This is a genomic window from Mycobacterium paragordonae (assembly GCF_003614435.1).
Classification (GTDB): domain Bacteria; phylum Actinomycetota; class Actinomycetes; order Mycobacteriales; family Mycobacteriaceae; genus Mycobacterium; species Mycobacterium paragordonae.
Genome location: NZ_CP025546.1, coordinates 6,655,817 through 6,713,487, shown reverse-complemented (window position 1 = coordinate 6,713,487; position 57,671 = coordinate 6,655,817). Strand labels below are relative to the sequence as shown.

Sequence of the window (57,671 nt, the reverse complement as noted above, 5' to 3'; positions counted from 1 at the left end):
CGTCGACCATGCGGACCGGGATGGTGCCGCCGGGGACTCCCGGCGCCAGCCGCGGCCGGTCGGCCAGGGGCCACAGCATGGTGATCCACACCGGTTTGGTGGTTTCGGGTGCGACGGCGGGCGCGGCCTCGGCGCCCTTGTCGGCTTTGTCCGGCGGAACGCCCACCACCGGCAGCAGGAAGCGGGCGTTGTCCAGGCGCGCGGGCGCGCCGTAGTCGGGGGTGCCGTTGACGTTGACCAGGACGGGAAAGATGCCGGGCTTGTCGACGGCCAGCGACGGCTGGGTAAGTGAGCGCAGCGGCGCGGACAGGGTGAAGCCGGCCTGCTGCCCGCGCTGCAGTTCCGGCGAGACGGTGAGGAAGTCCGCGGCGGCCTCGTACTGGTCGGTGCTGCCGTCCAGCGAGGTGCGCAGGCCGGGGGAGGCAGAGACGGCCGAGGCGTGCTCGAGGCGGACCATCACGTCGCGGACCGGGCGGTCGCCGATGTTGGTGACCATGCCGCTGACGGTGACGACGGGGTCGCTGGTGGTGGTGACGACGTCCGGGGACACCTGGTCGATGCGGACCTGGACGAAGGGTGTCGCGGTGGGCTCGCCCGCGCGGGCGCGCGGTGTGGCGCCGGGTGCGGTGAGCAGCATCCCGAAACCGGCCATGATGCCGATCACTGCGGCGAGACGCACCAACCTGACCCAGCGGGAACGCAACGCCGTCACGGCCCCCGCCCGTGACCGTTCTTTTTGCCCGGCTCCGGGTCGTTGGCGTGCCGGGTGCGGGAGTGGGTCTGCGGCCGTCGCCGCGGCGCGCTCGGCGGTAGCGGCGGCAGCGCGTGCTCGCCGTCGTTCTGCAGCTTGTCGATCAGCTCGTCGGCCCGTTCGGCCAGGCGCCGTTCGTCGGCGTAGGCCAGCCGCGAGGGCAGTTCCCGGATCGGCACCCAGGCCACCTCGGCAACTTCCAGGTCTTCGTCGCACAGCTCCCCACCCAAGAACCGCATCAGATAGTGGTGCACGGTCTTGTGCACCCGTCGTCCGTCGGTGACGAACCAATAGTCGATGCGCCCCAGCGCGGCAAGCACGCCGCCGCGGATCCCGGTCTCCTCGGCAACCTCACGGATGGCGGTCTGCTCGGCAGTCTCACCCATCTCGATGTGGCCCTTGGGCAGCGACCACAGCATCCTGCCACGCCGGTCGATGCGTCCGATCAGGGCGGCCACCTGCGTCTCGCGGGGGCCGTCGATGCCGTCGATGACCAGGCCGCCGGCGGAGGTTTCGTGCACCGTGCGCATCCGGTCGGGGACCCTGCGGGGCCGGGGGCGGCGCTTGGCGGCGGCGGCCGGCGTGGGTACCGTGTCGGCGGGCGGCTGGCTTTCCGTATTGTTCTCCGCCGGACGTGCGCCGCCACGACCGCGACGCCGACCGCGGCGTCGACGTGGTTTGGCTTGTTCGCCCTCCGACACCCAAGCGATATTAGCTGGCACGGGCCCGTGTTCCCGATGCACTCGCCGTCGGCGGGCACCTTTGGTCACGTGAGTCGCGTGCGGCTCATCCGTCACAGCAGTCTCTGGAATGGCCGATGAGGTGTTTGCCCGCTTCTGCGCGACACACATCCAGTGTGCGGTGGCCGCTTCGAGCGTGCGGCGGCCGCGCGATTTGTGCGTTCGGGCCGCGGTAGCCGCACACCCGAGTCGGTGGACGCACACTCAATGCCAGGGCCACCGCCTGGACGTGCGCTGAGTCACCACGACATTCCTATTAGGCTCACCGAACGTGGCCGAACCCGTCCCGGATGCCGAACTGCTGACCGCTGCTGCGGTCGCGTTGCACCAGTACGCGCCCCAGTTGCGCGAGCTGGGTGCGGCATTCGCCGCCGCCGGCCATGAGCTGTACCTGGTCGGCGGGTCGGTCCGCGACGCCGTGCTGGGCCGGCTGAGCCCGGACCTGGACTTCACCACCAACGCGCGGCCCGAGCAGATTCAGCAGGTCGTGCGGCCGTTCGCCGACGCGCTGTGGGACACCGGGATCGAGTTCGGCACGGTCGGAGTCGGCAAAGACGGACACCGGCTGGAGATCACCACCTTCCGGGCCGACACCTATGACCAGGTGTCGCGCCATCCGGAGGTGCGGTTCGGCGATCGCCTGGAAGACGACCTGGTGCGCCGCGACTTCACGGTCAACGCGATGGCGGCGCGCATCACCGCGGACGGCCTGGGCGAGTTCCTCGACCCGCTGGGCGGGCTGGTGGCGTTGCGCGCCAAGGTGCTCGACACCCCGATGCCTCCGGAGGTGTCGTTCGGCGACGACCCGCTGCGGATGCTGCGCGCAGCGCGGTTCGTCTCCCAACTCGGCTTCACGGTGGCACCCCGGGTGCTGACGGCGATCGAGCAGATGGCCCCGGAGCTGGCCCGGATCAGCGTCGAGCGGGTGGCCGTCGAGCTGGACAAGATGCTGCTTGGGGCGCACCCGGTGGCCGGCATCGACCTGTTGGTGCAAACCGGCATGGGCGAGGTGGTGCTGCCCGAGATCGGGGGCATGCAGATGGCCATCGACGAGCACCACCAGCACAAGGACGTCTACCAGCATTCGCTGACCGTGTTGCGCCAGGCGATCGAGCTGGAGGACGAGGGCCCGGATCTGGTGCTGCGCTGGGCCGCGCTGCTGCACGACATCGGCAAGCCAGACACCCGGCGCCACGAACCCAACGGCGGGGTGAGCTTCCACCACCATGAGGTGGTCGGCGCCAAGATGGTCCGCAAGCGGATGCGGGCGCTGAAGTACTCCAAGCAGATGGTCGACGACGTGTCCCAGCTGGTGTATCTGCACCTGCGGTTCCACGGCTACGGCGAGGGCAAATGGACCGACTCGGCGGTGCGCCGCTACGTCACCGACGCGGGCCCGCTGCTGGGGAAGTTGCACAAGCTGGTGCGGGCGGACTGCACGACCCGCAACAAGCGCCGGGCTGCCCGGTTGCGCGCGTCCTATGACCGGCTGGAGGAGCGGATCGCCGAGCTGGCCGCGCAGGAGGACCTGAACCGAGTGCGTCCGGATCTGGACGGCAACGAGATCATGCGGCTGCTCGACATCCCGGCCGGCCCGCAGGTGGGGGAGGCGTGGCGGTTCCTTAAGGAACTGCGGCTGGACCGCGGGCCGCTGTCGAACGAGGAGGCGACCGCGGAGTTGCTGGCGTGGTGGAAGACGAAGGGCCCTGGCCAATCGGACTAGTGCGCCTAGTCTGAACACATGAAGTCGGTGTCCGGTAACGAGGGCGACGCCCCGGTGGACTCCTCTGCGAATCAGACCCCGCGCATATTCGGTCAGCTGCCGATGCTGGCGGTGCCGGACGATTTCAACGAGCCGCTGCCGGACGCCGAAATCGCGGCCTGGGTAGGCCACGCGCCGTAGCGGCGGCAGTGCCGGTCAATAGCAGCTCCGAGCCTCCGACGCCCATGACCCACGACCGCGAGATGCTGCGCGGGGCACTCACGCCGACCATCCAGGCATGAATGGGGAACCGACAGCGCGGTCCTACCGTCGAACCCCGCATGGACTACTGCTTGGGCGGAGACGACGGCGCGGCCTCCATCTGGACTCGCCCCCTCGATCTGGACCTCGACGGCGACGGCACGTTCGACGCGATCGGACTGGATCTGGACGGTGACGGTCTGCGGGACGACGCTCTGGCCGACTTTGATGGCGACGGGATGGCCGACCACGCCGTGCTCGACATCGACAATGACGGAACCCCGGAAAGCTACTTTGTCGACGACGGATCCGGAACGTGGGCGGTCGCGGTCGACCGCGACGGGCAGGTGCGTTGGTTCGGCCTGGACGGCGTGGAGCATTCCGGCGGACCTCTGGTCGACTTTGACGGACAGGGCCGTCCCGACGACCGCCTGTTCGACACCGACGGCGACGGGATGGCCGACAGGGTGGTCAGCAGCGGCCCCGACGGGGTGACTGGATATATCGACACTGACGGTGACGGGCTCTGGAACCTTCGTCTGACGGATATTGATGGCGATGGATTGGCTGACGGCGCCGCGACATTATGAATTCAATGTTGAATAGCACCAGCTAACGCGTTACGACAATTACCCAGGTGTCACTCCGTTTGACACGTGGCCGATTCTCGTGTCCACTAAACAACCTGCTTAATGCCTGTGTAGCAACGGCATCGGGTGAAGTGACAGCCTACTGAAGCTGGTCTAGTTTTACGCAGACCCGAGCTCGGAGAGTGCAATTAATTGAGGGAGACGTAAATAATGGCAAATGCCACCGTTGTCACTCCGGAACTGCTGCGCAGTACTCAGCAGCGAATCGAAACACGACTGCAAGAGGCGGTGACGATCGCCAACCAGTACCTCAGTGGTCACGAGAACATCATCAGTGCCACCGGGTGGGCGGGCGACGCAGGCTCGACATCTCTAAACACCGCCGGCCACATCCACCACGATCTGCAGCAGATCATGACGGGCGGCCAGCGGTTGGCGCACGGGCTCGGCCGGGCCGCGGCTCTGATGGAGAACCACGAAGCAGATGCCGCACACGACCTCAACGGTGTGTTCGGTGGGGGAGTTCAGGCGGTCTAGTTCGCTGCGCTGTCCACTCCGAAAAATCCCCGAATCACCCAGGTAAGGAATCAATCGTCATGACAGATCAGATCGTCTACAACCACGGCGCCGTGATCGGCTTCGCCGGTGAGGTCGGTTCGCAGGCCGCGCAACTGATGGAAATCCACGCCGATGTCCTGCACATGACCCAGGCGCTCGGCGACTTCTTCCAGGGCCACGGCGCCACCGCATTCTTCGACGCCCAGCAGCAGATGTTGCACGGCCTGGAGGACCTGATTCAAACCGTGAGCCGCCACGCCCACACCGTTCACAACGTGGACGAGATGGCGCAAGCGACCGACGCCCAGATGGGCACCTTGTTCACCTAGCCACTTCGAGCGGACCGGCGGGGCGCATGCACAGCGTGCGCCCTTGGCCCGCATTGAGGGACACCGTGTTAACCACCACTGTCGACGGCCTATGGGCCCTGCAAGTACTCACGGGGATCGAGACCATCGCTCCCGAGTTGGGTCTGCGGCCGCATTTGCCCAGCGTGGAGCCCAAGCAGTTGGCGCTGCAGCACCCGGTGACCGCCGAATTGCGTGACGTCGGTGCCGTCGAGGAGTGCGGCGCGGTCGATCCGACGGTAGTGGAGTGGCTGACCGTCCTGTCGCGCCGGGACGTCGCGTTGGTCCTCCATATCCGGACGCCCCGCGACGACGAACCGGCCCGGGTGCTGCTCGCCAGGTTCGCGCAGTGGTGGGTCGTCCTGGAACGCTCCGCGGATCTGATTCGCATCAGTGGCGCCGGCACCGCCACCGCCGAGGGGACGGCGGACACTGTGCTCAACCAGCAGATCGAGCGGTTGTGCGGCCGCAACGAGCCGGCGCCGTTACGGCCGGTCACCCTCGACGCCGGCGCCATGCGCAGCGCGGCGGCCGGCCAGGAAGCACTGCAGACATTTCTGGCCGGGCAGCGTGTCGATGCTGACCAGTTGCGACTGCTGACCCTGGCCGCAGATCCGGACCGATCGGCACAAGCGTCCGTCGTCGCCGCGCAGTCGGGGGTGGAAACGGGACGGTTTCAACGCACCCATGTCGAAGCGGGTGCGGTGACCATCATCGACACCCTGGAAGGCCGGCTGGTCGCCGAGGAAGTCGATCACGGCGGCACGACGTGGATGATCATCGCCCCCGGAACCCGTAGCAATATCGCCGCGGCGATCAACCGCATGATGCGGCGCCTGCCCGCCCATCAGGACTGGCATTCGTACCGCAAAGTTGTGTAGTCGAGAGGTATCACCCAAGTGTTAGTAATCGCGCCGTGACGAATACATGGAACGCAAGCCCGCACGCCCCCGAACAGAGCGGGCGTTACCAGCACCAGGAATCCGTCTCGGGCACCCTGCGCATTTCCGACATGGTGGCGCCCCGCAAAGTGCCGCCCGGGTCCGGTTGGCGCAAATTCGTTTACGCAGTCTCCTTTCAGACCATCAATCTCGGGGAGTCACCGGCCGAACGGCACTACCGGGAATTGCAGACGCGGATCCGGCGCCACATCCGCAAGCAGTACGTGATCGGGGTGATCTCAGGAAAGGGTGGCGTCGGCAAGACCACGATGACTGCCTGCATCGGCGGCGTGTTCCGGGAATGCCGCCCCGACAATGTCGTCGCCATTGACGCTGCCCCGGGGTTCGGGACGCTGGCCGGTCGGATCGACGAGTCCCCGCCAGGCGACTACTCGGCCGTCTTGAACGACACGGACGTCCAGGGCTACGCCGACATTCGAGAACACCTGGGGCAGAACAGCATCGGACTCGACGTGCTCGCGGGCAACCGCGCCTCGGACCAACCGCGGCCCCTGGTGCCCTCGATGTTCACCGGAGTGCTCTCTCGGTTGCGTCGCACCCACACCGTCATCGTGGTGGACACCTCCGACGACCTGGAGCACCCGGTGATGAAGGCAGTGCTCGACGCCTGCGATGCCCTCGTCTTCGTCTCGGGTTTGACCGCGGACACCTCGCTGCCGGTCACCCGCGCGATCGACCTGCTCCGCTCGATGGGTTTTCACGAATTGGTGTCCCGCAGCACGGTCATCCTGAATGACAGCCGCAACAAATACGACCCGGACGCTCGCAAGTACCTCACCGAGCGTTTCCGGCAATCCGGGGCGACAGTCGAATTCATGCCGTACGACCCGTATCTGGCCAAGGGCGGCATCATCGACACCCGCCACGAACTGCGAAAGCAATCCCGGCTTCGGATCTTCGAGATCACGGCGGCTCTGGCCGACAAGTACATCCCGGACGCCGACAGGCCATGTTAATGGCGAAGGTGTCGTTTCCCGCCCGGTGTGCGGTCGCCGTCGTATGGGGTGAACACCTTCTCTCCCAGGTCTACCCAGCATCGGTGCCGATCGAGGTCTTCATCGACAACGCCGTCGAACTCCTCAACGAGGAGCTCAAGCGCCGCGGTCTGGGTGGCCTGGATGCCGGCGCCGGTTACGAGCTGCACAAAGCCAACGGTGTACGCCTGGACGTGACGAAGACCCTCGACGAACTCGGCGTTGAGGACGGCGCCACACTGGCGCTGGTTCCCGCGACTGACGGCGAGTCTTTCGAGCCGCAGTACGAATCACTGTCCACCGGGCTGGCCCGGGTCGGCAAGAAACTGTTCGAGCCGGTCACAGTGCAGACCGCGGCCCACACCGCCTTGGCGATCACGGCAGCCGTAGCCGCAACGATCCTGGGACTCGCTGTCCGCCAACGCATCTCATCCGACACGCTGACGCCAACCATCCTGGCCGGGAGCCTCGGATTGCTGTCCGCCGGAGGTGCCGTCGCGGTGCGGCGACGGTGGCCCCACCGCACCGACCTGATCGACGTTCTGGGATGGCTGACCGTGCCGTTGGTCGCGGCGGGACTGGGCGCGGGCGCGCCGGGCCACCTGGGTGCGGCGCACGTTTTCATCGCCGCGCTTACGGCGGCGGTGTTGGCGTGGGGCCTCAGCGCGACGACAGGACGTCACGTCAGTGCGGCAGCGACGGTGGTGACATTGTGCGCATTGGGCGGAAGCGTTGCAGCGGTGCGGATGTGGTGGCCCGTGCCCGCCCAGTGGCTGGGGATGTGCACCCTCGTCACCTTGCTGTTCGTCCTGACTTTGGCCCCGACGATCGCACTCTGGGTCGCGCGGATCCGGCCACCGTACTTCGGCTCGATCACCGGGCGCGATCTGTTCCGGCGCAGCGCCGGACTGCCGAGCGATGCGGTCTCGCCGGTCAACGAGGGCGCTGACGACGAGGACGCGAATCCCGACACCACGCCACGCGGCACACAGATCGCCGCGGCCGCGATACGAGCCAACAGCGTGTTGACCGGAATCTGCGTCGGCGCCGCGGCCGGGTTACCCGCCGCGGTATGGGCATCGCTGATGCCGGGGCGTGACCGGGCGACGGCGGCCGCGGTACTCGCCGCGCTCTTCGTGGTGATCTTCATCAGCCGGGGGCGGGCCTTCGCCGACAAACGCCAGGCCGTTGCGCTGGTGGCCGGGGCGGCCGCAGCGACTTGTGTCGGAGTCGTCAAACACGTTGTGCACGAACCGGCTTCGTCCGCTCAGGCGCTGGTCGTCGCGGCGGTGTTCCTGGTCGCCTTCGCGGGGGCGGGACTGTTGGCGGCATTGCTCGTACCGGTCACCAGATTCACCCCGCTGGTGCGGATGGCCGCAGAGTGGCTCGAGATCGCGGCCATCATCGCCGCGCTGCCGATCGCCGCCTGGATCGGCGGGCTGTTCACCTGGGTACGGATGCGATGAGGCCGACAACGGCAACGGCCCGCCGAATGAGCGCCAGTGCGCTGGCCCTTCTCGTCGTCGGACTGTCAACGAATTACCCGATGGCGCAGGCTATTCCACCGCCCACGATCGACCCGTCCCGGGTACCCGCGGACGGCAGGCCGGCCGCCGATCAACCGATGCGGCAGAGCAACATGTGCGCCCGGACCATCACCGTCGCCGACCCCAACGTGGCCGTCACCGCCCCGGGCTTCACCATGCTCAACATCAGCAAGGCGTGGCAGTACTCGACCGGTAACGGCGTGCCGGTGGCGATCATCGACACCGGCATCAATCCCAGCCCGCGGTTGCGGGTCGTCGCCGGCGGCGACTACATCATGGGTGGCGACGGCCTGATGGACTGCGATGCCCACGGCACCATCGTGGCGTCGGTGATCGGCGCCGCACCGCAGGGCAGCCCGATGCCCGCTCCGATGCCCGCGACTCCCGCCTTTCCACCACCGGCCGGTCCGCCTCCGGTCGAGGGCGCACCGCCACCGCCCGGCGGCCCACCGCCGCCACCTGCGGCACCGCCGCCACCCACTCCCGTTACGGTCACCGAAACCCGACCGGCACCGCCGCCGCCGCCCGCTGACGAACCGTCCAACGGCCCAGGGGACCCCGGCGCCGGAGGAACCGAAACCCCGGAGGTGCCCGCACCGCCACCGGGAGCGCCCGACGGCGTCATGGGGGTCGCGCCGCATGCGGTGATCATCTCCATCCGCCAGTCGTCGCGGGCCTACGAACCGGTGAATCCCGGACCGGGCGACATGGAAGCCCGCAAGAAGGCGGGCTCCATCGCCACGCTGGCCAGCGGCATCGTGCACGCGGCCAACATGGGCGCCAAGGTGATCAACATCAGCGTCACATCGTGCGTCCCGGCCGCCGACCCGATGGATCAGGCCGCCATCGGCGCAGCCGTGTGGTACGCGGCCACGGTCAAGGACGCGGTGATCGTCGCGGCGGCCGGCAACGACAGTGAAGACGGTTGCGCTCAGAACCCGTCGTTCGATCCGCTGAACGCCTCCGATCCCCGGGATTGGCATCAGGTCAAGACCGTCTCGTCGCCTTCGTGGTTCTCCGACTACGTGCTGTCGGTGGGTGCGGTCGACAACACCGGCGCGGTCATCGCCAAGAGCCTGGCCGGGCCCTGGGTGGCCGCGGCCGCACCCGGTGTCGGCATCATGGGTTTGTCGCCTCAGTCCGGCGGCCCCGTCAACGCCTATCCCCCGATCCGGCCCGGCGAGAAGAACATGCCGATCTGGGGCACCAGTTTCTCCGCCGCCTATGTCAGCGGCGTCGCGGCGCTGGTGCGGGCCAAATATCCGGGGCTGTCGGCCCACCAGATCATCAACCGCATCGTCCAGACCGCACACAATCCACCCCGCGGAGTGGACAACCAGGTCGGCTACGGAGTGGTGGATCCGGTGGCTGCGCTGACCTTCGATGTGCCTGCGGGGGAGCGGCTTCCGCCCGCAGTGCACAGTCGGATCATCAGGCCGGCAGCGCCGCCGCCGGCGCCGGATCACCGCGCACGGACCGTCGCGCTGATCTTCGCGGGCATCGTCATGGCCGGGGTGACGATCGCCGCCCTCGTTTCCCGGGCGCGGCGGGAACGATGACGCACGGCGTCCGGCTGACCGTGATCGTTGGCATCTTCCTGATCAGCTTGCTCGGCTGGGCAGCAGGCGGCTATCCAGGCGCCGCAACGGGTTTCGCGGTCGGGCTGATGATCGCCGTCGTTCCCTGGCGGGGCCAGACGGTTTGGTCGTGGCTCACCTTGTGGCGGCGGCGCAGACGCTCGATCGAGTGGACCGAACCGCACACCGTGGCCAATGACCGCGCGGGTGGGGGAGTGCGCTGCCAAGACGGCAGTTCGGTAGCCGTGGTGCAACTGCTGGGCAAGGCGCACACGCCGACCCTGTTCACCGGTTCGACCTCGACCCACACCGAGAATGCCTTCGACGTCAACGATTTGGAGCCGCTACTGCGGCAGACCCTGGGGCTGCGGGTGGCATCGATCAGCGTCATCAGCACCGGAGCGAGACGGCGTGCTACCGGCGACTATGCCCGGGTGTACGACACGTTGATCGGCACCCCGCCTTACGCCGGTCAGCGTGAGACCTGGCTCGTCATCCGAATACCTGTGCTGCCCAACGCCGGAGCGCTGCAGCCGAGAGCCTCGGTGGGCACCGCAACGCTGGCAGCCGCGCAACGGATCAGCGCGGCGATGCGCCGGCGCGGCATCCGCGCCAAGGTGGCGACAGCCACCGACATTGTCGAACTGGAGCGGCGACTGGGCGCGTCGGCGCTCGATCCGTTGAACCGCCGCTGGGGCTCGGTACGCGGGGAAGGCGGCTGGCTGACCACATACTGGTACCGGCCGGCAGATATCACCACCGAGAACTTGGCGCAGGCCTGGGCGACGCGTGCGGACGGAATCACGCAGAAAATCACCCTATTCGGTGACGGGACCATGACCGCTACGGTCACCGTCCGCAGTGCTCAACCGCCGACGGCGCCACCGTCCATGTTGTTGCAGACGCTGCCGGGCGAGCAGGCGCCGGCGCTGGCCGCCAATCTCTGCGGGCCGATGCCGCTGATCCGCGGAATTCGGTACGGGCACTTGACCGATCCCCTGGTCATCCCGATCGGACCGTCCGGAGTACTGCTGGGCAAGGTGGACGCCGGGAACAGGATGATGCTCCCCCTTGACGATCCCGGCGAATTCAGCCGGGTGCACATCGCCGCGGATGATGCGCTGGCCAAACGCATCGTGGTGAGACTGGCCGGCGCGGGCGAGCGGATCACGGTGCACACACGAAACTCCGCGCGGTGGGCGAGTGTTCGGATGCCGGACGTCGCCGTCACTGATCTGGCAAAGCCGATAGCCGGTACCACGATCAGCGTCGTCGACGGCACCGTCAGTCCCGCGCCCCGCCCGAATACGGTTGTGTCGGTGGGGAAGCCGGACGACGAGTACCGCGGCTCGGCGAATGTGATCATCACGCAGACTGTTCCCGCCACCGTATCGGTAGCGGCCGCCGGACAGGTGCACACGGTCGAAATCGAGCTGTTTCGCGCCGAGAATCGTTATGTATCAACCGAACCCGCTGATCTTCGCAACGCTGACCTCGCAGCGGCGGAATCACCATGACGACCGGCACCATGACCGCTGCCGCGCGGAAGCGCTTCGACCAGGGTATGACATTGCTGGACGGGGATCTCGCGACGGCAGGGGCACGCTTTCGTGAAGCGACCGAGATCGATCCGTCGATGGCGGATGCCTGGCTGGGCCGCATCGCCGCGGGTGACGAGTCGCTGCCGACGGTGCAGCAACTGTATAACTACGGGTCCCGGCTGCATCGGGAGACCAACCGGCTCGGCGTGCGCCTGGCGGCGCCCATCAAAGCGGGCCCGTACCTGTCGATTTCGGTGACAGAGTCGTCGCATGCCGGGCTCGCGTTGGCCAGCGCACTGGTCGATGCCGGCCGGTACGCCGAGGCCGACGCACTGCTGCGTGATCCCGCCCTGCTGGACACCTGGGAGAACCACCAGTGGCAGCAGTACATCGACGCCTACCTGATGTTCGCCACCCAGCGATGGCCGGACGCTGTCGCTGTTGCGGCGACGGTCTTACCGCCCCAGGCCATCATCATGTCGGCGGTTACGGCGGCGACGTGCGCGTTGGCCGCGCATGCGGCCGCCCACCTGGGACAGGCGCGTGTCGCGCTGAGTTGGGCCGAGCGGGTCGAGGTCCGTGGCGCGGCGGCCGTGGCGCGCCGGGACCGCAACGAGAACGCCATCACCGCAATCGATTCCGGGGACTACCCGTTGATCGCTGCCGATCTGGCGTATGTACGGGGGATGGCGCACCGTCAGCTCGGCGACGAACCGCAGGCGCACGAATGGCTGTCCAGGGCGGCGATCAACGGCGCGTTGATGGTGTCCGCCCAGCAGGCGCTGGCCGACACCACCCTGCAGCTCCTGATCACCGACGAAGAGACCATCGGCACCCGAACGGACAAATGGGATGTGAAAACCCAGCGGTCCGCACAGCAGCGCACCGATGCCGAACACGAGGAGCGGCGGAACCAACTGTTAGAGGAGGGGCGCGCCCTGCTCGACAACCAGGTCGGACTGGCCGAAGTCAAGCGTGCGGTCGCCGAATTGGAGGACCAGATCGAGGTCCGGGCGCTGCGGCTGGCGGCCGGACTGCCGGTGGCAAGTCAGACCAACCACATGTTGCTGGTCGGCCCACCCGGCACCGGAAAGACCACCACCGCCGAAGCACTCGGCAAGATCTACGCCGGGCTGGGTATCGTCCGTCATCCTGAAATCGTCGAAGTGAAGCGGGCGGACTTCTGCGGTGAGCACATCGGGGCGTCCGGCCCGAAAACCAATGAGCTCATTGATCGGTCATTGGGCCGGGTGTTGTTCATGGATGAGTTCTACTCACTGGTGGAACGACACCAGGACGGGCGACCGGACATGATCGGCATGGAAGCGGTCAACCAGTTGTTGGTAGCGCTGGAGGTGCACCGATTCGACTTCTGCTTCATCGGCGCCGGGTACGAGAAGGAGGTTGACGAATTCCTCACGGTGAACCCGGGTCTGGCCGGACGGTTCAACCGCAAGCTGCGATTCGAATCGTATACACCCGAGGAACTGGTGGAAATCGCAGTGCGATACGGCAATCCGAGAGCGACCGTGATCCAGCCGGGTGCGGCGGAGGCGTTGCACGCTGCGTGTGCGACGCTGCGTTCGTATCGGGCACCGGACGGCACCCACGGCGTCGATCTCATGCAGAACGGACGCTTCTCCCGCAACGTCGTCGAACGGGCTGAGCGACTGCGCGATTCGCGAGTAGCTGCCCAACACCGCAGCGCCAGAGGGTCAGTGACGATTGACGACCTGCAGACCCTGCGCACCGAGGACGTGGTCGCCGCGGTGCGCGAGGCCTGTGCGGAGAAGCACGTACCGGTCGAGCTCTAGGGGCCGGCTAAACCTCGACGACGACCGCCCCGCCCTGACCGCCGCCCGCGCACATCGCGGCCACCCCGATGCCACCGCCGCGCCGCATCAGCTCGTACGTCAGCGTCGTCACCATCCGCGCCCCGGACGCCGCGATCGGATGGCCCAGGCTGCAGCCGCTGCCGAAGAAGTTCACCTTCTCCTCGTCGATGCCGTACTCGCGGCACGCGGCGATCGGCACCGAGGCGAACGCCTCGTTGATCTCCCACAGCGCCACGTCGTCGACCGACAGGCCGGCGCGCTGCAGCACCTTGCCGATCACCTTGACCGCGCCCAGCCCGCAGTCCCGCGGCGCCACGCCGGCGGCGGCCCACGCCCGGACCTTGCCCATCACCTGCAAGCCTTCGGCGGCGGCGTAGTCGGCGTCCACCAAGGCCACCGCGGCGGCGGCGTCGTTGGTGCCGCTGCTGTTGCCGGCCGTGATGGAGAAGCCCTCGATCTCCGGGTGCAGCACCTTCAGCCCGGCCAGCTTTTCCACCGTGGTGTCGCGGCGCGGGTGCTCGTCGACGGCGAACTCGGTGACCGACCCGTCGAACTGGGTGACCTTCAGCGGCAGGATCTCATCGGCGAACTTTCCGGCGTCCTGGGCTGCGACGGCGCGCTGGTGCGAGCGGGCCGCCCAGGCGTCCATCTCCTCGCGGGTGATGCCGACCGACTGCGCGGTGTTCCACCCGACGGTGATCGACATGTCCTTGGCCGGTGCGTCCGGCGTCTCGACGTGGGTGGGCGGCATCCACCGCTCCTCGAACTTCAGCTCCGGGCCGGGAATGCGCCAGTTGGTCAGCGGCGTCATCGACAGCGACTGCACGCCGCCGGCGATCAGCACCCGCTCCATGCCCGATCCGATCTGGGCGGCGGCGTTGCCGATCGCGGTCAGGCTGCCCGCGCAGTGCCGGTTCACCGACTGGCCCGGCACGTGCTCCAGGCCCGTGGCCGTCGCTGCGTAGCGCGCCAGATCACCGCCGCCGTAATGGGATTCGGCGAAGATGATGTCGTCGATGGCCGACGGGTCGACACCCGAGCGGCGCACCACCTCGGGCAGCACCGCGGTGATCAGCGTCTCGGGCGGGGTGTTGACGAGGGTGCCCTTGAAGGAGCGGCCGATCGCCGTCCGGACGGCGCCAACGATTACGGGTGTGGCCATCTTCTAACCTCGTACTCTCTACCGGGGGAATCAGGCCCTATCGTAGCAAGTACCGTATTTACAATAGTAACCGCAGGTGTAACGTCATCGGCCGCAGGTGACGACCTATTGCTGCGGCCACGGTGGTCCTGGTGGTGGGTACCGCGGCGGAGGGTAGTACGGCTGGCCGCCGGGTGGCGGCGGATACTGCGGCGGGTACTGCGGTGGGTACTGCGGCGACGCACCGCGCGGCGGGTAACTCACCGGGCCGCTCGGCGGCATGGATACCGGAGCGGCCGGACGGTTCACTGCGGCCCTGATCCCCAGCCCGACGCCGGCGATGGCCACCACGGAGCCGACACCGAGCACCACCCATCCCATCGTGTGGTCGAGGTTGCGTCGCTCCTCGTAGGTGCGGGTGGGCTGCTTGTGCTTCTTGCAGGTGTCCCCGGGCTGCATGACCTTGTCGTCGCATTTCACGACGGTCTCGAAGGCGAAGAGGGCGCCGAAGACCATCATCCCGAGCCCGATGACGAGGATCATTACTGCTCCCAAGATCCTGTTACTCATGGGCACCTCTCCGCAGAATCGTCGAGCCCAGTCACGGTCGGCACCTAGATACTGCGCGTGAACTGCGGGTATGTCCACCGCTGCCTTCGAAACTGCTGTGAGACAGGAGCTTTGGTTTCGGGCGGGCACACAACGCAGCTGCCGGAGCCAGAAAGCTGCGGGGCCGACCGCCCGAGGCGCGTTTTGCGCCCGCACTACTACGTTCCGCCCGGATAACAACCCGGCATGAATAGCGCCGTTTACGCACCCGTTACGTCTAAACTGCTGCCAGGATTGACACGCCGCACGAACTCAATGAACGGAGTGATTCGGGGGTGCACCGGATCTTGCTGATGGCGGTGGCGCTGGCCGTCGCAACGGCACCGTTCACGGCGCCGCCAGCACTGGCAATCACCCCGCCCCCGATAGATCCCGGCGCGCTGCCCCCGGATGTGACCGGTCCCGATCAACCCACCGAACAGCGCGTCCAATGTTCGGGCCCCACGGTGCTGCCGGATTCGACCTTCCACGACCCGCCGTGGAGCAACTCCTACATCGGCGTCGCCGAAGCCCACAAGTTCGCCACCGGCGCCGGCGTGACGGTCGCGGTGATCGACACCGGCGTCAACGCCTCCCCCCGCGTTCCGGCCGAACCCGGCGGCGATTTCGTCGACCAGGCCGGCAACGGCTTGTCCGACTGCGATGCCCACGGCACCCTCACCGCGGCCATCATCGGCGGCCGCCCCGCCCCCACCGACGGCTACGTCGGCGTCGCGCCCGACGCCCGCCTACTCTCGCTGCGCCAGACCTCGGAGGCCTTCGAACCCGTTGGCGCGCAATCCAATCCGAACGACCCCAATTCCACCCCGGCCGCCGGGTCGATCCGCTCTCTGGCCCGCGCGGTGGTGCACGCCGCCAACCTCGGCGCCAACGTCATCAACATCAGCGAAGCCGCCTGCTACAAGGTGACCAAACCGATCGATGAGGCGAGCCTCGGCGCCGCCATCGATTACGCCGTCAACGTCAAGAACATCGTGATCGTCGTCGCGGCCGGAAACACCGGTGGTGATTGCGCGCAGAATCCGCTGCCCGACGCCGCCAACCCCGGCGACCCGCGCGGGTGGAACAAGGTGCAAACCATCGTCACGCCGGCCTGGTACGGCGACTCGGTCATCACGGTCGGGGGCATCGGCCAGGGCGGTGTCCCCAGCACGTTCTCCATGCACGGACCCTGGGTCAACGTGGCGGCTCCCGCGGAAAACATCGAATCCCTCGGTGACCGGGGTGATCCGGTGAATGCCCTGCAGGGCAAGGAAGGACCGGTGCCCATCGCCGGCACCTCCTTCGCCGCGGCCTACGTCTCCGGCATCGCGGCCCTGGTGCGGCAGCGCTTTCCCGAACTCACGCCGGTGCAGGTCATGCAGCGGATCGAGGCGACTGCGCGTCACCCCGGCGGAGGTGTCGACGACCTGGTCGGATCGGGCGTGGTCAACGCCCTGGCCGCGTTGACGTGGGACATCGCCCCCGGGCGGGCCACGATTCCGTACGACGTCCGGCGGATGCCGCCGCCGGTGATGGCGCCCGCCCCCGACCGGGTGCCGATCACGGTGGTGACTCTCGCGATCGCGGGCCTGCTGGTGGCCCTCGGGTTCGGCTCGCTGGCGGCGCGGGCGTTGAGGCGCCGTCGATGACCAACCCGATCCGGCTGAAATTCAGCACCGGGCACACCCTGGTGCTGGCGGTGCTGGCGCCGGCGGCCATCCTGTGGTTCCTGCCGACCCGGTACTGGTGGGCCGGCATCGCGCTCGCGGCGGCGGGCGCGATCGTCGCCTTCGTCACCTTCTTCGGACGGCGACTGACCGGTTGGGTGGCAACGGTTTTCGCGTGGCTGCGCCGCCGGCGCAAACCGCCGGACATCCCGTCCGAGCCCGAGGTCGGGGCCACCGTGAAGCCCGGCGATCACGTCGCGGTGCGCTGGCGCCGTGGCCACCTGATCGCCGTCATCGAACTCAAGCCGCGACCGTTCACCCCGACCGTGATCGTCGAGGGCAAGGCGCACACCGACGACGTGCTGGACACCCGGCTACTGGAACACCTGCTGGAAGTGCACTGTCCCGACCTCGAGGCAGACATCGTCTCGGCCGGCTTCCGGGTCGGCCGGTCCGGCAGCCCGGACGTGGTGAACCTGTATCAGCAGGTGATCGGCGCCGACCCGGCACCGGCACACCGTCGCACCTGGATCATGCTGCGCGCCGACCCGGAACTGACCCGCAAGTCCGCCCAGCGCCGTGACGAAGGCGTCGCCGGCCTGGCCCGGTACCTGGTCGCCTCGGCCACCCGCATCGCCGACAACCTGGCCAGTCACGGCGTGGACGCGCTGTGCGGGCGCAGCTTCGACGACTACGACCACGCCATCGACATCGGCTTCGAGGGATTCGTGCGGGAGAAGTGGTCGATGATCAAGGGCCGCGACTCCTACACCGCGGCCTACACCGCCCCGGGCGGTCCCGACCTGTGGTGGTCGGCGCGTGCCGACCGCACCGTCATCCGGGTGCGAATCCGGCCCGGGATGCCGCCGCAGGCGACGGTGTTGCTGACCACCGCGGGCAAACCCAAGACGCCACGCGGCTTCACCCGGCTGTACGGCGGGCAGCGGCCCGCCCTGACCGGGCAGAACCTCATCGCCGACCGGCACTGCCAGATCCCGATCGGATCGGCCGGGGTGCTGATCGGCGAGACCGTCAACCGGTGTCCGGTCTACCTGCCGTTCGACGACGTCGACGCCAGCCTCAACCTGGGTGACGCCCAGACGTTCACCCAGTTCGTGGTTCGGGCGGCGGCCGCGGGCGCGCACGTGACGGTGGGTCCGCATTTCGAGGAGTTCGCCCGGCTGATCGGCGCCCAGATCGGTCAGGTCGCCAAGGTGACCTGGCCCAACGCGACGACGTACCTCGGCCCGCACCCCGGGGTGGAGAAGGTGGTGCTGCGGCACAACATGGTCAGCACGCCGCGTCACCGCCAGTTGCCGATCCGCCGCGTCTCCCCACCGGAGGAAAGCCGTTACCAACTGGCCTTGCCGAAGTAGCCGGCGTTCGCGAATTTGGTGCAGGAACCCCGAAATTTAGCGACGATAATGGTTAGAGCATTAAGGAGGACGATCCGATATGACTCAGCCGCAGACCGTCACGGTAGACCAGCAGGAGATTCTGTCGCGGGCCGACGAGGTCGAGGCCCCGATGGCCACGCCACCGAACAACACCCCCGCCGCTCCGTGCGGTCTCACCGCGGCCAAGAACGCGGCTACGCAACTCTCGTTGTCCGCGGGCAACATGGTGGACTTCCTGGCCGCGGGGACCCGGGAGCGGCAACGCCTCGCGACGTCGCTGCGCAACGCCGCCAAGGCGTACGGGGACGTCGATGACCAAGGCGGACAGGCGCTGAACAACGACGGCGGCGAGGTGGCCGGTGAATCCGCCGGCGGCGCGGGCGGCGACAGCTCGGCCGGGTTGCAGGACACGGCACAGGTGTCCGGCGCGGGTGGCGACGGCTTCACCGACCTCAAAGCCGCCGCAACGAAACTCGAGTCCGGTGACCAGGGCGCGTCGCTCGCCGCCTTCGCCGACGGATGGAACCAGCTCAGCTTCGCATTGCAGGGCGACATGAAGCGCTTCCGCATCTTTGAGAACTGGACGGGAGACGCCGCCACGGCCTGCGAGGCATCGCTGGATCAACAGCGGGATTGGCTCACCTACATGGCCCAGCTGGCGACCTCGCTGGCCAAGCAGGGGCAGTACATCGCGCAGCTGCAGGTGTGGGCCCGGCGGTCGCACCCGACATTGGCCGACATCACGAAACTTGAAGAGCTGTCCAAGGATCCGGCCTACAAGGATCAGGCGATCAAGCTCTATGCGGAGTACCAGTCCAAGTCCGAAGAAGTGCTCAACGAGTACAACACCAAGGCGCAACTGGAAGCGGTGAACCCGAAGAAGCCGCCGGCCGCGGTCAAGATCGACCCGCCGCCACCGCCGCAGACGCCGGGTCTGATCCCGACGCAGGTGATGCAGGCGGCGGCGATGGCCGGTGGCGGCTCGGGCTCGGGTATGCAGCCACCGATGATGCCGTCCACCGGTGGCGCCGGAGCGGGTGGCGGCATGCCGTCGGGTGCGAGTGCCGACTTGGCCTCCGTCCGGGAAGCCGCCGCCAGTCTGGGCAAAGAGCCTGGTATGAAACCGATGTCGCTGGGCGGCGGTGGTGGTGGCGGCGGGATGCCCGCGATGCCGCTGGCGCCTGCCACCGGTGCCGGAATGGAGGCCGGCGAATCGGTGCGACCCGCCGGCGCGGGTGACCTCGGCGGCGTTGGCCAGGGTGCTGCCGCCGGCCGCGGCAGCGCCTCCGGGGGCGGCATGGGCATGCCGATGGGTGGCCATGGCCAGGGCGGCGGCGGATCGAAATCCAAAGGCGCACAACAGGATGACGAAGCGCTCTACACCGAAGACAGGGCGTGGACCGAGGCCGTTATCGGTCAACGCCGGCGGCAAGACATGAAGGAGTCGAAGTAATGGACATGGATATGGAACCTCATGTCGCTGCGGCCCTGGCCCTGGCGGCGCGGTTTCAGCAGGCCCTCGAAGGCACCCTGAACCAGATGAACCAGGGCAACTTCCGCGGCGAGGACGAGGCCGAGACCGTTGAGGTGAACATCAACGGACACCAGTGGCTGACCGGCGTGCGCATCAACGAAGGCCTGATCAAGGAATTGGGCGCGGAGGTCGTCGGCGCCCGGATCAACGAGGCCCTGCAGAACGCGCAGCAGGCAGCGATGCAGTACAACTCGGCCGCCGGCGAACAACTCACCGCCGCGTTGGAGGCCATGACCAAGGCCGCCGGTAACAACCACGGCTGAAACGCGGTTACCCGCGAGCGTCCGTACAGCGACGCGCCGGCTTCTGGGGGACGTCGGCGCCGCGCAGCACCGACAATTCGTTTGTGCGCGGTGCCATTCCGCCTATACGCCGACGGCATTGCGGGAGGCATTGGGAGAGGCATTGCGTGAGGCGCTTGCGAGGCACTTATCCGGCCGAAATTGCCGCAGCCAGCACGCTTTAACCTCGGTTAGGCTTGATATTCAGATACTTGACCGGCAGATGTGACCCGGCTGCCGTTGGAGGAGAGTAGGCAATGGGCATTCCCCGACCGACAGGCGAATATGCCGGTCAGATGCTTGAGGGCGGCTGGCCCGAGGCCGATGAGGACACCTTCTTCGACCGGGCCCAAGCCTTCAACGGAATGCTGCACAAGGTCACCGACGTCATCGACGCGGCCCGGCACCAGCAGGTTGAGGTCTTCCACGGGGGCGTCTGGACCGGCGGCGCCGCAAGCGCGGCCAACGGCGCCCTCGGCACGAATCTCACTGAGATGAGCACGCTGCAGGATTATCTGGCCACGGTCATTACCTGGCATCAGCACGTCGCGAATTTGATCGCCCAGGCGAAATCGGAAATCGGCAACAATGTCGACGGAACGCACCGGGAAATTTCCATCCTGGAAAACGACACCGAGCTGGAGCCCGAGGAGCGGCAGAACGCCATCAATTCACTGGTTCGCGCGGCCCGCCAGGCCAATGCGACTTTGATTGCCGAGGCCGCCGAACAGGTGCTGGAATCCAAGAATTGGAAGCCGCCGCACAATGCGCTGCAAGATCTGCTGAACCGGGTCACCCCGCCGACCCCGGAGGTGCCCACCCTGGTGGTGCCGACTCCGGGCACGCCAACGCCCGGCGGTCCGGCCCCGACGCCGTTCGAGCCGGTGCCGGCGAACCCGTACAACCCGCTCAACCCGGGCACTCCGGTCACCCCCGTGACACCCACTCCGTTCGAGCCGGTGCCGGCCAACCCCTATGACCCGCTGAACCCGGTTACCCCGGGCAACCCGGGCAATCCGACCACACCCATCACACCCATCCCGCCGCTCAACCCGTCGACTCCGGTGACGCCGGTCAATCCGTCGCCCGGGACGCCGGTCAGCCCGATCACGCCGGTCAAGCCGAAGCCGGACGACAAGCCGGCCAAGCCCGTCACCCCGGCGCCGGCCCCGGCGCCCGCTCCCGCGCCGTCCCCAACCAACCCGAGCCCGGGCGTGACCCCGGCGCCCGCGCCCGCTCCGGCCCCCGCGCCGGTCGGACCCCCGTCACCCGACCAGCCGTCGCTGCCCACCAATCCGGGCACGCCGTCGACCCCGTCGACCCCGGGCACCGACACCCCGCACGTCAAGCCGGCGGCGGCGGTCGACGCACCCACGCAACCCGGTCAGGCGGCCGGTTCCGGCCCGTCGCACCGCGGTGACGATTCCTCGCCGGCCATGGCACCGGCGGCGGCCACCGGGATGCCGGCGGCGGCTGCGCGCGGCTCGTCGACCGGGATGGGAATGGGCACCGCCTCATCGGGTGGCGGCGCATCGGCCGGGGCGGCAGCTTCACCCAGTGCCGGCTCGCGGGCCGCGGGCGGCCGGGCGCCGTTGGGCGCGGCCGGCCGGGCACCGGCCACCGCGTCAACCCGCGCGGCCTCGGCCCGTACCGCGGCGCCGAACCGACCGGCTCCGCCCGAGCGCCGCGATGACGACCAGAAGGACAAGACCCCGCCGGGCGACGACGTGACGGCCCTGCCGTCGGTCCCGGTCTCGGCAGCCCGGGCCGCCCGCGACGCGGTCGCCGCGGCCTCGGCCCGCGGCGCCAAGAAGGACCCGCTGCGGCTGGCCCGCCGCGTGGCCGCGGCGCTCAATGCCCGGGACAGCGGCGGCGACGACGACTACGGCTTCTTCTGGGTCACCGCGGTCACCACCGACGGCGAGATCGTGGTGGCCAACAGCTACGGTCTGGCCTACATACCGGAGGGTGTCGAACTCCCCGCCAAGGTGCACCTGGCCAGCGCCGACCGCAACGTCCCCGTCGATGAAAAAGCCCGCAGCGCAACGTATCCGGCGATGGCGATCCAGGGCTGGGCCGCCTTCCACGACCTCAAGCTGCGCGCCGTGATCGGCACCGCGGAGCAGTTGGCGAACACCGACGTCGGTGCGGCCAAGGTCATCCTCGAGGACGACGACATCCCGGAAAGCGGCAAGATGGTCGGCCGGTCGCGACTGGAGGTGGTCGACCCCTCGGCCGAGGCTCAGCTGCAGGAGACCGACGATCTGCACCTGGTGGACCTACTGCCGCCCGCACCCGCAGATGCCAAGGTGCCCGACGACGAGCGGCACATGCTCTGGTTCGACCTGATGAAGCCCATGACCAGTACGGCCACCGGTCGCGAGGTGGCGCACCTGCGGGCATTCCACGCCTACGCCACCCACAGTCGCGATCTGGCGCTGCACCAGGCCTACGCCGCGGCGGATCCCGGGGCGCAGCGTCCGGCCGTCGTCGACTTCCTGTACTGGCGCTACGTGGCCGGACTGCTCGACAGCGCGCTGGCCGAGACGCCCTGACGCACAAGACCCGATGATGTTCCCGATAGAAGAGAAGGGACGCCGTGATGGCTGAACCGCTGGCCGTTGATCCCGCCCGCCTGATCGCCGCGGCGAGCAAACTCGGCGAACTTGTTTTCCCGGCCCCACCGGCACCGATGGCCGTGCCGGGATCGGACTCGATGTCGGCCGCGATCAACCAGACCATGCCGGGCATCGAGTCGCTCGTCAGCGACGGCCTACCCGGCGTCACCGCCTCCCTGAAGCGCACCGCGTCCAGCATGAGCACCGCAGCCGACATCTACACCCGGGCCGATCAGTCCCTCGGCCAGGCCCTGACGCAATACGGGTTCGGCGCGGCCGGTCAATCGCTGAGCGACAACGTGATGGGAGCCATGACGGCTCAGTCCAACGGACTGCTCGGCGCGGGTGCCGGCGCCGGCGCGGGTGCGGCCGCCGCGATGCTCGGCGGTCCGGCAGCCGCGGCGCAGCAAGCGGTGAGTGCCGCTGCCGGCGGTGCGGTCTCGCAGGTCGGCGCGCAGGCCGCAGCGCTGTCCCCGCAGGTTGCCGCGACCATTCCGCAGCTGGTCCAGCTGGCGCCGATGGCGCAGCAAATGGCTCCGATGGGCCAGCAGGTCGGTCAGAGCATCCAGCAAGCCGCATCGCAGGCCGGCCAGGGCGGCGGCTCCTCGGCTCAGCTTGCCAGCGACACCAAGCCGGCCGACGAAGAGAACAAAGACGATGACGGTAAGGACGGCGCCGACGCGCAATCGGCGGACGGCGCCGCAGCGGGCAACGCCACCCTGGTCAGCGCTCCGGTAGAGAGCGCCGGCGGCGGCACCTCCCCGGCGGGTTCGGTCGCTGCCCCGATCTAGAACCGCAGGTTGCGGACCATGTCGTAGACACCGGTGATCCACAGCAGCAGGGGGATGATCGAGGCGACCACCGCACCGTCGATCAGCTCCGAGATGCGCTTCATCACCGGTGACAGTCGCCGGATCGGGGCCATTGCGCTGACGATGGTCAGCGCGAGCAGGACCAGTACCAGGTAGCCGGTCAGGATCAGCCACGCCCAGTTCGGATACCAGAGGCTGAGCCGCGCGGTAAGACCCGTCGGAATCGCGACGGTCGCCGCCAGCAAGGCCCAGGCGCACCACCGGTCGACGTACAACCGCGACCGGAACCCGCACAGCACCGTCAGCAACCCGGCCACCACCAGGCTGTGCACGAAGAAGTGCCCGTGCACCACCACCGCTATGGCGCCAATGGCCAGAATCACCGCACCCGCGGTCACGTAGCCGACCAGCAGTTGCTTGGCCAGCTTGCTGCGTTCGGTCAGCCGCGCCGCCGATGCCGGGACCGAGGCGATGATGGCCTGCCAGGTCGGGGTCTCGTCGTTGGTGTCGTTGTTGGCCGCGGCGTCGGCGGTCACCGGATCGAGCAGTTCCTCGTTGTCCACGGTCTCGCCGGGAACGGGAATCGGTGGCAGCGCGATGCGGGCCACCGCGACAGTCAACTTGGCCGCGGTGGTGATGACGAACAGCCCGAACGCGATGGCCCCCGCCGGCACCCACTGCTGGTACCCGTAGCCGGTGGCCACCGCGGCGCCGATCACCGCGATCGTTGCGATGACGACGAACGACGCCACCTCGTGGCGGTAGCGCGGACCGCCCCTGACGGCCAGCGTCAGGAACAGCACCGCGGTCGCCGCCGCGGCCAGCTGCGGGGCCCCGAGTGAGGTGGTTCCCCGCGGCAGCGGCACCGCGATGGCCGCCGCGGCGGCAAGCACGGGATACGCCGCGATCAGCAGGCATTCGGAGAGTTCGGCTCGCTGGTAGAACCGCTTCGCCACGAACGAGGCGATCAGAATGCAGACCGCGACGACCGCCATGGCCGCCGGCCAGTACCAGTGGCGCCCGGTGACCCACCAGGCCCGCATCGCGATCGCGGTGACGGGCACAGCGAGGACCGGGATCGCGACCGCGATGAAGCGATCGACCGCCGACCGGTCGAATTCCGGGGACTCGTCGAGTACCGCGATCGCGTCGATGACATCCTCGACCAGCGGTCGGTAGCGCTCGGTCCGGCTGGCCGACACCAGCGTCAGCAGCGATCCGTCGACCACTCCGGCTTCGTCGAGTGACTGGTCGAGTTTCAGGGGCGGCGAGCCGGGGCGGGCGAAGGTCCACACCCCCTGCGCGTCGAAGTCGAATCCCGCCAGCACGTCGGCCGGGGTGTCTTCCAGCAGATCGGCCAGCACCGACACGGTTTCGTCGATATAGATGCCCATCGGCGTGGCCGCCGGCAGCACCAGGTCGGTCATCCGCTTACCGGTCAGAATCGTCACCCGCGTGGTGGCGGGTCGAGCGGGGGCGGCCCCCGCGGCGGTAGAGCCGGCAGCTACAGCAGGTGCGCTCAACGACGTCCAGCCCTTTCAAAATCGTCGGACAGAGCCGCGGCCAGTTCGAGCACCCGCCGCCTGTAGACGGGGTCGAGCCGGTCGAGCTGAATCTCAGTACCCTCCGCGATGTGCTTGTCCCAGGGCAGCAGCACAACCCGGTTCGGTTGGACCAGCTGTTGGAACTGTCTCACCAACTGCTTCTCCGCGACGTTGGTTTCACCAACCGCGACATGATTGATGACCACGACGACGCGGCTCAACAGATCCTGGTAGCCGTTGTGACGCAGCCATTCCAGGGCGCTTTCGGCTTGCCGTGCACTGTCCAGCGACACGTTGGTCACGATCACGATCGCCGACGCCGTCTCCAGCACGCCGCGCGTCACCGGGTCGAACAGCCCAGGCCCACAGTCGGCCAGCACGAGGTTGTAGAACTTCGACACGGTGTCGACCGCGAAGCGCAGGTCGTCTCCGCTGAGCCCACGCTGGGCGGTGGTGTACTCCGCGGTCGGCAGGATCTCGAGATTGTCGGCATTGACGCTGGTGTGCGCCCGGACGTCGTTGTAGTGCGAGAGGTTTTGATCGGCCACCAGGTCCGCGATGGACGACGGCGACGTGCGGCCCGCGCGCTCGGCGAGGTTGCCACATCCCGGATCTGCGTCGAGCACCAGGATCCGGTCGCCGCGCACCTGCGCCAGCATGGTGCCTAGGGTCACTGTTGTCGTGGTCTTTCCGACGCCGCCTTTGAGGCCGAGCATGCCGATCTGGTACGAGCCGCGGGCCTTGCGCTGGACCCGGGCGCGTAGCTCCTGTTCATGCTTCTCGTCGCGGGACAGGCCCGCGTTGATCCGGGTGAGCTTGTAGAGCGCGCCTCGCCAACCCCGCTGGGGCACGTGTTTGGCGGGTCGCGGCGGGGCCGGCCTGACCTCGGGCGCCGCGGTCGGCGCCATCGCGGCTTGCTCCGGCGCGGGGGCCGGGGGTCGAACCGGGGCCTGCGGCGCGGTGCGCGCCGGCGGCGGGCCGGGCGGCATCGGGGCCGGGGGCGGCGGGGCGAAAGGCGGCGGCGATTCCGTCATGCCTGGTCCGGGCCGTGGCCGCACCGGAATCGGACCGGACGGGGCGCGTCGCTTACCGCCCTGGGGCCGTGGCGGCGGTGCCGTCGTCGTCTGGCCCGGCGGGGGACTGGGCGCCGGTGGCATCGGGACCCGGAAGTACGTGCCCGCTTGCGGATCGACTTCTCCGGAATCCGGGTCGGGCAGATAGCGGTGGCGCCGGCGCGGGGGCGGCGAATCGGGCCGGGGCTCGGGCGGGGACTCGGCCTCCGCCTCGGATTGCGGCTGGATAGGTGGTGCTGCCGGCGGTTGCGGCGGGGGCGGTGGCTGCGGTTGCGGCGGGGGTCCCGCCAGCCGCACCCGGCGCGGGGCGTCGGGCGGCGTGGGCGGCGCTTCACGGGTTTGGCCGTTGACCGGCATCGGACCGGAAGAACGGTCGCGGGCAACCGGCCGGGTCGGTGCGGGTGGTGCCTGCTCGGGCGGCGGCGGCGGTTTGGGAGGCGGCGGCGGGGCCGGCGGCGGGCCGCCGACGGGCATGGGCGGCCGGGGTGGCGCCTGCTCGGGCTCGGGCGGCGCCGGAGGAGCTTCGGGCGGCTGCGGCGGCGGGGGTGGGGGCGGGGGCGGTGGCCCGCCGATGGGCATGGGGGGACGTGGCGGCTTAGGCGCTGACTGAGGCCCGGGTTCGGGCACAGCGGGTTCGGGCACAGCGGGTTCGGGCGCGGCGGCTTCCGGCGCAGCAGGTTCAGGCGCAGCGGCTTCGGGCTCAGCCGCCACCTCGGGTTCGGCCGGCACTTCAGCAGCTACCTCGGGCGGCACCTCAGCCGCTACGGGCGTCACGTCGACCGCGACCGGAGGCGGCTCCGGGGTGAACTCCGGCAGAGCGGGCGGCGGCGGCGGAGGTGGTCCGCCGATGGGCATCGGTGGCAGCGGAGACTTGGGGCCCGCACCCGCGGGTCCGGCCGCCGAGGCCGACGCTGCCTGCGGAGGTTCGGGTTCGACCCTGGGTGACTCGGGTGGTGGCTCGGGGAACTCGGGCGGCTCAGGTGGTGGCTCTGGCGCCGGAGGTGGCCCGCCGATCGGCATCGGCGGCGGGGGAGGAGGCGGCGGTGCCGCGACGGGCGGAGGTGGCGGCGAGAGAGGTTGCGACCAATCGATCGGAGCCGCGGTGTCACCGTTGCCGGCCGGCGCAGAGGCGAACGACGCATTAGGGTCGAAGAAAGTTTGCCCGCCGTCGTCGTCCGGCGAATCGGAATTCTCAGCGGGCCGAAAGAGCTTGTCGTAGTCGGCTGGCATGAGAACCTCTCAGAAGCTCGCCAAATGAGGGAAGCACGAGAAGGGGCGAGATCCCCCAGATGGGTTGAACTCGCCCAATCTCGTGCTTCGAGATTCTACGCGTATAGAGACGCTTCTTATGCGAACAATCCGGTCACGCTGCCCTCGGTCGACTGCATGGCCGAGCTGGCCTCGCTGATCGTCCGGGCCAGGTTCTGCAGGGAGTTGTTGAGCTCCTGGGCGGTGCCGTCCCACTTCTGCTGAACGCTCTGGTAGGACTCCGAACCGCTACCGCCCCACGCCGCGGCGAGCTTGGTCAGCGACTGCTTACCCTCGTCGAGCAGGGAGTGGATGCTGGAGACGTTTCCCTGGATGGTGCTGGCCGCGGCCTCGATGCCCGCGAAATTCCACTGCTGTTCTGTCATGTCTTTGCTCCGTTTTCTGGTGGTATTTGGGGGGATTTATTTCAGAAGCCCATTTGCGAGGACAGCGCCTGCTGCTGCTCCTCGTCGGCACGCTGGTACTGAACGCCGGCCTGACGGATGTTGGTCGAGATCTCGTCGAGCTCAGCCTTCTGCTTATTGGCGGCTTCCTGGAAGCGCACGACGGCGGCCTGCGCGGCCTGGCCGGCGACGCCGCGCCACTGACCCTGGAGCGAACCGGCGGTGGACTCGATCTGGTCGATCTGGGTCTTCAGATCACTCGAGATCCGCTCGAAGTTACCTGCCTCTTGCGCGAGGGCAGCGGCATCAGTCTTCATCTCTGCCATGCTGGACTACTTTCTCTCTTTCCATTCCTCGCCGTGGTTGGCAAGTCTTCCGACCCGGTTGGCCGGGAAGTCTGTTGTGGCTGTGGGATTTTCACCAGTCGTCCTCGTCGTCCCACAGGTCTTCTTCTTGCTCGTCGCGTTCCTGCGCGACCGGTGCCGGGGCCACCAGGCCCGGTCGCGAACTGCCACCGCTACCCGCACCCTGGCCCATCGCGCCGGCGCCCACCGGGGCGGCGCCACCGGTCGCGGACTCGCCGGCGGCGGCCGCCGGCATCATCGCGGGACCGACGGGCTTGTCGATCAGGCCTGTCATCAGCGGCGTGCGGGCCAACGTGCCGCCGGCGCCCGGGAGCGCGTCGCCGCGCAGGAGTCCCGCGCCCACACTCGCGCCCGAACCGCCCGCGAGCGGGTGGTTGGACAGCGGGCTGGTGCCGACCAGACCTAACTGCGCTTCGTCGTCGCCGAGTCCGACGCCGGTGCCACCCGAGCTGCTGCCCATCTGGCTGAACATCGAGGTCATCTGCTGCGCCGGCTGGGCGAGTTGCTGCATCGGGCCGCTCAGTTCCGCGACCTGCCCCGCGGTCGCCTGCAGCTGACTCGAGGTGAGGCTGCTCGGCATCGCCAGCACCTGCGTCGACGACATTCCCTGGCTCATGCTCGGGTCGAGGATGGACGCCATCGGCTCGAGCTTGTCGAACACCGTGTTCGCCAGCGTCTCGGCTTGGTAGATGTCCATCGCGAGGGCGGCCTGCATCCACATACGCACGAAGTAGTCGATCTCGTTCAGCGCGATCGGGATGGTGTTGATGCCGAAGAAGTTGGTGGCCGTCAGCACCGCGGTGGTGACGTGGTTCATCGCGATCTCGGGCAACGACGGCGTGGTCGCCATCGCCTGGGTGTAGGCGGCGGCCTGCGCGGTCGCCTGCATACCCCGGGTCTTCGCCTGCGTCGACGCGGTCTGCAGCCACGGGATCATCTGCTGTGCGTTGGCAATCGCCTTGTCGCTGCTGCCGCCGGTCCAGGCCTCGCCGAGGGAAGCCAGCCGCGCGGTCAACTCGACCGCCTGAGCGTCCAGAGCCGCGGAGAGCGCCTGCCACCCCATCGCGGCGGCCAGCATGGGAGCGGGACCTGCTCCGGCCATCAGCCGTGCGGTATTCAGCTCCGGTGGCATGGCGTGCCAAAACATGTGATCAACTCCCCTCTGGTTCCTGTTCGGCGTTTACACCGGTACGGGAAACGCGAAATTCCATTTGTTCAGTTATGCCCGATGCATTTGTGTTCCGGGCCCAAACTTCGCCGTTTATAGCCGGAGTAAAGCCGGTGGCTCAGCGTCCCCCTGGGGCTTGATTCCTCAGCTCCCGTACTGGCTCCCGAACTTGCGTTGAAATAATCCTAACCGGGGGTTGGGGGTGGTCCGTGCACTTATTCTTGGAGCTCGTCAGGCGGCTCGATATAGGGCGCCTGGATGACCTCCTTTCCGTCGGGAGACACGAGAAACGCCTGGCCAGGAGGCCGCCGCTTCACCTTGAACTCGCTGGAGGGAAACTCCTGCTTCTCCCCGGAGAGGAACATCGTCGGTGCCCCGGACCCGAACGCCGCACCGACGAACTTGTCCATCGTGGCCTTGTACGCCTGGCTCATCTGGCAGGTGACAATGATGTGCAATCCGATATCCGCGGCGGCCGGCAATAGCGGTGCAAGTGGCGCCATAGGTGGCATACCGCTGGCGGCGCCGACGATCATGTGCCAGTCGTCGACCAACAACACAATGTCAAAACCGCTCCACCACGAACGCGAGCGCAATTGCGCGGTCGTCAGATCGGGGGGCGGCAGACGCTTTTTCAGGTTGACGGCCAGCGCTTGAACGGCCTCGTCCAGACTCTGACTGTTGCGGTTAATCGCGCCCGCCTGCAACAGGTGGCTCTGCGGCACGGCGTCCAGTAGGCCCGAGCGGTAGTCGGCGAGCATGAACCGGACCTGTTGCGGACTGTTGCGGGCACAGATAGCGCGGGCGACGGCGTGCGCAATCGTCGTCTTGCCGGACTTGGCCGCCCCGAAGATCAGCAGGTGCGGGTTGGAGTGCATGTGACTGTAGGCCGGCGTCAGGTCGGTCTCGCGCAACCCGATCGGAATCTCCCAGCGGGTGCGGTAGTCGGCGTCCGGGCCCGGCGGGTTCGGGTCGAGTTCGTACAGGTGGATGCGCTCGGGCAGCACCCGGACCGGCGGGGCCTTTTCGGTGGTCTGAGAAGCGATCTGGTTCACGCCCGCCGTGATCGCCTCCACCAGGTTCTCGGTGCTGTGCACCCCGTCGAATCGGGGCACGCCGATCATCAGGTGGTGCTTCTCCATCGAGACCGCCCGACCGGGACGGTTCGCCGGGATCTCCCGGGTGATCCGGTCGATCTGGGTCTCGTTGACGTCGCCCAGCCGGAATTCGATCTTGGTGCCCAGGTAGTCGCGGATGCGGGACTTCAGTTCGGTCCATCGCGGAGTGGAGATGATGACGTGCACGCCGAAGGCCAGACCCTGCGCGGCCAGGTCCTGCACGGCGCCCTCGAGTTCGCTGAACTCACTGACGAAGCCGGGCCACCCGTCGATGATCAGGAATACGTCACCGTAGGGGTCGGCCGCGACGGGCTGATTGGGGTCATCGCGCAGCTGCCGGTACATCGCCATCGAGCCCACCCGGTGCTCTTTGAACATCTGTTCCCGTTGCCGCATCACGGTCTGCATCTCGGCGACGACCCGTTGCACTTTGTCGGGCTCGGAGCGGTTGGCGATGCCGCCCACGTGCGGCAGGTTCTCCAGGTAGATCAGGCCGCCGCCGCCGAGGTCGATGCAGTAGAACTGCACGTTGCGCGGCGAGTGTGTGGCCGCCGCCGACATGACCAGCGTCTGCAGCAGCGTCGACTTGCCGGTCTGGGGGGCGCCGCCGATGGCGATGTTGCCGCCCGCTCCCGAGACGTCGACTCCCCACACGTCCTGCAGGTGCCGGCGCGGCTCGTCCATGATCCCGAGCGGAAACCGCAACGGCTGCCGACGATCCCGCGCGACGAGCTCGTTGAGCGGCGTCGGGTCGGACAGCGGCGGCAGCCACATCTTGTAGGCCCGCGACTCGCCGGTGCCGAGCTGGTCGAGAACCACCTCGCGCAGGGCCCGCACTTCAGTGTCGGTCATTGCGTCAGGACCTCCTCACCGACGGGGGCCGCCGCCGGCTCGATCACCGGAGCCGCGGTGAACTGGTGGATTTTGACGGATTGCTTGAGGGCCTGGGTGCTGCGCTTGCTGCCGTCACCATTGGTCTCGACGCTCACCGGCGGGATGTACGGACCACCGATGTAGAACGTGCTGAACTTGACCGGGTCCTCCATGCCGACCCGCAGGAACCCGACGCCACTCTCCTTGTTGGTGATGTACTGCGCCTCCGGCGTTCCGATGACGGCCTTGGACTCATGAGAGCTGGTGGTACGCAACGCAATTCGGTAGGTCAAGTTGGGTTCGAGCTTGTCGATCCGGGCGCCGCCCGTCTGCAGCGACTGGGTCGCCAGCAGCAGGTGCACCCGCAGTGACCGGCCCACGCGGCAGATCCGGTCGAACAGCCCGATGAAGTCCGGGTGACTCTGCAACAACTCGGCGAACTCGTCGACAACGACGAAAAGTGTTGGCATTGGCGCTAAGTCGGCACCACGCTCGCGGTACTTCTCGTATTCGGCGACACCGGACAGGGCGCCGGCCGCGCCGACCTGCATACCCGCCTGCCGCAGGATGTTCTGGCGCCGGTCGAGTTCACCGGTCAGCACTTCACCCATCCGGCTGACCAACTCGGCTTCCTCGGCCATGTTGGTGACGACGGCCGCGGTGTGCGGAAGCTTCTCCATGCCCAGGAAGGTCGAGCCACCCTTGAAGTCGGTGAGCAACAGGTTGACCTGATCGGGGTGCGTCATCGCGACTAGCGACAGGATAAGCGTGCGCAGGAACTCCGACTTGCCGGATCCCGTGGTGCCGATCAGCATGCCGTGCGGTCCGGCCCCGAACTCCGCGCCCTCTTTGATGTCGAGGTACATGATGTTGCCGGTCTTGAGTTCGTGACCGAACGGGATCTTGAGCCGGTCCCGGTCGGTGTCGGTGTACATCCGCCAGCGGCTCGGAACGATGTCCTCGACACTCTTAGCGCCGACCATCTGATGCCACTCGGTGGCGACCTTCTTCTGCACCCGCTGTGTCTTGTCGAGGATGGTGCCGGTGATCGACCAGCCGGCCAGCTTGCGGGCCACCCGGGTGGCCTCCAGTGGGGTCATGCTGTCGGCGGTCGAGGTCACCAACCGGAACTGCTGGCCCGGCAGCCGGTCTTCCGCGGAGCCGTCCTCGTTGGCGCGGATGCGGTACGCCGAACCGCGGTGGTTGCCCAGGGTGATCACGGTGACCCCGGCCCGCCCGTCCGGCGGGAATCCGGCCTTGCCCCCGGTGAGGTCGACGACGACGACGTAGGGGCCGGTCGGCAGGGTGTCGGGTGCGTGCGGTCCGCGGGCGGCCAGATCGGCCAGTCCGTCCGGCCGGGTGTAGATCATCCGGACCGGCCCGGCGGCGTCCGTTTCGGTCTGGTGCTGAACGTGCGGAAGCCATTTCAGCCAGGACCATTCGGGGTCATCCGGGTTCTCGGTCAGCACCCGGATCTGCAGCAGGTCCGGCGGGTGGAAGACCGCCAGGTGACAGATCATCGCGGCCAGCATCCGATCCGCATTCGGCCGGTGACCACCGAGTGCGATCGTCGGAAAGGTGCGCAGCTGAAGCAGTTTCGGACAGTCGTGAATGAGACCGTGAGTGCGCAGGAACTTGACCACCCACATGTGGCTGACCGGCTCCAGATACGGCTGGGGCGCCGCGGTCGAGGCAGCCAGCTCGCCGCCGACGGCGGGCTTCAGCAACCGGTCCACCGCCGGCTGGTCACCGATGCCGATGCGGGTGGCCGCGTAGAAATCGCTGTTCGCCGGACGGGACCACTGCCGTTGCGTCCCGACGATCGACAGCAGATCGTCGGGATGCGGTGCGTGGTAACTGAAGAACGCGACCTGAGAGGTGGCGGAGGTGGTCACCCGGCCGCGCAGCCCGGCCAGGTACCGCAGGTATTCCTTACGGTCGGCGTTGATCTCCGGCACCTTCTTGCCGCCGCCGCCCGTGCCGCCGGCCATGCCGCCGACCATCATGACGACCATCATCAGCGGCATCATCAGCATGTAGGGCGACAGCTGCTTGGTGCCGCCGGCGAACATGATCGCGATCATGCCGACCATCGCGCCGCCCATCACATAGGGAAGCGCCTTCTGGATGCCGGACGGCGGAATGTCGATGCCGAGGTCGTCGGGCGGGGTGAGGCTGATCTCGCCCGGGGTCAGCCGCGGGCCGCGGGTGATCGTCGGGGTGAACTTCTTTGTCGTCATGATCTTTCCGCCATCACTGGGGTGCTCCCGGGGTGCCGCCTGGAACTTTTCGGGGGGTCGGGTCCGCCGGCAGCGTCTCGTGCTCCAGCATCGCCGCCTCTTTGGAGAGCACCGGCCCGTCGACGAGCAGCCGAATGATCTCCCAGGGCGCGGTTTTCGGTGCACTCAGACCGAGCGCCTTCGCCGAGTCGGCGTTCGGCACCCCGTAGCGCACGCCCTCGGGATCGATGTAGTACATCGACTCGCCGTACCGCGGATCGGGAGACTGCAGTTGCACGAACTTGCCGCCGTCGATGTAAATCGTTGCGGTGCCCTGAATCTGCTTGATGCCGTTGCTCATCTGCGAGGCCGGGATCGGAAGGTGCCGCCCGGACAGCACGGTGGTCTTGGGCGCCTGGTCGCCGGCCGCGCGATCCCAACTCCAGCACAGCGTCGGTTCGTTCGGCCGGGCCAGAATCTTCAGCTGCTCGTTCGGGAGCGGCGAGGAGTACACCCGTTCCGGAATGCGCACAACCACACTCGGCACCACCGCGGGCGGTGCGACCAGGCCGTGAGACTGGGTGGCGCGCAGCGCCGCCGCGGTGGTGGAGTTCACCATGGCGATGCCGTCGGGCAATACGACGTAGTACTGCGGACCCTTTTCGCTGTGAATCTGGAACACCGAGCCGATCACCAGTTCGTCCGGCAAACCGAGGTTGTTGGGCGCGCCCGCGAACGGTATCGGTGGCAGCTGCCAGTTCCCTTGGCTGGGTAGCGCGTTGAACATTCCCTCGGAGATCGGAACCGGTTTCGCGGTGACGGGTATGCCCATGGCCGAGGTCAGCGCGCGGTCGGACAGATCGATTGAGTGGCGGCCCTTTTCGGTCACGATCCAATCCTGGCCCTGATAGGTCGCCAGCATGGCCTCGTTGGAATCGACCGGGTCGATCGAGGAATCGATCTGCAGCGGCATGGCGATCACCGAGGTTGTTATCGCCGGCGATGCGGTGTCGGCCCGGGCCACGGTGTCACACAACGTCCAGACCGAGGTGCTGCCCCCGGACACCGGAGTCGCGTATGGCGCGCCGGGTATCCCGAGCGTCTGACCCAGCGGCAGCTTGCTCAGCTCCGAAGACTTGACCGTCGCCGGACTCGACGGCGCGCCCAGCACCAGTCGCGCGGAGGTCAGGTTGTAGACGGGATGCAGTTGCCCCGAGATGATCACGTACAACTCGTTGGTCGCGCGATCGGTGAGCAGAGTGGTCCCGCCGAGCTTGCCTTGCGGCTTGAAGAACGCGAGCAGTCCCGCACCCGCCAGGATGATGACCGCGATGACCACACCGAGCCACACCGATCGGCTGTAGAACTGCAGGGGATCGTCGAACATGCGGGTGTCGCGCCGCACGATGGCATGCTCGACTCGGCGAAGCAGGAAGCGCCAGCCGCTAACCTGAACCTTTGTGGTCAGGCGAAGCCCCATGTGTCACTCTCTCATGTTGAGGTGTGCATGAACCGCGGCGATCGCCTCGGCCATGTCCGTGCCGTTGATCTCCTGTAGACGGTCCACGTCGAGAGCCTCGATGTCGAGACCCTGGGCCAAACGCATATCGCGGCTCTGTTCGGCGGCCTCGACCAATTGCCGCGCGTAACGGCCGTTTCCGGCGATGTCCAGGGCCGGTCGCCCGCGCAGTGTCCGCTCATGCAGCATCTTGGCCGCGCCCAGCAATTCTTCTGCGGCTTCCGGACTCAGCGTCGAATCATTGGCGGCGGCAATCACTCTGGCGATCTCGAGGATCTCTTCGGGGCTGTAGGTGTCGAACTCGATGCGGGTGGCGAACCGCGAGCGCAGGCCTTCGTTGGTCTCCAGCAGCCGGTCGATGTCATTGCTGTAGCCGGCGATGATCACCACCAGCCGGTCCCGGTCGTTCTCCATCCGGGCCAGCAGCGTGTCCATCGCCTCCTGCCCGAACGGGTCGGTGCGCCCATCCCGTTCCTGCACCAGGGCATACGCCTCATCGATGAACAGCACGCCACCCAGGGCGTTGTCGATTGCCTTGGCGGTCTTGACCGCTGACTGACCCTCGTACTCGGCGACGAAATCCTTACGGGAAGTCTCGACCAGCTTCGGCTCGGCGATGACGCCCAGCCCGGCCAGGATGTTGGCCACCACGCGAGCGATCGTCGTCTTCCCGGTGCCCGGCGGGCCGGTGAAGATCATGTGCTTGCTGGGCTGGGCGACCTTCATGCCCTTGGCCGCGCGCACGCGTGCCATCAGGGTGGCCGCCCGGTACCGCTCGATCTGAGTCTTGACCCGGCTGAGTCCGATCTGGCGTTCCAGCTCGGCCTGGGCCTCCTCGAGCAGTCGGTCGCGCGCGGAGTTGTCGGTCACCACGCTGCCCGGATCCCACGGGTCCGACCGGGAGGCGATCTGCTCGGCCGTCGTCGTCTTCAACCGGTACGACGGATCCTTCAGTGCGGCAGACACTTTCGGCTCGGGGTGGGTGGTCTGCAGCCACTCCAGCAGCGCGACGGCGGCATCCTCGTTGCCCTGGCTGCGCCGCGCCATCGCCAGGAACCACGCGATGGACCGCGCGCACGCCTCACCGGCCGGTGAGTCGTTGGCCTCGGTGAGTCGGCGCTCGGCCTCGGTGAACAGTCCGAGGTTGGCGGCGGCGACGCCGTGTGCCACGCCGGCGGCACCGGTGAGGAATTTGTCCGGCCATTTCCCGGCGCCCTTGACCTCGTCGATCACGTCGGTCCACCGCTCGGCGGCGCCGTAGATGACCGCCTTGAGCCACGACACCAGATGCTCGGAGCCCGACACGGCGCTGGCGTCCATCGCCTCCAGCGCGTCGGCGTAATTGCCTTGTGCCGCTTCCGACGAAGCGAATCCCATGGTCACCGCGAGCGGAGAGGTGATCGGATAGGTGATGTCGCCGTAGATCCCGCCGATGGGGACCCGCGCGTTCAGGGTGCTCATCGAGATCTGGGCGGCGCCGGAAAGCTGTCCGAAGTTGCGGCGCGAATACCAGGCCCGGAAGAGCGTCACCCGGTCGGTGTCACCACAGCGGATCCGCCCGACCCAGGCGTCGCAAGCCGCTTCGTCGTAGTTGGTGATCTCGGTGAACAGGTCTAGTGACCGTGCCTCCGACAACGGCAGCATGCCGACGGCACTGTCGAACAGACCGGCCAGGCGATCAGTCATTTATCACCGTTGTAGCGGGCCGTGTAGTCCACCTCGTACCGGGTCGCGAACACCTCGGCCTCGCGTGCGGCCGCCTCTTCCGGTGTGGGCAGGTGCAGGGTGCTCTCGACGAACTCGTGCAGCAGCGCGCTCTGCTGGGGGCTGTCGCCGGCGATTTCGCTCATGCTCTCGACCATGAAAGTGTGCTGAGCGGCCCGCGCCTTCTGCCGGGCCAGGTCGGCGATGACGAAGATCTCCTCCGCGAGCGCGGTCTCGGACATGCTCGATGCCTTATCGGTGATGGTGATGTTCTGGACCCGGCCGTCCATCAGCGCCGTCACCGAGACCGACCCCTGCGGGTTGGTGACCGTGAACAACGCCAACTCTTCGTCCTCGTCCTGCTCGGTCAGGCCCTCCAGGGCGTCGAGCCCCGTCTCGGCGTCCTCGACCTCGGTCGGCGGCGCATAGTCGCCCAGCGCGTCAAGAGACGACTCCTCGACGTCGGTGCCGCCGCCGGAGAAATCCAGCGCGCTGAGATCGTCGCTGTCGTAGTCGTTCCCGGGCAGTTCCACTGTCGGGTCCCTTTCTCGTATCGGAAGTGTGCAGCCTCAGGCGGAGGCTTGGGCGTGATCCAACCAGGAGCCGGCAGGCAGCAGCTCCAGCAAGCTGTCCAGGGCACGCTGCAGGTTCTGCTGGGTGCCGGAGAGGAAGCTCCCGTACAACTCGCCACCCACGCGGCGTGGAAGTGAGACCACCCGGCCGTGCTTGGAGTCGAGAACGCCAGCGGCAGCCGAGGTGTGGGTGGTGGTGCCGCCCGGGTGGCGCTGGGTCGCGATGATCTCCACCCAGCTGGTCGGGTCGCTGACGATCTCGGTATAGATGCGTGCCTGCGTGGGCGAGATGCCGTGCCGAATGAGTTGCGCCGCCGTCGTGCACTCGGCCAATTCGCTGGCAACCCCGGTCAGCGGTTCGACGCTGGCCGGTTCGGCCGTGCCGAGCACGGTGGTCACCATGCCGGCCAGCCCGATCTGCGGCGCCACCAGTTGCAGCACCAGCATGTCCCCGTCGCGTGCCGCGACCACGTGGGTATCGCCCTTGCGGCACACCACGAATCGCACCATCAAGCCGTCGGCTTTTCCATCTCCGTCGCCGCCGCGGTCGCGGCGCCACCACCGGCATTCCAGGGCGCGGTCCGCCCGGCTGACCGTTTCGACCATCTTCGCGACCCCGGGGTGGGGTTGCCCGTTGTGGTCCAGCACGCCCTGTGCGGTGAGGTCGCGCTGAACCTGCTCCCAAACGATGTCCCGCAGGTCCTCCTGCGGAATGTTGGGCCGGATCCCAAGGGCTACCGGGAAATCCACCAGGTGCAGCCGGTCGGCGATGACCAGCATGCCGTCGATCGTGACCTCGACGCCCACCACATCGTCAACCGGGCCCGCGAAGCCCGCGCGACCGGAAGCGAGCGGACCCGACATGATCAGCCGAAGATCTTGTCGATGATGCCGCCGAGCCCCTGATCGGAATTGAGATAGGCGGTGGCGGCCTGGACCAGGTTGGTGGCCAGGCCATTGCTTACGCCCTGCACACCTTTGCCCGTGTTGCTGCGGCTGGTCTCCACATCCCGAAGCGCGTTGTTGAACTTCGATGTGAACGAACCGTGGGTCATTGAGACCTTGCCGCTGATCCCGTTGACCGTGTTGGTCGCGGTTCCGAATTGGCCGGCAATTTCGGTCTGCATGCCTGACAAGACCTTCAGGAACGAAGGCACGACTTCCAGGACTCCGGACATGGGGTAGACCCTCCTCTACGTCTAACTTTTTACTCGCTATGGCTTTGGCTTGCTATGGGTTTGGCCGTTTAATGGCCGACTGTTTGCAATTAGAGGACGGTGCCCTGCTGACCCTGCTGGCCGCCGGCTCCCGCCTCGACGGGTGCACGCTCGCCGTCGGAGCCTGCCGCGGCGCCGTCATCGTCTTTTTGACCACCTTGCTGCACCTGCGACGAGATCATCTGTGCCTGCTGGCCGGCCATATTGCCCATCTGGCCGGGGCCGCCGCCCGCCGCCATCAGCTGTTGCAACTGGCCCATTGTCGACGTGATCTGTCCGACGCCCGGTAGTTGCGCGAAGCTGAGCAGGTTGCTGAAGCTCAGCGCCGGCATGCCGGCGAAGCCGCCCAAAAAGTCGGGGAGAGCGGCCAATTCGGTCCAGGTGGGCAGCTTGCCCAGGTTGCCGACACCGGGGAACAGGTCGCCCAGGCCGGGAAGGCCGGGGAACAGGTTGGGAACGCTGGGCATCCCAGGCAGGGCGGGGAATCCGGGGATGAGGCCGCCGCCGCCACCGAAGTCCGGGAATCCGGGGATGAGGCCGCCGAAGTCGGGCAGCCCCGGAATGGACGGCCACTGGAATTCGGGCAGACCCGGGATCGGCAGGTTGAAGTCCGGAATGCCCGGCGTCGGCGGCCAGGTGAACTCGGGCAGGCCCGGGATGTTGGGGAAGCCGGGGATCGGAATGTTCGGCAGCTTCGGCGGCCAGATGGTGTCGATGATCCCGTCGATGATCCCGGGGATCAGGCCCGCGAGAGCCGGCAGGTTGGTCAGGATGTCGAGCAGGCGCCCGCCCAGACCGATCATGCTGGCCGCGTTCATCGCGGTCATGATCGTCAGGTAGAGCAGCGCGCCGCCGGTGACGGCCATCGCGAGCGCGCAGCAGGGGATGGCGATGGCCACCGACAGGGCGTCCCCGATCAACCAGACCTTCTCGAGCTTCTTGCAGGCCTTGTAGCAACCGTCGACCATGTTCTTCATGGCGCGCAGCACGTCGCGGGTGTCGGACACGTGCTCGGCCTGGTTGGAGATCAGGTTGCCGGTCAGGTCGTCGATGTCACCCATCAACTTGGCGCGGAGTTGCTGGGCGGCGTTCTGGTTCAAATAGGCATCCGCCGCTTGGCCGATCCAGTTGGTGCCCGGAATTGCGAGGCCGATCTTGTCAGCGACGCCTTTGAACAATGAGGAGCCGGCATTGAATATGTCGCCCGGGTCGGGAATTCCTTCACCCAGCAGAAACAGCTGTGCGTAGATGAAGTTGCTGGTGGTCTTGCACATCGCGCTACCCGACATTTGTGTGGTTCCTTACGTTGGCTTGTTGGTGTGCACGGTCATTTCTTTATGCACCTTCGCACCGTACGTTGAGCTTAGCAGCGCTCTGACAGGGCTAGATGCACGAATTTTTGGGTGCGCCTGGCCTTTTCGGACGCACGGCGCAGCTGACTCCATAGCGCGATTGCGGGGCGGCATAAGCCTTCCCCGGACGATCAGACCCGGCGTGTGATTGCGCCCGGGCCCCATATCAATTGATCTGGCTAATGAGTGCTTCGATCGCTTCGGCGGTTGCGGCGGGCAAAACTTCTTCCGCCTCCGCTTTGACGATCATTTCTTCGGTGACGCCGGCCGCCTGTGCAGTTTCCAGCGTGGAGAGATTGGCTCGGCGGCGCGCGGCATATAAACGTTGCGCCAGCGTCGCTCCGGGCGCCGTCGCGCCCAGCGTCATCAATTTGTCGTGGTACCGCCGGACGGAGCTCATCGCCTTGATCAGTTCGGGGGTGATCCGACTGATCCGGGTGGCCTGAACGGCGATCGCCTCGAGCTGGCGAAGATCGGCCAGAATCGGCGCCGCCCGCTCGGTGAACTCCGGATCCTCGGGCGAGGGCAGCGCGGCGATGGCCAGACTGCAGGTGTCCACGGCGGCGGCCACGGCCTGGGCGATCAGCGATGCGGGGCCGTCGGCGGCCGAGGGCGCCTCGGGTACGGCTTCGACGGCGGGTGCCGGAGCCGGCTGATTGACCACGGCGTCACCCTCGCGGATGCGGGCGATCGTTCCGGCAGGCCACTGCAGTACTTCCTCGAGCTTGGCGCGGGTCCGTTCCCGGGGCCAGCTGCGACCCTTTTCGAAGGAGATGAGCGCACCCGCGTTGATGATCCCGTCAGCGGCGAGGCTGCGCTGGCTGATGTCGAGTTCCCGACGGCGCGCGGCGGCGGCGGCGCCGGCCCGGATCACTCCGGGGTCGGCGTCAGCACTCTGGTCGTCCTGACGGGGCTCTTCAGGCAGATTCGTCGGCCTGACGACTTCGAACGTCAACGCCTTGCCTCCAGTGGGATCGCCGAACGGGACGTTTTTCTTGTCGCTGACGGACGGGCTCTCGCGCAGTCCGTCGACGAACATACCGCTCTCGCGGGCGTCGACGGACTCCTCGGCCAAGCGCCACTTTCCGTCATTAGGCACCGCTCGCAGGTCTACCCCGGTGGCCTGCTGCTCATCGACCCGCTGACCGGACCGGTACCACTGACCCGCGCCCATGACGCGGTAGCCGGGTTCGATCGCGCCGGCCGCTACGCCGCTGAGCGCGGCCAGCGCAGCCGGTCCCACGGTCGATTGGGCGTTAGGCATCTGGGTGGAATCCTCGCTGGCGGTTGTCAGGGCGGGCCGCGCGGCGGGCCGTGCGGCACACCTTTCGCTGACCAACATCGTAACCGTTGCACCCTTCTATTGCTATACCTTCGCTACGCTTTCCCGGCGACATGTCGGCGCGGGTTGCGGCCCATCAAACTGGCTTACCGCTACGGTTAACCATAGCGCCAGAGGTCGCAGCTGGGAACATTTTGTTGAAAAGCTGTGAACGCAACCAGCTGATCAGCAGCCTACGCACAGCCTATTGACAGGATATAACCCCTGGTAATCGCAGGTTAAGTAGGTACGCTCGCCTGTTCCGCTGCAAAGCCGTAGCACCACCGTGCAACTGCTGCGGAATGAACTGTTGCACTGCGACGGTTCGTGCGCTAGCCTTCTGAGGCAGAGGGGCAGAACGCGCAACGCTTTATGGAGGAATGCAGAACCATGACCGCAACAACTCTTTTCGAGGTCCCGCAGCTGGGCGTGTGCACCCAAGACCCCGACCGTTGGACGACGACCCCCGACGACGAGGCCAAGACGTTGTGCCGGGCCTGCCCGCGCCGCTGGCTGTGCGCCAAAGAGGCTGTGGAATTGCCTGGCGCCGAAGGACTTTGGGCCGGTGTCGTCATTCCCGACTCTGGACGCCCGCGCGCCTTCGCGCTGGCCCAGCTGCGGTCACTGGCCGAGCGCAACGGTTTCGCCGTGCGGGAGCGGGTGACTGCTCAATCGGCGTGACCGCCGGCTGAAGATCGCATCAACAGCGCGAGAAATCCTTCGATTTCTCGCGCTGTTGCGTCTTGGCGGCCCCTACTAGGTGGTCTAGGTGGTCTCGACCGGATCGAACCGGAACACCGCCAGCCGACCGGCCAGCGCTTCGAACTCGTCGGGACTGCCGTCGCGCACCAGTCCTGACCGTTTGGCGAATGCCACACCGACCGGCACTTTGGCGGGAAACTCGCGCAGCACCGGACGGGCGTCGTCGGCGGTCAGCTCGACGATTCGGACCTGCCGGCGCCGGCGGCCGCGGGCCAGCGTGCCGGTGCCTGCGGCCCGTGCGTTTGCCGCCCAGTCCGCACCTGGATAACCGGCCACCACGTAGAGACCGCCGCGGTAGTCGAAGGGCGTCATCGGAGTGCTGCGCGGTTGCCCCGATCTGCGTCCCGGCACGGTCAACACCATGGCGGGGCCGGTCGGTATGCCGAGCTTCTGGACGGCCTTCATCAGCCGGTTCATCGGCTTGAGGTAGCGCGGCGGGCGCAGGGTGTTCTCAGACATCGCGCGCTCCCCGGGTGAAGGCGTGGCGCTGGTCGGACACCCACTGCGCGAACGTCAGCGGTGGCCGGCCCAGAATCTTCTCCACCTCGTGGGTGACCAGAGCCGGTTTGTCCAGTGTCTGAGCGAGCATCGCGATGTAGGCGTTCGCGAATTCGGGAGCGAATCCCAGATCACGAAATCGCGCCCGAACGACGTCCGGTGGCATTTCGCGATACTGCACAGGGCGTCCCAGTACGGAGCCGATGACTTCCACCAACTCGGCATTGGTGAGGGCTTGCGGCCCGGTCAGGGAGAGTTTCTGCCCGACCAGTTCGTCGGTCAGCAGCGCGTGCGCCGCAACCGCGGAGACGTCGCGATCGTCGATGGGTGCCAGGGAGGCCGTCGCGTAGGGTCCGGCAACCACGTCGCCGGCGCGCAGTTGCGCCGACCACATGCCGGCGAAATTCGACGCGAACACCGACGGGCGCAGGCTTGTCCAGGCCAGGCCGGAACCCTCCGCCAGATGTTCGACTTCTCGGTTGCGGTCGCCGCGGAAGCGCGACGGCTGCAGCGCGTCATCATCGTCGACGTTGATGGCCGACAGGGCAACCAGTTTGGTGATCCCGGCGGACCCGCACTGAGCGACCACATCCGCCAGGCGGTCGCCCAGAGCGCGAGAATTCAGGAAAACCGCGGAGGCGCCAGGCAATGCGTCTGCGACCGAGGTGACCACCTCGACATCGGCGGGCAGCCGCGCGGTGTCCGGCGAGCGGGTGACCGCTCGCACGGGTGCGCCTGCGGCGACGAGTCGGGCGATGAGCGGGCGGCCGACGTTGCCGGTCGCTCCGGTGACGACAATGTTCATGACTACTCCTTTTTGGGTCCTTGGGGGTCCTTTGGGGGTCCTTTGGGGGTGCTTTGGGGGAAAAGCGTTCGTGCTCAACCAAGGACGGGGTGGAAGATGGGAAAGTTACTGTTGCCGGCCGTAACTTTTCGGAGCGCGAAATCGTCGAAGTCACATGAATGCACCCGCTGACCAAGTCGACGAGGCCTGGCGCCTGCACCGCCCGTACCTGATCAATCTCGGTTACCAGATACTCGGTGACGTCGGTGAAGCGGAAGACGTTGTGCAAGAGGCGTTTCTGCGATTGTCGCGCACCGACCGCGGTGAGATCGACGATGTCCGCGGGTGGCTCACCGTCGTCACCAGCCGGCTGTGCCTCGACCAGATCCGTTCGGCGCGAGCCCGGTACGAACGACCGCACCGCGACGATCAGCGACCGCTGCCCGCCGACGTGGGTGTTGTCGATCCGGCCGACCGGGTCACCCTCGACGACGAGATCCGCACCGCGCTGCTGGAGGTCCTGCGCAGGCTCAGCCCCGGCGAGCGGGTCGCGTTCGTGTTGCATGACGTTTTCGGCGTCCCCTTCGACACGATCGCCGAGACCGTCGGCCGCCCGGCCGGCACCTGCCGGCAACTGGCCCGGCGGGCGCGCGCCAAGTTCACCGAGGCACGGGTGCGCCCCCACCCGAGCACAGAGGTCAGCCCGACCGAACACCAAGTCGTGACCGAGAAATTCATCACCGCGTGCTCCAACGGCGATATCGCGGGCTTGACCGCCGTACTGGATCCGACGGTGTGGGGGGTCGGTACGGTGCTTGCCGACCCGATGCCGCCGCCACAGGTCAACCACGGTCCCGTCGCCGTCGCCACCAACCTGCTGCGTTACCTGGGTCCGGGAGCGACGCTGGTCGGCGGTCCGGCCGGCCGGCCGGTGTTACTCGCCTTCACCGATCGCCGATTGTTCGCCGTGGTGGTGTTGACGGTCCGCGGCAACCTGATCACCAAGATCGAGGCGACGGCGGACCCGTCGGCGCGACGGGGCTGACCCCGTCACGCGGGGGTGCGGTTGCGCGGTCCTTCGGCCCGGGACGCGAAGTATCCGGTGATGGTGGCTGCGACCTGCAGAAACTTCAGCCGCGTCGCGGGGGCCATCTCCTGGGTGACGTCGATGACGCCGCCGGGTCGCAAGTGGGGATCGAAAGGCACCTCGACCACCGGCTGGCCGTGGTCGATGAACTCGCGAGCCAGCAGCGAGCGGGTGCGTTTGTCGGCGTGGCCGTCGGAGTCGTTGAGTACGACGACGCTGCGTTGCAGCAGACCACCGAGGTCGTGATCGGACAACCATTCGACAGTCTTGGCGGCGGCCGCGGCGCCGTCCGCCCACGGCGAGGACACCACGATCAACGCGTCCAGATCCCGCAGCACCTCACGGGTGACGGCGGCGTCCATTGTCGATCCGCAATCGATGACCGAGATCGCGAAATGCCGGTCCAGGCGCAGCGCTGCTTCCCGGTAGATCGCCGGATCGAGTACCCGGCGCGGACCGGTGACCGGCTCGCCGCCCAGCACATAGAGCCCGGTGGAATTGCGCCCGACCCGGGAGGTCACGTCGGCGAAGGACTGCAGGTTCTTGTCGGCGGTCAATTCCCAGAACGAGCCGGTTGTCCTGGGGTCGATCCTGCTGCTGAGCCGGCCGAAGGCGGTGTCGGCGTCGATGGCGACGATGCGGTCCTGCTGGCGCAGTTCGGCCAGTATCGAACCGACGCTGGCGGCGACCGACGTCTTGCCGACGCCGCCCTTGCCGAGGACGCCCACTTTGTGGTTGCCGTGCAGGGCCGTTCGGATGGTCGCCTCGAATTGCGCGGCTTCGCGCTGTGCCGGCGATAGGCCGGGCTTGACCAGGCCGAATGTCGCCGTGCGGACCATGCGTCGCCAACCTCGTTCGACGGGCCTGTCGGGGGGGCGTGCGGTTGGGCCGGCACCCGCATCCGGCCATGGGCCCCGGGGCGGCGGGGCGGGTTGCGGGGGCAGGGGCGGTTGCCGCGGCGAGTCGCGATGCGGGGGTGGTGGCGGAGCGGGCCGCGGCGGCTGCGGGGGCGGCGCGGCCGGGTGAGGTGGTGCGGCTGCCGGAGGCGGCGGCGCTGTGACAGGTGGCGGCGCTTTCACGGGCGGCGGCGGGGCCGGCGGCGGGGCGTTGACCGGTGCCGGCGGGGCTTTGACCGGCGGCGGGGCTTTGACCGGCGGCGGGACCGGCGGCGGGACCGGGGTCGGAGCCGGCGGCGCGGCTTTGACTGGCGCCGGCGGGACTTTGGCCGGCGCGGGTGGCGGCGCAGACTGCGACGGTTGCGGCGCCCGTTCGGCGGGCGGGGAGGGCGGTCGGGGAGGGGAGACCGGCTGCTCGGGCAGCATTCGGTTCCGCAGAAATTCTTGGGGCGCGTTCATGGGCTCCTCGGGTGCACAGGCCTGTCGGCCAACGCGGGATGCTGTCGTCCAGTATCGGTCACCGACTGGTCCGCGCCAGTCGCGCTCACACCGCGCAAACTCGGTCCAGCCGCGGCTGCCGGGGCGCCAGGGCGCCGCCCGCCGGCTCGGAGGCGTGCTCGCTCGACATTGCTGCCACGCCTTATCGTGCGCCATGTTGCCGGTGAGACTGGGCAGCGCGATTCACCGGGCCGCTTCAGAACATCACCGTGGGCGCCCGCAGCAAACTTCTACGCGAGTGCGACGGGCTCCGGTGTCGTAGTGCGATTCTCACCACAGTCCGCGGCCGTCCGCCATGGTCGCAGGTCAGGCCACGATGCTGTCGATCGCTGGTAACAGCGAATTTACGGAGCCGCCAGCTGAAAGGTTAGTATTGGTAAGTTGGCATGTCAGGCGGGTTTTGTCATATCGTTTTACGACTTGTCGAAATAGGTACGGGGCTACCGTTCAACGCTGCACGGACGAAACCCTGACCGGATTATCTCCGCTTGGCGGACAGCCTGTCGATGAGACCGAGGGGGTTCAGCCCGCAACCTCCGGGTGCGGTCCCTTCGATCCGGAAAGTCGATTCGCAAAGCGGCCGTGCAGAAAGTCTGCTGAAGGGTTAGGTGGGAATGACGCCCAAGCGCGTCGGGCTGTATAACCCCGCATACGAACACGATTCATGCGGTGTGGCCATGGTCGTCGACATGCACGGCCGGCGTAGCCGCGACATCGTCGACAAGGCTATTACCGCGTTGCTCAACCTGGAGCACCGCGGTGCTGCCGGTGCCGAGCCGCGCAGTGGTGACGGCGCCGGCATCCTGATTCAGGTCCCGGATGCTTTCCTGCGCGAGGTCGTGGATTTCGAGCTGCCCGAGGCGGGTAGTTACGCCACCGGCATCGCGTTCCTGCCGCAGTCGTCCAAGGACGCCGCCGCTGCCTGCTCCGCGGTGGAGAAGATCGCCGAATCCGAGGGCCTGCAGGTCCTCGGCTGGCGCAACGTGCCCACCGATGACTCCTCGCTGGGCGCGCTGTCGCGTGACGCGATGCCAACCTTCCGCCAGGTGTTCATGGCCGGTGCCTCGGGCATGGCGCTGGAGCGCCGCGCGTACATCGTCCGCAAGCGTGCCGAGCACGAACTCGGCACCAAAGGACCGGGCCAGGACGGGCCGGGTCGCGAGACCGTGTATTTCCCGAGCCTGTCCGGCCAGACGTTCGTCTACAAGGGCATGCTGACCACGCCGCAGCTCAAGGCCTTCTATCTCGATCTGCAGGACAACCGGGTGACCAGCGCGCTGGGCATCGTGCACTCCCGTTTCTCCACGAACACCTTCCCGTCCTGGCCGTTGGCACACCCGTTCCGCCGCGTCGCGCACAACGGGGAGATCAACACCGTCACCGGCAACGAGAACTGGATGCGCGCCCGCGAGGCGCTGATCAAGACCGACGTCTTCGGGTCGCAGGACGACGTCCAGAAGCTGTTCCCGATCTGTACCCCGGGGGCATCGGACACGGCGCGCTTCGACGAGGTGGTCGAGTTGCTGCACCTGGGCGGCCGCAGCCTGGCCCACGCGGTGCTGATGATGATCCCCGAGGCGTGGGAACGCCACGAGTCGATGGACCCGGCGCGGCGGGCGTTCTACGAGTACCACGCCTCCTTGATGGAGCCGTGGGACGGACCGGCATCGATCACCTTCACCGACGGCACCATCGTGGGCGCCGTGCTGGACCGCAACGGCCTGCGGCCCTCCCGGATCTGGGTCACCGAAGACGGATTGGTCGTGATGGCGTCGGAGGCCGGCGTGCTGGACCTCGACCCGTCCACCGTGGTGCAGCGGATGCGGCTGCAGCCGGGCCGGATGTTCCTGGTGGACACCACGCAGGGCCGCATCGTCGCCGACGAGGAGATCAAGGCTGAATTGGCGGCCGAGCACCCTTACCAGGAGTGGCTCGACAACGGCCTGGTGCCGCTGGACAAGCTGCCGGCCAACAAGTACGTACGCATGCCGCACCACCGGCTGGTCGTGCGGCAACAGACGTTCGGCTACACCTACGAGGAGCTCAACATCCTGGTGGCGCCGATGGCCCGCACCGGCGCGGAGCCGCTCGGGTCGATGGGCACCGACACCCCGATCGCGGTGCTGTCGAAGCGGCCTCGGATGCTCTTCGACTACTTCCACCAACTGTTCGCCCAGGTGACCAACCCGCCGCTGGACGCCATCCGCGAAGAGGTGGTGACCAGCCTGCAAGGCACCACCGGCGGCGAGCGGGACCTGCTCAACCCGGACGAGAACTCCTGTCACCAGATCTCGCTGCCTCAGCCGATTCTGCGCAACTACGAGCTGGCCAAGCTGATCAACCTCAACCCCGAGGACGAGGTCGACGGCCGGCCACACGGCATGCGATCCAAGGTGATCCACTGCCTGTACCCGGTAGCCGAGGGCGGCGCCGGGCTGGCTGCGGCGCTTGATGACGTGCGCGCGCAGGCGTCGGCGGCGATCGCCGACGGTGCGCGGCTGATCATCCTGTCCGACCGCAACTCCGACCACACCATGGCGCCCATCCCGTCCTTGCTGGCGGTCGCGGGCGTGCACCACCACCTGGTGCGGGACCGCACGCGCACCCACGTGGGCCTCGTCGTCGAATCGGGCGACGCGCGCGAGGTGCACCATATGGCCCTGCTTATCGGGTGCGGCGCCGCGGCGATCAACCCCTACCTGGTGTTCGAGTCGATCGAGGACATGCTCGACCGCAGTGTCATCGACGGCATCGAGCGCAGCCATGCGCTCAACAACTACGTCAAGGCCGCGGGCAAGGGCGTGTTGAAGGTGATGTCCAAGATGGGCATCTCGACGCTGGCCTCCTACACCGGCGCGCAGCTCTTCCAGGCCGTAGGTGTCTCCGAGGACGTGCTCGACGAGTACTTCACCGGATTGGCTTGTCCCACCGGTGGTATCACCCTGGACGACATCGCCGCCGACGTCGCGTCCCGGCACTCGCTGGCTTACCTGGACCGACCCGACGAGCGGGCGCACCGCGAGCTCGAGGTGGGCGGGGAGTACCAGTGGCGCCGCGAGGGCGAATACCACCTGTTCAACCCACAGACGGTCTTCAAGCTGCAGCACTCCACCCGCACCGGCCAGTACAAGATCTTCAAGGAGTACACCCGGCTGGTCGATGACCAGAGTGAGCGGATGGCGTCGTTGCGCGGACTGCTGAAGTTCCGTGCCGACCTGCGTCCACCGGTGCCGATCGAGGAGGTCGAGCCGGCCAGCGAGATCGTGAAGCGCTTCTCCACCGGGGCGATGAGCTACGGCTCCATCTCCGCGGAAGCGCACGAGACGCTGGCCGTCGCGATGAACCGGTTGGGTGCTCGATCCAACAGTGGCGAGGGCGGTGAGGACGTCAAGCGTTTCGACGCCGACCCCAATGGGGACTGGCGCCGCAGCGCGATCAAGCAGGTGGCCTCGGGCCGGTTCGGTGTCACGTCGCATTACCTGACCAACTGCACCGACATCCAGATCAAGATGGCCCAGGGCGCCAAACCCGGTGAGGGCGGCCAGCTTCCGGGGCACAAGGTGTATCCGTGGGTGGCTTCGGTACGGCACTCCACGCCCGGCGTCGGACTGATTTCGCCGCCACCGCACCACGACATCTACTCGATCGAGGATCTCGCACAGCTGATCCACGACCTGAAGAACGCCAACCCGTCCGCACGGGTGCACGTGAAGTTGGTGTCCGAGAACGGGGTGGGGACGGTTGCGGCCGGCGTTTCGAAGGCGCACGCCGACGTGGTGCTGATCTCCGGCCACGACGGCGGCACCGGCGCGACGCCGCTGACGTCGATGAAGCACGCGGGTGCGCCGTGGGAGCTCGGGCTCGCCGAAACGCAGCAGACCCTGTTGCTCAACGGATTACGCGACCGGATCGTGGTGCAGGTGGACGGCCAACTCAAGACCGGCCGGGACGTGATGATCGCGACCCTGCTGGGCGCCGAGGAATTCGGTTTCGCCACCGCACCTCTGGTGGTGGCCGGTTGCATCATGATGCGGGTCTGCCACCTGGACACCTGCCCCGTCGGGGTGGCCACCCAGAACCCGTTGCTGCGCGAACGGTTCACCGGCAAGCCGGAATTCGTCGAGAACTTCTTCATGTTTATCGCCGAAGAAATGCGGGAGTACATGGCGCAGTTGGGCTTCCGGACCGTCAACGAAGCGGTCGGCCAGGCCGGGGCACTGGACACCACGCTGGCCCGTGCGCACTGGAAGGCGCACCGCCTGGACCTGACGCCGGTGCTGCACGAACCCGAGTCGGCGTTCATGAACCAGGACCTGTACTGCAGTTCACGGCAGGACCACGGGCTGGATAAGGCGCTCGACCAGCAGCTGATCGTGATGAGCCGGGAGGCGCTGGACTCGCAGAAGCCGGTCCGGTTCTCCACCACGATCAGCAACGTCAACCGCACCGTCGGCACCATGCTCGGCCACGAGGTGACCAAAGCCTATGGCGGACAAGGGTTGCCGGACGGAACCATCGACATCACCTTCGAGGGGTCGGCCGGCAACAGCTTCGGAGCCTTCGTGCCCAAGGGAATCACCCTGCGTATCTACGGCGACGCCAACGACTACGTGGGCAAGGGCCTGTCCGGTGGCCGGATCGTGGTGCGGCCCTCCGACAATGCGCCGGAAGGCTATGTCGCCGAGGACAACATCATCGGCGGCAACGTGATTCTGTTCGGCGCGACCAGCGGCGAGGTATACCTGCGCGGTGTGGTCGGCGAGCGGTTCGCGGTGCGCAACTCCGGGGCGCACGCTGTGGTCGAGGGTGTAGGCGACCACGGTTGCGAGTACATGACCGGTGGCCGGGTGGTCATCCTGGGCAGCACCGGCCGCAACTTCGCTGCCGGCATGTCCGGTGGTGTGGCCTACGTCTACGACCCGGACGAGAAACTGCCGGAAAATCTCAACATCGAGATGGTCGACTCCGAGGCGCTGGACTCCGACGACGCGGAGTTCCTGCACGGCATCATCACGGCGCATGTCGATGCGACCGATTCAGCTGTCGGCCAACGCATCCTGGCCGATTGGCGTAACCAGCAGCGGCACTTCGTGAAGGTGATGCCGCGCGACTACAAGAAGGTGCTGCAGGCGATCGCTGACGCCGAACGCGACGGCACCGACGTGGACAAGGCGATTATGGCGGCGGCTCATGGCTGATCCAACTGGCTTTCTCAAGTACACCCACCGCGAGCTGCCCCAGCGGCGGCCCGTTCCGTTGCGGCTCAAGGACTGGAAAGAGGTCTACGAGGAGTTCGAGGTGGAGACCCTGCGCGAGCAGGCGACCCGCTGCATGGACTGCGGAATCCCGTTCTGCCACAACGGTTGCCCGCTGGGCAACCTGATTCCGGAATGGAACGACCTGGTGCGCCGGGGCCGCTTCCGCGACGCGATCGAGCGCCTGCACGCGACGAACAACTTCCCCGACTTCACCGGCCGGTTGTGTCCGGCTCCGTGTGAGCCGGCGTGTGTGCTGGGCATCAACCAGGATCCGGTGACGATCAAGCAGATCGAGCTGGAGATCATCGACAAGGCCTTCGACGAAGGCTGGGTGGAGCCGGTCCTGCCGCACTGCGACACCGGAAAGACGGTTGCCGTGGTCGGCTCGGGCCCCGCCGGATTGGCTGCGGCGCAACAGCTCACGCGTGCCGGTCACAAGGTCACCGTCTTCGAGCGCGAGGACCGGATCGGCGGACTGCTGCGGTACGGCATCCCCGAGTTCAAGATGGAAAAGCGCGTGCTGGATCGCCGGCTGGCGCAGATGACCGCCGAAGGCACCCAGTTCCGGGCCGGCGTCAACGTCGGCGAGGACATCACGGCCGAGCAGTTGCTGGCCGACTTCGACGCGGTCGTGCTGGCCGGTGGAGCCACCGCGTGGCGGGACCTGCCGATTCCGGGCCGCGACCTCGATGGCATCCACCAGGCGATGGAGTACCTGCCGTGGGGCAACCGCGTCCAGGAAGGCGATGACGTCCTGGGACCGGACGGGGAACCGCCGATCACCGCTAAGGGCAAGAAGGTGGTGATCATCGGCGGCGGTGACACCGGTGCGGACTGCCTGGGCACCGCGCACCGCCAGGGCGCGGCGCGCATCCATCAGTTCGAGATCATGCCGCGGCCGCCGGAGACCCGGGCCGCGTCCACGCCGTGGCCGACCTATCCGCTGATGTACCGCATCGCGTCCGCGCACGAGGAAGGCGGCGAGCGGGTTTTCTCGGTGAACACCGAGGAGTTCATCGGCGACGACGGGCGCGTCACCGCGCTCAAGGTGCACGAAGTGACGATGCAGGACGGGAAGTTCGTCAAGGTCGAAGGAACCGACTTCAATCTGGAAGCCGATCTGGTGTTGCTGGCGATGGGGTTCGTCGGTCCGGAGAAGCCGGGCCTGCTCACCGAGCTGGGCGTGAAGTTCACCGAGCGCGGCAACGTCGCGCGCGGCGACGACTACGAGACCTCGGTGCCCGGCGTGTTCGTAGCCGGAGACATGGGTCGTGGCCAGTCATTGATCGTGTGGGCGATTGCTGAAGGCCGTTCCGCAGCCGCGGCGGTGGACCGCCACCTGATGGGAGCCAGCGCTCTGCCGGCTCCGATCAAACCGACCGCCGCTCCTCTGACATAACCACACCAGTCACACCTGAAACATTTGATAAATGTTCGGCGCGCCGCCGAACGTTTGCCAGAGCACGGGTGTCTAATAATTTCCTGTGGGCTCCATCACATAGAGGCACGCTCGGGCCGCCCAGGAGCCACGGTTGCGTTAGATCGATCGCAGGAGTTACCACCGTGCACATGACACCCGTTCCCCGCACAAGAATGGCGCGAATCGCCTGGTCACTGGTTCGCCACCCGGTCAAGAGCCGTGAGTTCCCAGCGAAGCACGAGCGCCTGGTCACGGCTGAAGAATTGCTGCGCTTCGCGATCTAAGCCACCCAACCAGCCGGCGCCGTCGCACCGGCTAACCCTCGGGGGGTTTGCTCGCGTTAGCTGAGCAAACCCGAATCCCGAATCGCCTCGGCCAGCGGCTCCAACACGGCGGGATCATGCGGCGGGGCGAGGTAGACGATGCCGAGGTCGAGACCCTCGGCTCCCAGCGCCGCCGCGGTCTCCATCACTTGCCCGTAGTTGCGATCGGGCCCCAGCCCCAGATGCGCCGACAAAGTGATTTCCTTCGGGTCGCGCCCGATGTCCCGGCAACGGGCGGCCAGCACGTCGCGCTTGCGCGCGAATTCCTCCGGCGTGCCCCCGGCGAAATTCCAGTGCTGCGCATACCGCGCGGTGATCGGCAAGGTCCGCTTTTCCCCGCTGCCGCCGATGGCGATCGGCGGGTGCGGCCGCTGCGGACCCTTCGGCTCGTTGCGGGCGTCCTTGAGTTGGTAGTAGCTGCCGTCGAAGGTGGTGGTTTCCTCGCTGAGCAAGCCGATCAGCACCTGACAGGCCTCTTCGAAGCGGTCGAAGCGTTCCTTGATGCTGCCGAGTTCGATGCCGTAAGCGCCGGACTCTTCTTCGTTCCAGCCGGCGCCGATACCGAGTTCGAGTCGGCCGCCCGAGATGATGTCGAGCGTGGCCGCCATATTGGCCAGCACCGCCGGATGGCGGTAGTGGATACCGGTGACCAGGGTGCCGAGCCGCAGCCGCTTGGTGGCTTGCGCCAGCGCGGTGAGCGTCGTCCAACCCTCCAGGCAGGGTCCGGTCGAGTCGGAGAAGATCGGGTAGAAGTGGTCGAAGGTCCAGCCGGATTCGAAGACGTCGATGTCGTCGGCGGCCTGCCAGACGGCCAACATATCGGGCCAGGTGGTGTTCTGCGGTGAGGTCTTGAATGCAAAGCGCATGATCTCGACACTAGACTCGGTCAAACGATGGTTCTCGGACTCGATACCAAACTCACCCTGCTGGCGACCGGCCTGATCTTTCTTCTGGCACTGGCGCTTGGGGTCTGGAAGTACCGGCAGATCATGGTCACCGAGGATCACCGCGCGCACGTCTACGTCGATATCGCCCATCGGGCGGCGCTGTTGTATGCATTCGCCACGTTGCTGTTCGCGGCGTTCGTCGAACTGAGTGTGTGGCCGGCGTGGGTGAATCTCACCGCGACCGGTGTGGCGGTGTTTTTCTTCGTCGGCGCGATCGTCGGCTACATCGTGCACGGCGCGCGCCGCGACACCGAGAACCAGTTCGACCCGCCGGTGCGGGGCACCGGGTTCTTCATGGCCCTGCTCATCATCGGCGAGATGGGCGGCTTCGGCGTCGTCTTCGCCGGGTTCATCGCCGGGCAGCTGCTCTGATGGATCCGGTGTTCGCCCTGCGCCAGATCGCGTACTACAAAGACCGCAGCCGCCAGGAGTCCCGGCGGGTGATGGCATATCGCAACGCCGCCGACATTCTCGAGCGGCTCGACGAGACCGCGCTGGAACGGCACGGCCAGGCCAACAGCTGGCAGTCGATACCCGGCATCGGACCCAAGACCGCCCTGGTCATCGCCCAGGCCTGGGCCGGCCAGGAACCCGATCAGCTGGTCGAATTGCGGGCCAACGCAGAGGATCTCGGTGGCGCCGAGGTCCGCGCGGCTCTGCGCGGCGATCTGCACCTGCATTCGAACTGGTCCGACGGGTCGGCACCGATCGAGGAGATGATGGCCACCGCGGCCGCGCTCGGGCACGAATACTGCGCGCTGACCGATCACTCGCCGCGGCTGACGATCGCCAACGGCCTGTCGCCGGATCGGCTGCGAAAGCAGCTCGACGTGATCGACGAGCTGCGGGAGAAGTTCGCGCCCCTGCGCATCCTCACCGGCATCGAGGTCGACATCCTCGAGGACGGCACCCTCGACCAGGAGCCCGAACTGCTGGATCGCCTCGACATCGTGGTGGCCAGCGTGCATTCGAAGCTGGCCATGGAACCCGCCGCGATGACCCGGCGGATGGTGCGCGCGGTGTCCGAGGGCCATGCCGACGTACTCGGGCACTGCACCGGCCGCCTGGTTTCGGGCAATCGTGGCATCCGCCCGGAATCGAAGTTCGACGCCGAGAAGGTTTTCACCGCCTGCCGCGACCACGGCACCGCGGTCGAGATCAACTCCCGGCCCGAGCGCCGGGACCCGCCGACCCGGTTGCTCAATCTGGCGCGCGACATCGGCTGCGTGTTCAGCATCGACACCGATGCCCACGCGCCGGGGCAGCTGGATTTCCTCGGCTATGGCGCTCAGCGCGCTTTGGATGCGGAGGTTCCCGTCGACCGCATCATCAACAGCTGGTCCGTCGAAGAGTTGCTGGACTGGGCGGCCCGGTAGCGGTCAGACCGACTGCCCGTCGCCGCCGCCGTTGCCGACGATCAATGCTTCGGCGCCTTGGCCGGCGACGCCGGTGGTGCCCCCGTCGCCTCCGATCTGGCCGGCACCACCACCGGTGCCTCCGGCGCCACCCAGGTCACCTTTTTGACCGGCGAGCCCAGGAATGTGGTTTTGCGGATATGCCCAGGCGCCGCCGCCCCCGCCACCTCCGGGACCGGTGGCGCTGCCGACGCCGCCCGCGCCTCCTGCGGCGATGCCTTGTGAGGTGGTGGTGAGCGCGAAGCCGGCTGCGCCTCCCGCCCCGCCTGCGCCGCCGACGTATGCGGCCCCACCGCCGCCTCCGCCGCCGCCGCTCAACGCCATGTCCCCGGTCGACACCCCGAGCGCACCGGCGCCGGCACCGCCACCGCCGCCGGTACCCCCGGCGCCGCCGTTGGGGGCACCGGCGCCACCGTTGCCGCCGTCCCCACCGAGCGCAAAGGCGACCTGCTGGGTGAGGGAGTTAGTCGAAGCGGCGCCGCCGGTGCCCCCTGTGCCGCCGGTGCCGCCGCTGCCGCTGGTGCCGCTGGTGCCGCCGATGCCGACCTGGCCGCCGCCGCCGCCGGCACCGCCACCGCCCCCGCCCCCGCCATAGGTGGAGTGGTTTGTGCCGGTCCCAGTCGAGCCGGTACCGCCGAAACCACCCATGCCGCCCGCACCGCCGGCGCCCCCGCTTCCGTTGACGGCGCCGCCGCTGGAGTTTCCGCCGGCCCCGCCGGAACCGCCGTGGCCGCCTTGGCCGCCGTTGCCGGAAACACTTCCGAAGTTGTTGCCGCTGACGTTGCCGCCGGTACCGCCGGTGCCGCCGGCCCCTCCGACGCCGCCGCCCCCGCCATTGCCGGCCTGCCCGAACAACCCTGCACTGACGCCCCCGGCCCCACCAGCACCGGCGGCACCGCCGTCGCCTCCGATGCCCCCGTTTCCGCCGGTCGTGGTGCTGCTTCCGCCGGTGCCCCCGTGGCCTCCCAGGGTGCCGTTGCCGCCGGCGCCACCCGCGCCGGCGACCCCGCCCAGCAGGGCCTGGTTCGCGCCCCCGGCGCCACCCTGGCCGCCGGCACCCCCGTGCCCGCCGGGGCCACCCGTACCACCGGCCACGCTGTTATCGAGCCCGGCCGTGCCTGAACCGCCGGCGCCGCCGGCTCCGCCTGCACCGGCCGCCCCGAACAGGGAAAGCAACTGCCGATTGGCCCCGCCGGCCCCGCCGGCTCCACCGTGCCCGCCCGTGCCGCCGAACAGAATGCTGGAACCGCCAGTCCCGCCGAGCCCGCCGGCACCTCCGGCGCCGCCGCCGATGAACCCGTTAGCCCCGCCGGCACCGCCGGTCCCGCCTGCGCCGGCAACCAGTGCGGAAGCGCCGTTGCCGCCCGCCCCGCCGTTGCCGCCGTGGCCCCACAGGCCGGCCGAGCCGCCGGCCCCACCGGCCCGACCCGTGGCGCCGGAGCCCCCGGCGCCGCCGTTGCCGATCAGCCATCCGCCGTCGCCGCCGGCCTGCCCGGTTCCTGGTGCCCCGTCGGCCCCGTTGCCGAACAGTGGGCGCCCGGTCAGCAGCTTGACCGGGTCGAAGTTTAACAGTCCCGTGCCCTGGATCTCGCCGACCAACGCCGTCAGCGGGTCCGCGGCGGCCGCCGCACTGGCCGCCTCCGTGTTCGTATAAGCCCCCGCGGCCGAGCTCAGGGCCTGCACAAATTGCTCGTGGAATAGCGCCAACTGCGCGCTGAGCGCCTGATACTCCTGGCCGTAGGCGCCGAACAACTGAGAGATCGCAGCCGACACCTCGTCCTGCGCGGCGGCCAGCACCGACGTCGTCGAGCCCGCCGCCGCGGCATTGGCCGACCCGATCGTCGCTCCGAGCGCCTTCAAGTCCGAGGACGCAGTGGTGACAATCTCTGGGTCTACCAGTAGGAAAGTGGACATCTCTGGCTCCTCACCGCTGCTGTGGAGCCCCAAGTTATGGCCCGCTGCTTGCGATGTTCTTGCGCGTGCTCGGCTACCAGGCCCAACTTTGGCAGCGCAGAAGACAGTGGGCCGCTGCGTCAGTCCGGCAGGCGCGGCATCTCCAGGCCAGGATCGCGGCCGACCAGCACCGCGCGCGTCAGCGCGGACTTGCCGTAGCGGCGGTGGACTTCGTCGATCGCGTCGTCGACCGCGGGTGACTCCCCGTCGAACGGCAGCGTCAGCTGCTGGGCACCGCTGCGGTCGATGCCGGACACCGCGAATCCGACCAGCGTCAGTCCCCGTTCGGCGATGAGAGGCGCCGCCGATGCCACCAGCCGCCGGGCCGTGGCGAGGATGGGCTGGGTCGAGGAGGTGGCCCATGGCATCGTCTGTGACCTGGTCGCCCGGCTGAAGTCCTCGAAGCGCAGTCGCAGCACCACGGTGCGTCCGGTACGTCCCGCGGCGCGCATCCGGCCGGTGATCCGGTCGATCAAATTGACTACCACCGCGTCGATCTCGGCCGGGGACATGGTGGTGCCGGCGCGGCCCAGCGCCCGTTGGGCTCCCACCGAGCGCCGCCGAACCCCCGTGGTCACCCGGCGACGGTCGATGTTGCGGGAGAGCGCATGAAGCTGGCGGCCCATCGCCGGGCCGACCATGGACGCGAGCATGGATTCGCCGAGTTCGGCGACTTGGGCGACGGTGGTGATGCCGTGCGTGCGCAG

General features: G+C 67.8%; 48 protein-coding genes (2 of these 48 running past the window's edge). 24 read left to right on the top strand and 24 right to left on the bottom strand.

The window, feature by feature from the left end; all coding sequences use genetic code 11:
• Window positions 1–712 carry the 5' portion of a hypothetical protein gene (locus C0J29_RS30100; protein WP_120794438.1) on the bottom strand. The gene continues 1,694 nt to the left of window position 1, outside the view, so 712 of the gene's 2,406 nt are visible here — the first part of the coding sequence; it begins with the start codon at window positions 710–712; the stop codon falls past the left edge of the window.
• The gene (locus C0J29_RS30095; RefSeq protein ID WP_065162753.1) at window positions 709–1,452 is read right to left on the bottom strand and encodes an NUDIX hydrolase; all 744 of its coding nucleotides are present in this window, start codon (window positions 1,450–1,452) and stop codon (window positions 709–711) included. The genes C0J29_RS30100 and C0J29_RS30095 overlap by 4 nt, the downstream gene beginning before the upstream one ends.
• Window positions 1,453–1,762: 310 nt before the next feature.
• Here C0J29_RS30095 and C0J29_RS30090 point away from each other — a divergent pair, with 310 nt between their 5' ends.
• The 11 genes from C0J29_RS30090 (at window position 1,763) to eccA (C0J29_RS30045) (ending at window position 13,364) form a co-directional block, all read left to right on the top strand.
• Window positions 1,763–3,214 (top strand): CCA tRNA nucleotidyltransferase, encoded by a 1,452-nt coding sequence (locus C0J29_RS30090; RefSeq protein ID WP_120794437.1) that lies wholly within the window; start codon window positions 1,763–1,765, stop codon window positions 3,212–3,214.
• An 18-nt stretch (window positions 3,215–3,232) separates the two neighbouring features.
• The gene (locus C0J29_RS33055; protein WP_162951355.1) at window positions 3,233–3,394 is read left to right on the top strand and encodes a hypothetical protein; all 162 of its coding nucleotides are present in this window, start codon (window positions 3,233–3,235) and stop codon (window positions 3,392–3,394) included.
• Window positions 3,395–3,534: 140 nt separating this feature from the next.
• A complete protein-coding gene (locus C0J29_RS30085; RefSeq protein WP_120794436.1) occupies window positions 3,535–4,044 on the top strand; it encodes a pullulanase in 510 nt (169 codons plus the stop codon).
• A gap of 210 nt (window positions 4,045–4,254) precedes the next feature.
• Window positions 4,255–4,581 (top strand): type VII secretion target, encoded by a 327-nt coding sequence (locus tag C0J29_RS30080; RefSeq protein WP_065047604.1) that lies wholly within the window; start codon window positions 4,255–4,257, stop codon window positions 4,579–4,581.
• Window positions 4,582–4,640: 59 nt separating this feature from the next.
• Window positions 4,641–4,931, top strand: coding sequence for a WXG100 family type VII secretion target (locus tag C0J29_RS30075; RefSeq protein WP_065047602.1), 291 nt, complete (start codon window positions 4,641–4,643; stop codon window positions 4,929–4,931).
• Between the two features lie 65 nt (window positions 4,932–4,996).
• Window positions 4,997–5,830, top strand: coding sequence for an ESX secretion-associated protein EspG (locus tag C0J29_RS30070; protein WP_120794435.1), 834 nt, complete (start codon window positions 4,997–4,999; stop codon window positions 5,828–5,830).
• A gap of 35 nt (window positions 5,831–5,865) precedes the next feature.
• Window positions 5,866–6,867: a MinD/ParA family ATP-binding protein gene (locus tag C0J29_RS30065; protein ID WP_240743994.1), complete on the top strand. Its 1,002-nt coding sequence runs from the start codon at window positions 5,866–5,868 to the stop codon at window positions 6,865–6,867.
• Window positions 6,867–8,351: a type VII secretion integral membrane protein EccD gene (gene eccD / locus C0J29_RS30060; RefSeq protein WP_082994123.1), complete on the top strand. Its 1,485-nt coding sequence runs from the start codon at window positions 6,867–6,869 to the stop codon at window positions 8,349–8,351. Before C0J29_RS30065 ends, eccD (C0J29_RS30060) begins: the two co-directional genes overlap by 1 nt.
• Window positions 8,352–8,377: 26 nt before the next feature.
• Window positions 8,378–9,991 (top strand): type VII secretion-associated serine protease mycosin, encoded by a 1,614-nt coding sequence (mycP, locus tag C0J29_RS30055; protein ID WP_371872474.1) that lies wholly within the window; start codon window positions 8,378–8,380, stop codon window positions 9,989–9,991.
• Complete coding sequence (gene eccE / locus C0J29_RS30050; RefSeq protein ID WP_120794432.1) at window positions 9,988–11,526, top strand: type VII secretion protein EccE; 1,539 nt, start codon at window positions 9,988–9,990, stop codon at window positions 11,524–11,526. Before mycP (C0J29_RS30055) ends, eccE (C0J29_RS30050) begins: the two co-directional genes overlap by 4 nt.
• Window positions 11,523–13,364 (top strand): type VII secretion AAA-ATPase EccA, encoded by a 1,842-nt coding sequence (gene eccA / locus C0J29_RS30045; RefSeq protein WP_120794431.1) that lies wholly within the window; start codon window positions 11,523–11,525, stop codon window positions 13,362–13,364. Before eccE (C0J29_RS30050) ends, eccA (C0J29_RS30045) begins: the two co-directional genes overlap by 4 nt.
• Before the next feature lie 7 nt (window positions 13,365–13,371).
• On the opposite strand, the gene C0J29_RS30040 is transcribed toward eccA (C0J29_RS30045), so the two are convergent.
• Window positions 13,372–14,547 carry a thiolase family protein gene (locus C0J29_RS30040; RefSeq protein WP_120794430.1) on the bottom strand — a complete coding sequence of 392 codons (1,176 nt, stop codon included), beginning with the start codon at window positions 14,545–14,547 and terminating at the stop codon, window positions 13,372–13,374.
• A gap of 105 nt (window positions 14,548–14,652) precedes the next feature.
• On the bottom strand, window positions 14,653–15,096 hold the full coding sequence (locus tag C0J29_RS30035) for a hypothetical protein (RefSeq protein WP_162951592.1): 444 nt from the start codon (window positions 15,094–15,096) through the stop codon (window positions 14,653–14,655).
• 314 nt (window positions 15,097–15,410) lie between these two features.
• Between C0J29_RS30035 and mycP (C0J29_RS30030) the strand changes: the two genes are divergently transcribed.
• From mycP (C0J29_RS30030) to C0J29_RS30005, 6 genes are all read left to right on the top strand, one after another.
• Window positions 15,411–16,766, top strand: coding sequence for a type VII secretion-associated serine protease mycosin (gene mycP / locus C0J29_RS30030; RefSeq protein ID WP_120794428.1), 1,356 nt, complete (start codon window positions 15,411–15,413; stop codon window positions 16,764–16,766).
• Complete coding sequence (eccE, locus tag C0J29_RS30025) at window positions 16,763–18,160, top strand: type VII secretion protein EccE (RefSeq protein ID WP_120794427.1); 1,398 nt, start codon at window positions 16,763–16,765, stop codon at window positions 18,158–18,160. Before mycP (C0J29_RS30030) ends, eccE (C0J29_RS30025) begins: the two co-directional genes overlap by 4 nt.
• Window positions 18,161–18,239: 79 nt before the next feature.
• On the top strand, window positions 18,240–19,634 hold the full coding sequence (gene espB / locus C0J29_RS30020) for an EspB family ESX-1 secretion system-associated protein (protein WP_120794426.1): 1,395 nt from the start codon (window positions 18,240–18,242) through the stop codon (window positions 19,632–19,634).
• The gene (locus C0J29_RS30015; protein ID WP_082978239.1) at window positions 19,634–19,978 is read left to right on the top strand and encodes a YbaB/EbfC family nucleoid-associated protein; all 345 of its coding nucleotides are present in this window, start codon (window positions 19,634–19,636) and stop codon (window positions 19,976–19,978) included. Before espB ends, C0J29_RS30015 begins: the two co-directional genes overlap by 1 nt.
• Window positions 19,979–20,253: 275 nt before the next feature.
• Complete coding sequence (locus tag C0J29_RS30010) at window positions 20,254–22,551, top strand: DUF1542 domain-containing protein (RefSeq protein WP_120794425.1); 2,298 nt, start codon at window positions 20,254–20,256, stop codon at window positions 22,549–22,551.
• 47 nt (window positions 22,552–22,598) lie between these two features.
• Window positions 22,599–23,405, top strand: a complete 807-nt coding sequence (locus C0J29_RS30005) for a hypothetical protein (RefSeq protein ID WP_120794424.1) — start codon at window positions 22,599–22,601, stop codon at window positions 23,403–23,405.
• Here the strand turns inward: C0J29_RS30005 and eccD (C0J29_RS30000) are convergent.
• The 14 genes from eccD (C0J29_RS30000) to C0J29_RS29935 all read right to left on the bottom strand — a co-directional run bounded on the left by eccD (C0J29_RS30000) (window position 23,402) and on the right by C0J29_RS29935 (window position 41,066).
• Window positions 23,402–24,949 (bottom strand): type VII secretion integral membrane protein EccD, encoded by a 1,548-nt coding sequence (eccD, locus tag C0J29_RS30000; RefSeq protein ID WP_120794423.1) that lies wholly within the window; start codon window positions 24,947–24,949, stop codon window positions 23,402–23,404. The genes C0J29_RS30005 and eccD (C0J29_RS30000) overlap by 4 nt on opposite strands.
• A complete protein-coding gene (locus C0J29_RS34595) occupies window positions 24,946–27,273 on the bottom strand; it encodes a MinD/ParA family ATP-binding protein (RefSeq protein ID WP_120794422.1) in 2,328 nt (775 codons plus the stop codon). The genes eccD (C0J29_RS30000) and C0J29_RS34595 overlap by 4 nt, the downstream gene beginning before the upstream one ends.
• A gap of 116 nt (window positions 27,274–27,389) precedes the next feature.
• Window positions 27,390–27,677, bottom strand: coding sequence for a WXG100 family type VII secretion target (locus C0J29_RS29990; RefSeq protein WP_120794421.1), 288 nt, complete (start codon window positions 27,675–27,677; stop codon window positions 27,390–27,392).
• A 41-nt stretch (window positions 27,678–27,718) separates the two neighbouring features.
• Window positions 27,719–28,021 (bottom strand): WXG100 family type VII secretion target, encoded by a 303-nt coding sequence (locus tag C0J29_RS29985; RefSeq protein ID WP_055581190.1) that lies wholly within the window; start codon window positions 28,019–28,021, stop codon window positions 27,719–27,721.
• Between the two features lie 91 nt (window positions 28,022–28,112).
• Window positions 28,113–29,207, bottom strand: coding sequence for a PPE family protein (locus tag C0J29_RS29980; protein WP_065165843.1), 1,095 nt, complete (start codon window positions 29,205–29,207; stop codon window positions 28,113–28,115).
• A 236-nt stretch (window positions 29,208–29,443) separates the two neighbouring features.
• On the bottom strand, window positions 29,444–31,198 hold the full coding sequence (eccCb, locus tag C0J29_RS29975) for a type VII secretion protein EccCb (RefSeq protein WP_065050192.1): 1,755 nt from the start codon (window positions 31,196–31,198) through the stop codon (window positions 29,444–29,446).
• On the bottom strand, window positions 31,195–33,459 hold the full coding sequence (eccCa, locus tag C0J29_RS29970; RefSeq protein ID WP_120794420.1) for a type VII secretion protein EccCa: 2,265 nt from the start codon (window positions 33,457–33,459) through the stop codon (window positions 31,195–31,197). Before eccCa ends, eccCb begins: the two co-directional genes overlap by 4 nt.
• Window positions 33,460–33,472: 13 nt before the next feature.
• Window positions 33,473–34,918, bottom strand: a complete 1,446-nt coding sequence (gene eccB, locus C0J29_RS29965) for a type VII secretion protein EccB (protein WP_065050188.1) — start codon at window positions 34,916–34,918, stop codon at window positions 33,473–33,475.
• Window positions 34,919–34,921: 3 nt separating this feature from the next.
• A complete protein-coding gene (eccA, locus tag C0J29_RS29960; RefSeq protein WP_065165847.1) occupies window positions 34,922–36,643 on the bottom strand; it encodes a type VII secretion AAA-ATPase EccA in 1,722 nt (573 codons plus the stop codon).
• Complete coding sequence (locus C0J29_RS29955; RefSeq protein WP_065050184.1) at window positions 36,640–37,194, bottom strand: DUF2694 domain-containing protein; 555 nt, start codon at window positions 37,192–37,194, stop codon at window positions 36,640–36,642. Before C0J29_RS29955 ends, eccA (C0J29_RS29960) begins: the two co-directional genes overlap by 4 nt.
• A gap of 36 nt (window positions 37,195–37,230) precedes the next feature.
• Window positions 37,231–38,097, bottom strand: a complete 867-nt coding sequence (locus C0J29_RS29950) for an ESX secretion-associated protein EspG (RefSeq protein ID WP_120794419.1) — start codon at window positions 38,095–38,097, stop codon at window positions 37,231–37,233.
• 2 nt (window positions 38,098–38,099) lie between these two features.
• The gene (locus C0J29_RS29945) at window positions 38,100–38,411 is read right to left on the bottom strand and encodes an ESX-1 secretion-associated protein (RefSeq protein WP_065050181.1); all 312 of its coding nucleotides are present in this window, start codon (window positions 38,409–38,411) and stop codon (window positions 38,100–38,102) included.
• Window positions 38,412–38,500: 89 nt separating this feature from the next.
• Window positions 38,501–39,739 carry an EspA/EspE family type VII secretion system effector gene (locus C0J29_RS29940; RefSeq protein ID WP_120794418.1) on the bottom strand — a complete coding sequence of 413 codons (1,239 nt, stop codon included), beginning with the start codon at window positions 39,737–39,739 and terminating at the stop codon, window positions 38,501–38,503.
• Between the two features lie 229 nt (window positions 39,740–39,968).
• Window positions 39,969–41,066, bottom strand: a complete 1,098-nt coding sequence (locus tag C0J29_RS29935) for a helix-turn-helix domain-containing protein (protein WP_065050196.1) — start codon at window positions 41,064–41,066, stop codon at window positions 39,969–39,971.
• Between the two features lie 447 nt (window positions 41,067–41,513).
• Between C0J29_RS29935 and C0J29_RS29930 the strand changes: the two genes are divergently transcribed.
• Entirely contained in the window at window positions 41,514–41,804 is a 291-nt protein-coding gene (locus C0J29_RS29930; protein WP_065050167.1) for a WhiB family transcriptional regulator, read from the top strand.
• A gap of 84 nt (window positions 41,805–41,888) precedes the next feature.
• Here the strand turns inward: C0J29_RS29930 and C0J29_RS29925 are convergent, their stop codons facing one another.
• Entirely contained in the window at window positions 41,889–42,344 is a 456-nt protein-coding gene (locus tag C0J29_RS29925) for a nitroreductase family deazaflavin-dependent oxidoreductase (RefSeq protein ID WP_120794417.1), read from the bottom strand.
• Entirely contained in the window at window positions 42,337–43,188 is an 852-nt protein-coding gene (locus C0J29_RS29920) for an NAD(P)H-binding protein (RefSeq protein ID WP_120794416.1), read from the bottom strand. The genes C0J29_RS29925 and C0J29_RS29920 overlap by 8 nt, the downstream gene beginning before the upstream one ends.
• A 154-nt stretch (window positions 43,189–43,342) precedes the next feature.
• Here C0J29_RS29920 and sigI point away from each other — a divergent pair, with 154 nt between their 5' ends.
• Window positions 43,343–44,212, top strand: coding sequence for an RNA polymerase sigma factor SigI (gene sigI / locus C0J29_RS29915; protein WP_120794415.1), 870 nt, complete (start codon window positions 43,343–43,345; stop codon window positions 44,210–44,212).
• Window positions 44,213–44,217: 5 nt separating this feature from the next.
• On the opposite strand, the gene C0J29_RS29910 is transcribed toward sigI, so the two are convergent.
• The gene (locus tag C0J29_RS29910; protein WP_242460686.1) at window positions 44,218–45,198 is read right to left on the bottom strand and encodes a MinD/ParA family ATP-binding protein; all 981 of its coding nucleotides are present in this window, start codon (window positions 45,196–45,198) and stop codon (window positions 44,218–44,220) included.
• Between C0J29_RS29910 and C0J29_RS33050 the strand changes: the two genes are divergently transcribed.
• The 3 genes from C0J29_RS33050 to C0J29_RS29900 all read left to right on the top strand — a co-directional run bounded on the left by C0J29_RS33050 (window position 45,162) and on the right by C0J29_RS29900 (window position 52,305).
• On the top strand, window positions 45,162–45,314 hold the full coding sequence (locus C0J29_RS33050; protein WP_163761784.1) for a hypothetical protein: 153 nt from the start codon (window positions 45,162–45,164) through the stop codon (window positions 45,312–45,314). The two genes, C0J29_RS29910 and C0J29_RS33050, sit on opposite strands and share 37 nt — an antisense overlap.
• 948 nt (window positions 45,315–46,262) lie before the next feature.
• On the top strand, window positions 46,263–50,846 hold the full coding sequence (gene gltB, locus C0J29_RS29905; RefSeq protein ID WP_120794414.1) for a glutamate synthase large subunit: 4,584 nt from the start codon (window positions 46,263–46,265) through the stop codon (window positions 50,844–50,846).
• On the top strand, window positions 50,839–52,305 hold the full coding sequence (locus C0J29_RS29900; RefSeq protein WP_120794413.1) for a glutamate synthase subunit beta: 1,467 nt from the start codon (window positions 50,839–50,841) through the stop codon (window positions 52,303–52,305). Before gltB ends, C0J29_RS29900 begins: the two co-directional genes overlap by 8 nt.
• Before the next feature lie 361 nt (window positions 52,306–52,666).
• Here the strand turns inward: C0J29_RS29900 and C0J29_RS29895 are convergent, their stop codons facing one another.
• The gene (locus C0J29_RS29895) at window positions 52,667–53,515 is read right to left on the bottom strand and encodes an LLM class F420-dependent oxidoreductase (RefSeq protein ID WP_120795048.1); all 849 of its coding nucleotides are present in this window, start codon (window positions 53,513–53,515) and stop codon (window positions 52,667–52,669) included.
• A gap of 27 nt (window positions 53,516–53,542) precedes the next feature.
• Between C0J29_RS29895 and C0J29_RS29890 the strand changes: the two genes are divergently transcribed.
• On the top strand, window positions 53,543–53,968 hold the full coding sequence (locus C0J29_RS29890; RefSeq protein WP_065044417.1) for a hypothetical protein: 426 nt from the start codon (window positions 53,543–53,545) through the stop codon (window positions 53,966–53,968).
• Window positions 53,968–54,972 (top strand): PHP domain-containing protein, encoded by a 1,005-nt coding sequence (locus C0J29_RS29885; protein WP_065161873.1) that lies wholly within the window; start codon window positions 53,968–53,970, stop codon window positions 54,970–54,972. Before C0J29_RS29890 ends, C0J29_RS29885 begins: the two co-directional genes overlap by 1 nt.
• A gap of 3 nt (window positions 54,973–54,975) precedes the next feature.
• On the opposite strand, the gene C0J29_RS34590 is transcribed toward C0J29_RS29885, so the two are convergent.
• Both C0J29_RS34590 and dinB read right to left on the bottom strand, forming a co-directional pair.
• Window positions 54,976–56,925 carry a PE family protein gene (locus C0J29_RS34590; protein ID WP_120794412.1) on the bottom strand — a complete coding sequence of 650 codons (1,950 nt, stop codon included), beginning with the start codon at window positions 56,923–56,925 and terminating at the stop codon, window positions 54,976–54,978.
• 119 nt (window positions 56,926–57,044) lie between these two features.
• A protein-coding gene (gene dinB / locus C0J29_RS29875) for a DNA polymerase IV (protein ID WP_120794411.1) crosses the window boundary here: on the bottom strand, window positions 57,045–57,671 show its 3' portion. Its footprint extends 573 nt past the window's final position; only the last 627 of its 1,200 coding nucleotides appear in the window; its start codon lies off the right edge, out of view; its stop codon occupies window positions 57,045–57,047.

Bases quoted from the DNA above. Each gene is read 5' to 3' on its own strand.
- eccA (WP_065165847.1), bottom strand. From the start codon at position 36,643: ATGACTGATCGCCTGGCCGGTCTGTTCGACAGTGCCGTCGGCATGCTG.
- C0J29_RS30040 (WP_120794430.1), bottom strand. From the start codon at position 14,547: ATGGCCACACCCGTAATCGTTGGCGCCGTCCGGACGGCGATCGGCCGC.
- C0J29_RS30035 (WP_162951592.1), bottom strand. From the start codon at position 15,096: ATGAGTAACAGGATCTTGGGAGCAGTAATGATCCTCGTCATCGGGCTC.
- C0J29_RS29985 (WP_055581190.1), bottom strand. From the start codon at position 28,021: ATGGCAGAGATGAAGACTGATGCCGCTGCCCTCGCGCAAGAGGCAGGT.
- C0J29_RS33050 (WP_163761784.1), top strand. From the start codon at position 45,162: ATGGGCCCCGGGGCGGCGGGGCGGGTTGCGGGGGCAGGGGCGGTTGCC.
- C0J29_RS34595 (WP_120794422.1), bottom strand. From the start codon at position 27,273: ATGCCAGCCGACTACGACAAGCTCTTTCGGCCCGCTGAGAATTCCGAT.
- C0J29_RS29940 (WP_120794418.1), bottom strand. From the start codon at position 39,739: ATGTCGGGTAGCGCGATGTGCAAGACCACCAGCAACTTCATCTACGCA.
- C0J29_RS29950 (WP_120794419.1), bottom strand. From the start codon at position 38,097: ATGTCGGGTCCGCTCGCTTCCGGTCGCGCGGGCTTCGCGGGCCCGGTT.
- C0J29_RS29945 (WP_065050181.1), bottom strand. From the start codon at position 38,411: ATGTCCGGAGTCCTGGAAGTCGTGCCTTCGTTCCTGAAGGTCTTGTCA.
- C0J29_RS29900 (WP_120794413.1), top strand. From the start codon at position 50,839: ATGGCTGATCCAACTGGCTTTCTCAAGTACACCCACCGCGAGCTGCCC.
- C0J29_RS30085 (WP_120794436.1), top strand. From the start codon at position 3,535: ATGGACTACTGCTTGGGCGGAGACGACGGCGCGGCCTCCATCTGGACT.
- C0J29_RS30075 (WP_065047602.1), top strand. From the start codon at position 4,641: ATGACAGATCAGATCGTCTACAACCACGGCGCCGTGATCGGCTTCGCC.
- C0J29_RS33055 (WP_162951355.1), top strand. From the start codon at position 3,233: ATGAAGTCGGTGTCCGGTAACGAGGGCGACGCCCCGGTGGACTCCTCT.
- C0J29_RS29980 (WP_065165843.1), bottom strand. From the start codon at position 29,207: ATGTTTTGGCACGCCATGCCACCGGAGCTGAATACCGCACGGCTGATG.
- C0J29_RS29990 (WP_120794421.1), bottom strand. From the start codon at position 27,677: ATGACAGAACAGCAGTGGAATTTCGCGGGCATCGAGGCCGCGGCCAGC.
- C0J29_RS29920 (WP_120794416.1), bottom strand. From the start codon at position 43,188: ATGAACATTGTCGTCACCGGAGCGACCGGCAACGTCGGCCGCCCGCTC.
- gltB (WP_120794414.1), top strand. From the start codon at position 46,263: ATGACGCCCAAGCGCGTCGGGCTGTATAACCCCGCATACGAACACGAT.
- eccA (WP_120794431.1), top strand. From the start codon at position 11,523: ATGACGACCGGCACCATGACCGCTGCCGCGCGGAAGCGCTTCGACCAG.
- C0J29_RS29885 (WP_065161873.1), top strand. From the start codon at position 53,968: ATGGATCCGGTGTTCGCCCTGCGCCAGATCGCGTACTACAAAGACCGC.
- C0J29_RS29895 (WP_120795048.1), bottom strand. From the start codon at position 53,515: ATGCGCTTTGCATTCAAGACCTCACCGCAGAACACCACCTGGCCCGAT.
- C0J29_RS29935 (WP_065050196.1), bottom strand. From the start codon at position 41,066: ATGCCTAACGCCCAATCGACCGTGGGACCGGCTGCGCTGGCCGCGCTC.
- eccE (WP_120794432.1), top strand. From the start codon at position 9,988: ATGACGCACGGCGTCCGGCTGACCGTGATCGTTGGCATCTTCCTGATC.
- C0J29_RS34590 (WP_120794412.1), bottom strand. From the start codon at position 56,925: ATGTCCACTTTCCTACTGGTAGACCCAGAGATTGTCACCACTGCGTCC.
- C0J29_RS29925 (WP_120794417.1), bottom strand. From the start codon at position 42,344: ATGTCTGAGAACACCCTGCGCCCGCCGCGCTACCTCAAGCCGATGAAC.
- eccCa (WP_120794420.1), bottom strand. From the start codon at position 33,459: ATGACGACAAAGAAGTTCACCCCGACGATCACCCGCGGCCCGCGGCTG.
- eccD (WP_082994123.1), top strand. From the start codon at position 6,867: ATGGCGAAGGTGTCGTTTCCCGCCCGGTGTGCGGTCGCCGTCGTATGG.
- mycP (WP_371872474.1), top strand. From the start codon at position 8,378: ATGAGCGCCAGTGCGCTGGCCCTTCTCGTCGTCGGACTGTCAACGAAT.
- eccCb (WP_065050192.1), bottom strand. From the start codon at position 31,198: ATGACCGACACTGAAGTGCGGGCCCTGCGCGAGGTGGTTCTCGACCAG.
- C0J29_RS30080 (WP_065047604.1), top strand. From the start codon at position 4,255: ATGGCAAATGCCACCGTTGTCACTCCGGAACTGCTGCGCAGTACTCAG.
- espB (WP_120794426.1), top strand. From the start codon at position 18,240: ATGACTCAGCCGCAGACCGTCACGGTAGACCAGCAGGAGATTCTGTCG.
- C0J29_RS30015 (WP_082978239.1), top strand. From the start codon at position 19,634: ATGGACATGGATATGGAACCTCATGTCGCTGCGGCCCTGGCCCTGGCG.
- eccB (WP_065050188.1), bottom strand. From the start codon at position 34,918: ATGGGGCTTCGCCTGACCACAAAGGTTCAGGTTAGCGGCTGGCGCTTC.
- C0J29_RS29930 (WP_065050167.1), top strand. From the start codon at position 41,514: ATGACCGCAACAACTCTTTTCGAGGTCCCGCAGCTGGGCGTGTGCACC.
- C0J29_RS30005 (WP_120794424.1), top strand. From the start codon at position 22,599: ATGGCTGAACCGCTGGCCGTTGATCCCGCCCGCCTGATCGCCGCGGCG.
- C0J29_RS29890 (WP_065044417.1), top strand. From the start codon at position 53,543: ATGGTTCTCGGACTCGATACCAAACTCACCCTGCTGGCGACCGGCCTG.
- C0J29_RS30010 (WP_120794425.1), top strand. From the start codon at position 20,254: ATGGGCATTCCCCGACCGACAGGCGAATATGCCGGTCAGATGCTTGAG.
- sigI (WP_120794415.1), top strand. From the start codon at position 43,343: ATGAATGCACCCGCTGACCAAGTCGACGAGGCCTGGCGCCTGCACCGC.
- eccE (WP_120794427.1), top strand. From the start codon at position 16,763: ATGACCAACCCGATCCGGCTGAAATTCAGCACCGGGCACACCCTGGTG.